The 56,221-nt window shown below is 64.8% G+C and carries 52 protein-coding genes, 1 tRNA gene and 1 pseudogene; 29 read left to right on the top strand and 25 right to left on the bottom strand.

Annotated features, from left to right (window positions below; genetic code table 11):
* Positions 1-52: 52 nt before the first annotated feature.
* Positions 53-1,795: a YbaL family putative K(+) efflux transporter gene (gene ybaL, locus HL671_RS08725; RefSeq protein ID WP_172236161.1), complete on the bottom strand. Its 1,743-nt coding sequence runs from the start codon at positions 1,793-1,795 to the stop codon at positions 53-55.
* A gap of 164 nt (positions 1,796-1,959) precedes the next feature.
* Here ybaL and HL671_RS08730 point away from each other — a divergent pair, with 164 nt between their 5' ends.
* A complete protein-coding gene (locus HL671_RS08730) occupies positions 1,960-2,523 on the top strand; it encodes a DinB family protein (RefSeq protein ID WP_172236162.1) in 564 nt (187 codons plus the stop codon).
* A 97-nt stretch (positions 2,524-2,620) separates the two neighbouring features.
* Here the strand turns inward: HL671_RS08730 and HL671_RS08735 are convergent, their stop codons facing one another.
* Positions 2,621-3,175 (bottom strand): GNAT family N-acetyltransferase, encoded by a 555-nt coding sequence (locus HL671_RS08735; RefSeq protein ID WP_172236163.1) that lies wholly within the window; start codon positions 3,173-3,175, stop codon positions 2,621-2,623.
* A 268-nt stretch (positions 3,176-3,443) separates the two neighbouring features.
* On the opposite strand from HL671_RS08735, the gene HL671_RS08740 reads away from it, so the two are divergent.
* Positions 3,444-4,673, top strand: coding sequence for an LON peptidase substrate-binding domain-containing protein (locus HL671_RS08740; RefSeq protein ID WP_172236164.1), 1,230 nt, complete (start codon positions 3,444-3,446; stop codon positions 4,671-4,673).
* A gap of 231 nt (positions 4,674-4,904) precedes the next feature.
* Here the strand turns inward: HL671_RS08740 and HL671_RS39305 are convergent, their stop codons facing one another.
* Positions 4,905-5,138, bottom strand: coding sequence for a GNAT family protein (locus tag HL671_RS39305; protein ID WP_172236165.1), 234 nt, complete (start codon positions 5,136-5,138; stop codon positions 4,905-4,907).
* Positions 5,139-5,148: 10 nt separating this feature from the next.
* On the opposite strand from HL671_RS39305, the gene HL671_RS39310 reads away from it, so the two are divergent.
* The gene (locus HL671_RS39310) at positions 5,149-5,679 is read left to right on the top strand and encodes a hypothetical protein (RefSeq protein WP_246579411.1); all 531 of its coding nucleotides are present in this window, start codon (positions 5,149-5,151) and stop codon (positions 5,677-5,679) included.
* On the opposite strand, the gene HL671_RS08755 is transcribed toward HL671_RS39310, so the two are convergent.
* The 6 genes from HL671_RS08755 to HL671_RS08780 form a co-directional block, all read right to left on the bottom strand.
* On the bottom strand, positions 5,621-6,790 hold the full coding sequence (locus tag HL671_RS08755; RefSeq protein WP_172236166.1) for an acetyl-CoA acetyltransferase: 1,170 nt from the start codon (positions 6,788-6,790) through the stop codon (positions 5,621-5,623). The two genes, HL671_RS39310 and HL671_RS08755, sit on opposite strands and share 59 nt — an antisense overlap.
* Positions 6,791-6,863: 73 nt before the next feature.
* Positions 6,864-7,847, bottom strand: a complete 984-nt coding sequence (denD, locus tag HL671_RS08760; protein ID WP_012043659.1) for a D-erythronate dehydrogenase — start codon at positions 7,845-7,847, stop codon at positions 6,864-6,866.
* A gap of 188 nt (positions 7,848-8,035) precedes the next feature.
* The gene (locus tag HL671_RS08765; RefSeq protein ID WP_172236167.1) at positions 8,036-8,944 is read right to left on the bottom strand and encodes a carbohydrate ABC transporter permease; all 909 of its coding nucleotides are present in this window, start codon (positions 8,942-8,944) and stop codon (positions 8,036-8,038) included.
* A complete protein-coding gene (locus HL671_RS08770) occupies positions 8,941-9,894 on the bottom strand; it encodes a carbohydrate ABC transporter permease (protein WP_012043657.1) in 954 nt (317 codons plus the stop codon). Before HL671_RS08770 ends, HL671_RS08765 begins: the two co-directional genes overlap by 4 nt.
* Positions 9,895-10,101: 207 nt before the next feature.
* The gene (locus tag HL671_RS08775) at positions 10,102-11,424 is read right to left on the bottom strand and encodes an ABC transporter substrate-binding protein (protein ID WP_012043656.1); all 1,323 of its coding nucleotides are present in this window, start codon (positions 11,422-11,424) and stop codon (positions 10,102-10,104) included.
* A 96-nt stretch (positions 11,425-11,520) separates the two neighbouring features.
* A complete protein-coding gene (locus tag HL671_RS08780) occupies positions 11,521-12,582 on the bottom strand; it encodes an ABC transporter ATP-binding protein (RefSeq protein ID WP_041750694.1) in 1,062 nt (353 codons plus the stop codon).
* Between the two features lie 247 nt (positions 12,583-12,829).
* Here HL671_RS08780 and gntR point away from each other — a divergent pair, with 247 nt between their 5' ends.
* From gntR to HL671_RS08815, 7 genes are all read left to right on the top strand, one after another.
* On the top strand, positions 12,830-13,900 hold the full coding sequence (gntR, locus tag HL671_RS08785; RefSeq protein ID WP_172236168.1) for an HTH-type transcriptional regulator GntR: 1,071 nt from the start codon (positions 12,830-12,832) through the stop codon (positions 13,898-13,900).
* Between the two features lie 179 nt (positions 13,901-14,079).
* On the top strand, positions 14,080-15,903 hold the full coding sequence (locus HL671_RS08790) for an IlvD/Edd family dehydratase (RefSeq protein WP_172236169.1): 1,824 nt from the start codon (positions 14,080-14,082) through the stop codon (positions 15,901-15,903).
* Positions 15,904-16,022: 119 nt separating this feature from the next.
* The gene (locus tag HL671_RS08795) at positions 16,023-16,757 is read left to right on the top strand and encodes an SDR family oxidoreductase (protein ID WP_172236170.1); all 735 of its coding nucleotides are present in this window, start codon (positions 16,023-16,025) and stop codon (positions 16,755-16,757) included.
* A 126-nt stretch (positions 16,758-16,883) separates the two neighbouring features.
* Positions 16,884-17,630: an SDR family NAD(P)-dependent oxidoreductase gene (locus HL671_RS08800; RefSeq protein ID WP_012043651.1), complete on the top strand. Its 747-nt coding sequence runs from the start codon at positions 16,884-16,886 to the stop codon at positions 17,628-17,630.
* Between the two features lie 135 nt (positions 17,631-17,765).
* Positions 17,766-18,155: a GFA family protein gene (locus HL671_RS08805; RefSeq protein WP_172236171.1), complete on the top strand. Its 390-nt coding sequence runs from the start codon at positions 17,766-17,768 to the stop codon at positions 18,153-18,155.
* Between the two features lie 54 nt (positions 18,156-18,209).
* Entirely contained in the window at positions 18,210-18,890 is a 681-nt protein-coding gene (locus HL671_RS08810; protein ID WP_172236172.1) for a site-2 protease family protein, read from the top strand.
* Between the two features lie 58 nt (positions 18,891-18,948).
* On the top strand, positions 18,949-19,353 hold the full coding sequence (locus HL671_RS08815) for a hypothetical protein (protein ID WP_172236303.1): 405 nt from the start codon (positions 18,949-18,951) through the stop codon (positions 19,351-19,353).
* A 21-nt stretch (positions 19,354-19,374) separates the two neighbouring features.
* On the opposite strand, the gene tolA is transcribed toward HL671_RS08815, so the two are convergent.
* The 7 genes from tolA to HL671_RS08850 form a co-directional block, all read right to left on the bottom strand.
* Complete coding sequence (tolA, locus tag HL671_RS08820; RefSeq protein WP_041750693.1) at positions 19,375-20,163, bottom strand: cell envelope integrity protein TolA; 789 nt, start codon at positions 20,161-20,163, stop codon at positions 19,375-19,377.
* A gap of 17 nt (positions 20,164-20,180) precedes the next feature.
* A complete protein-coding gene (gene exbD / locus HL671_RS08825; protein WP_012043646.1) occupies positions 20,181-20,651 on the bottom strand; it encodes a TonB system transport protein ExbD in 471 nt (156 codons plus the stop codon).
* Between the two features lie 6 nt (positions 20,652-20,657).
* A complete protein-coding gene (gene exbB / locus HL671_RS08830) occupies positions 20,658-21,566 on the bottom strand; it encodes a tonB-system energizer ExbB (protein ID WP_172236173.1) in 909 nt (302 codons plus the stop codon).
* A gap of 11 nt (positions 21,567-21,577) precedes the next feature.
* The gene (locus tag HL671_RS08835; protein ID WP_172236174.1) at positions 21,578-22,267 is read right to left on the bottom strand and encodes a Fe2+-dependent dioxygenase; all 690 of its coding nucleotides are present in this window, start codon (positions 22,265-22,267) and stop codon (positions 21,578-21,580) included.
* A 2-nt stretch (positions 22,268-22,269) separates the two neighbouring features.
* The gene (locus HL671_RS08840; protein WP_172236175.1) at positions 22,270-24,687 is read right to left on the bottom strand and encodes a TonB-dependent receptor; all 2,418 of its coding nucleotides are present in this window, start codon (positions 24,685-24,687) and stop codon (positions 22,270-22,272) included.
* A gap of 252 nt (positions 24,688-24,939) precedes the next feature.
* A complete protein-coding gene (locus HL671_RS08845) occupies positions 24,940-25,200 on the bottom strand; it encodes a hypothetical protein (protein WP_172236304.1) in 261 nt (86 codons plus the stop codon).
* A 400-nt stretch (positions 25,201-25,600) separates the two neighbouring features.
* Positions 25,601-26,062, bottom strand: coding sequence for a MarR family winged helix-turn-helix transcriptional regulator (locus tag HL671_RS08850; RefSeq protein WP_012043641.1), 462 nt, complete (start codon positions 26,060-26,062; stop codon positions 25,601-25,603).
* A 158-nt stretch (positions 26,063-26,220) separates the two neighbouring features.
* Between HL671_RS08850 and HL671_RS08855 the strand changes: the two genes are divergently transcribed.
* Positions 26,221-27,390: an efflux RND transporter periplasmic adaptor subunit gene (locus tag HL671_RS08855; protein WP_172236176.1), complete on the top strand. Its 1,170-nt coding sequence runs from the start codon at positions 26,221-26,223 to the stop codon at positions 27,388-27,390.
* Positions 27,387-30,533, top strand: a complete 3,147-nt coding sequence (locus tag HL671_RS08860) for an efflux RND transporter permease subunit (RefSeq protein ID WP_172236177.1) — start codon at positions 27,387-27,389, stop codon at positions 30,531-30,533. The genes HL671_RS08855 and HL671_RS08860 overlap by 4 nt, the downstream gene beginning before the upstream one ends.
* A gap of 21 nt (positions 30,534-30,554) precedes the next feature.
* Here HL671_RS08860 and HL671_RS08865 read toward each other — a convergent pair whose 3' ends face one another.
* The gene (locus HL671_RS08865; RefSeq protein WP_172236178.1) at positions 30,555-32,834 is read right to left on the bottom strand and encodes an arylsulfatase; all 2,280 of its coding nucleotides are present in this window, start codon (positions 32,832-32,834) and stop codon (positions 30,555-30,557) included.
* Between the two features lie 154 nt (positions 32,835-32,988).
* On the opposite strand from HL671_RS08865, the gene HL671_RS08870 reads away from it, so the two are divergent.
* The 5 genes from HL671_RS08870 (at position 32,989) to HL671_RS08890 (ending at position 37,404) form a co-directional block, all read left to right on the top strand.
* Positions 32,989-33,708: a TetR/AcrR family transcriptional regulator gene (locus tag HL671_RS08870; protein ID WP_172236179.1), complete on the top strand. Its 720-nt coding sequence runs from the start codon at positions 32,989-32,991 to the stop codon at positions 33,706-33,708.
* A gap of 257 nt (positions 33,709-33,965) precedes the next feature.
* Positions 33,966-34,039, top strand: a tRNA-Gln gene (locus HL671_RS08875).
* Between the two features lie 214 nt (positions 34,040-34,253).
* Complete coding sequence (locus HL671_RS08880) at positions 34,254-36,482, top strand: O-linked N-acetylglucosamine transferase, SPINDLY family protein (protein WP_172236180.1); 2,229 nt, start codon at positions 34,254-34,256, stop codon at positions 36,480-36,482.
* A gap of 376 nt (positions 36,483-36,858) precedes the next feature.
* Positions 36,859-37,134: a hypothetical protein gene (locus HL671_RS08885; RefSeq protein WP_172236181.1), complete on the top strand. Its 276-nt coding sequence runs from the start codon at positions 36,859-36,861 to the stop codon at positions 37,132-37,134.
* 114 nt (positions 37,135-37,248) lie between these two features.
* On the top strand, positions 37,249-37,404 hold the full coding sequence (locus HL671_RS08890; RefSeq protein WP_168167898.1) for a hypothetical protein: 156 nt from the start codon (positions 37,249-37,251) through the stop codon (positions 37,402-37,404).
* Positions 37,405-37,446: 42 nt separating this feature from the next.
* Here the strand turns inward: HL671_RS08890 and HL671_RS08895 are convergent, their stop codons facing one another.
* The gene (locus tag HL671_RS08895; protein WP_172236305.1) at positions 37,447-37,959 is read right to left on the bottom strand and encodes a hypothetical protein; all 513 of its coding nucleotides are present in this window, start codon (positions 37,957-37,959) and stop codon (positions 37,447-37,449) included.
* A gap of 212 nt (positions 37,960-38,171) precedes the next feature.
* Between HL671_RS08895 and HL671_RS08900 the strand changes: the two genes are divergently transcribed.
* Positions 38,172-39,734, top strand: coding sequence for a toll/interleukin-1 receptor domain-containing protein (locus HL671_RS08900; RefSeq protein ID WP_172236182.1), 1,563 nt, complete (start codon positions 38,172-38,174; stop codon positions 39,732-39,734).
* Positions 39,735-39,962: 228 nt separating this feature from the next.
* On the top strand, positions 39,963-40,412 hold the full coding sequence (locus HL671_RS08905) for an NUDIX hydrolase (RefSeq protein WP_012043632.1): 450 nt from the start codon (positions 39,963-39,965) through the stop codon (positions 40,410-40,412).
* Positions 40,413-40,427: 15 nt separating this feature from the next.
* Here the strand turns inward: HL671_RS08905 and hpaD are convergent, their stop codons facing one another.
* Together hpaD and HL671_RS08915 are read right to left on the bottom strand one after the other, a co-directional pair.
* Positions 40,428-41,345 carry a 3,4-dihydroxyphenylacetate 2,3-dioxygenase gene (gene hpaD / locus HL671_RS08910; RefSeq protein WP_172236183.1) on the bottom strand — a complete coding sequence of 306 codons (918 nt, stop codon included), beginning with the start codon at positions 41,343-41,345 and terminating at the stop codon, positions 40,428-40,430.
* A 183-nt stretch (positions 41,346-41,528) separates the two neighbouring features.
* Positions 41,529-42,050, bottom strand: coding sequence for an Hsp20/alpha crystallin family protein (locus HL671_RS08915; RefSeq protein ID WP_012043630.1), 522 nt, complete (start codon positions 42,048-42,050; stop codon positions 41,529-41,531).
* A 517-nt stretch (positions 42,051-42,567) separates the two neighbouring features.
* Here HL671_RS08915 and HL671_RS08920 point away from each other — a divergent pair.
* From HL671_RS08920 to HL671_RS08925, 3 genes and pseudogenes are all read left to right on the top strand, one after another.
* Positions 42,568-44,319, top strand: coding sequence for an ATP-binding protein (locus HL671_RS08920; protein WP_012043629.1), 1,752 nt, complete (start codon positions 42,568-42,570; stop codon positions 44,317-44,319).
* A gap of 67 nt (positions 44,320-44,386) precedes the next feature.
* Positions 44,387-44,577: pseudogene (locus HL671_RS38310) on the top strand (efflux transporter periplasmic adaptor subunit); the annotation flags it as partial.
* A 72-nt stretch (positions 44,578-44,649) separates the two neighbouring features.
* The gene (locus tag HL671_RS08925) at positions 44,650-45,234 is read left to right on the top strand and encodes a peroxidase-related enzyme (protein ID WP_172236184.1); all 585 of its coding nucleotides are present in this window, start codon (positions 44,650-44,652) and stop codon (positions 45,232-45,234) included.
* Between the two features lie 17 nt (positions 45,235-45,251).
* Here the strand turns inward: HL671_RS08925 and HL671_RS08930 are convergent, their stop codons facing one another.
* Entirely contained in the window at positions 45,252-45,878 is a 627-nt protein-coding gene (locus HL671_RS08930; protein WP_012043627.1) for a ParB-like protein, read from the bottom strand.
* Positions 45,879-46,075: 197 nt separating this feature from the next.
* Between HL671_RS08930 and HL671_RS08935 the strand changes: the two genes are divergently transcribed.
* The 7 genes from HL671_RS08935 (at position 46,076) to HL671_RS08965 (ending at position 51,401) form a co-directional block, all read left to right on the top strand.
* A complete protein-coding gene (locus HL671_RS08935; protein ID WP_012043626.1) occupies positions 46,076-46,426 on the top strand; it encodes a hypothetical protein in 351 nt (116 codons plus the stop codon).
* A 216-nt stretch (positions 46,427-46,642) separates the two neighbouring features.
* On the top strand, positions 46,643-46,924 hold the full coding sequence (locus HL671_RS08940; RefSeq protein ID WP_006609130.1) for an acyl carrier protein: 282 nt from the start codon (positions 46,643-46,645) through the stop codon (positions 46,922-46,924).
* Positions 46,925-46,933: 9 nt separating this feature from the next.
* On the top strand, positions 46,934-47,404 hold the full coding sequence (locus HL671_RS08945) for a 3-hydroxyacyl-ACP dehydratase FabZ family protein (RefSeq protein WP_012043625.1): 471 nt from the start codon (positions 46,934-46,936) through the stop codon (positions 47,402-47,404).
* Positions 47,401-48,603 carry a beta-ketoacyl-ACP synthase gene (locus HL671_RS08950; protein WP_172236185.1) on the top strand — a complete coding sequence of 401 codons (1,203 nt, stop codon included), beginning with the start codon at positions 47,401-47,403 and terminating at the stop codon, positions 48,601-48,603. The genes HL671_RS08945 and HL671_RS08950 overlap by 4 nt, the downstream gene beginning before the upstream one ends.
* 37 nt (positions 48,604-48,640) lie before the next feature.
* Positions 48,641-49,915 (top strand): beta-ketoacyl-ACP synthase, encoded by a 1,275-nt coding sequence (locus tag HL671_RS08955; RefSeq protein ID WP_172236186.1) that lies wholly within the window; start codon positions 48,641-48,643, stop codon positions 49,913-49,915.
* 16 nt (positions 49,916-49,931) lie between these two features.
* Entirely contained in the window at positions 49,932-50,864 is a 933-nt protein-coding gene (locus tag HL671_RS08960) for a lipid A biosynthesis lauroyl acyltransferase (RefSeq protein ID WP_012043622.1), read from the top strand.
* Between the two features lie 159 nt (positions 50,865-51,023).
* Positions 51,024-51,401, top strand: coding sequence for a VOC family protein (locus HL671_RS08965; protein ID WP_172236187.1), 378 nt, complete (start codon positions 51,024-51,026; stop codon positions 51,399-51,401).
* A gap of 102 nt (positions 51,402-51,503) precedes the next feature.
* On the opposite strand, the gene HL671_RS08970 is transcribed toward HL671_RS08965, so the two are convergent.
* The 4 genes from HL671_RS08970 to HL671_RS08985 form a co-directional block, all read right to left on the bottom strand.
* Entirely contained in the window at positions 51,504-52,610 is a 1,107-nt protein-coding gene (locus tag HL671_RS08970) for a polyamine ABC transporter substrate-binding protein (protein ID WP_172236188.1), read from the bottom strand.
* A 69-nt stretch (positions 52,611-52,679) separates the two neighbouring features.
* Positions 52,680-53,843, bottom strand: coding sequence for an aminotransferase (locus HL671_RS08975; protein ID WP_012043619.1), 1,164 nt, complete (start codon positions 53,841-53,843; stop codon positions 52,680-52,682).
* A gap of 9 nt (positions 53,844-53,852) precedes the next feature.
* The gene (locus HL671_RS08980) at positions 53,853-54,176 is read right to left on the bottom strand and encodes a rhodanese-like domain-containing protein (protein WP_172236189.1); all 324 of its coding nucleotides are present in this window, start codon (positions 54,174-54,176) and stop codon (positions 53,853-53,855) included.
* A gap of 109 nt (positions 54,177-54,285) precedes the next feature.
* Positions 54,286-56,208: a potassium transporter Kup gene (locus tag HL671_RS08985; protein ID WP_012043617.1), complete on the bottom strand. Its 1,923-nt coding sequence runs from the start codon at positions 56,206-56,208 to the stop codon at positions 54,286-54,288.
* Positions 56,209-56,221 lie beyond the last annotated feature (13 nt).

Here is a 56,221-nt window from a genome sequence, read left to right on the forward strand (position 1 = left end):
GAGCGTGCCGCTCGGGTGGTCGGCCCGTTACCCCATCTACAAGACAACGACCTCACACCTGCACCTGCTCCGCCGGCCGGTGCGGCACCAGCGCGGGCGCGGCGTCGGGCGGCCTGGTGTCCAGCTCCTCGATCATGCCGCGTGCGATCTCGCGCTCGCCCATGATGACGACGTCGGCGCCGAGCGACTTGAGATGCTCGACCTCGGCGTCGGAATGCGCCCGCGCCACGATGTGCAGCGCGGGGTTGGCGGCGCGCGCCTGCTCGACGATCTGCCCGGCCTCGAACGCCTCGGGGATGGCGATGACGAGCGCATGGGCGCCGGCTGGATTGGTTGCGCGCAGCACGTGGCTGGCCGCGGCATTGCCCGTGATGGTCTCGACGCCCTCGTCCTTCAATGGCTTGAGGATGTCGTCCGACGTCTCCACGGCCAGCAAAGCGTGGCCGCGCTGCCGCAGGGCCTCGCCGACCAGCCGGCCGACGCGGCCATAGCCGACGATGATCGTGTGCTCGGTGAGCGCGGTCGCCGGGATCTCGGCCGGCGGCGCCGCGGCCGGCGTGGCTGGATCATTGCGGCGGCGCTCCAGCCGCGGCAGCAGCCAGTCGAGGCCCGCGAACAGCAGCGGATTGAGCATGATCGAGATGATGGCACCGGCCAGGATCAGGTCGCGGCCGGCCTTCGGCAGCAGGTTCGTGGCACCGCCGATCTCGGCGAGGATGAAGGAGAACTCGCCGATCTGGGCAAGACTGGCGGAAATGGTGAGCGCGGTCGAGACCGGATGCCGGAACGCGACCACGATCAGGAACGCGGCGAACGACTTGCCGAACAGGATGATGAAAAGGGTCGCAAGCAGCGGCCAGGGCTCGCGGATGATGCTGGCGGGATCGAACAGCATGCCCGCCGAGACGAAGAACAGCACCGCGAAGGCATCGCGCAGCGGCAGCGATTCCTGTGCGGCGCGCTGGCTCAGCGGCGACTCGCCGAGCATCATGCCGGCGAAGAAGGCGCCGAGCGCCAGCGACACCCCGAACAGCTTGGTCGAGCCGAAGGCGACGCCGAGCGCGATCGCGAGCACCGCCAGCCGAAACAGCTCGCGCGAGCCGGTATGGGCAATGTAGTGCAGGATCCACGGGATCAGCCGGCGGCCGACCACGAGCATCAGCGCCATGAACACGCCGATCTTGACGAAGGTCAGCAGCAGCACGCCCGTGAGCCCGAGGCCGAAGCGTGCCGCCAGCGGATCGGCCGCGACCGCCGCGCCGTCGCCATTCTGCAGGCTGGCGAAGGCCGGGATCAGCACCAGCGCCAGCACCATCGCGAGGTCCTCGACGATCAGCCAGCCGACCGCGATGCGGCCGCGCTCGGTGTCCATCAGCCGCCGCTCCTGCAGCGCGCGCAGCAGCACCACCGTGCTGGCGACCGAGAGCGCGAGGCCGAAGACGAGGCCGCCGCCGAGCGACCATCCCATCGCCCAGCTCAAAGCCATCCCCATCAGGGTCGCCACCGTGATCTGCACGATCGCGCCGGGCACGGCGATGGCGCGCACTGACATCAGATCCTTCAGCGAGAAATGCAGGCCGACACCGAACATCAAGAGGATGATGCCGAGCTCGGCGAGCTCGGTCGCCAACGCCTGGTCGGCGACGAAGCCCGGCGTGAACGGGCCGACGGCGACGCCGGCCAGGAGATAGCCGACCAGCGGCGGGAACCGGAACCGCTGCGCAAGGGCTCCGAAGACGAAGGCCAATCCAAGGCCGGCGACGATGGTCGCAATGAGAGGTGTTTCGTGCGGCATCTCGACTTGTTGCACAGGCGGCCATCAGATGCACCGCGACCAATTGTGGCAGAGTTCCGCCACGCGGATGGGGACGATGCGCGAGGGACAGCCGAAATCTGTGGTGAATGACGCGATCCGTTCCGTATGATCGGCGACGAGCCATCACGGGGTGATCAGACACAATGCCCGCCGATCTCGTCCAGACCTTTCGTGCCTTCGCCTACAACAATGCCTGGGCCAACCATCGCCTGCTGATCGCCTGCGGCGAGCTCAGCGCCGACGACTTCGCGGCTGCGCGCACCGGCTTCTTTCCCAGCCTGCAGAAGACGCTGAACCACATCTACATCATCGACCTGTTCTATATCGACGCGCTGGAAGGCGGCTGGCTCGGCCCGATGGCGTGGCAGAACGAGGTGCCGTTCCCGCGCCTCTCCGACCTCGTGAAGGCGCAGAGCGCGATGGACCGCCGGCTGATCGCGTTCTGCGAGGCGCTGACGCCGGCACGGCTCGACGAGACCGTCCGCATCAACCGCGAGAGCCGGGTGCAAAACGAACGCTGCGACCGGCTGCTGCTGCATCTGTTCCAGCACGATATCCATCACCGCGGCCAGGCCCATGCGATGCTGTCAGCCACATCAACCAAGCCGCCACAACTGGACGAGTTCTTTCCGGCGGACGATGCGGCGCTGCGGACGAAGGATTTCGCCGAACTCGGCTTCAGCGAAGAGAAGGTGTGGCGGAGCTGAACGTGGAGCCCGGATGAGCGCAGCGATATCCGGGATCACACAAACAGCGGCGATGGTCCCGGATGTCGCTGCGCTCATTCGGGCTACGCACTCACTTTCAGCGCGAAGCATCGACCCACGCCTGTCGCGCGAGCCGGTACATGACCTGCCGCCGCAGCGGGCTGCCCTCCTCGACGCGCGGATGATCGAAATCCGAGACTTCGTCCCTGATCATGCCGAGCTTGCGCATGACCTTCTGCGAGGCCGCGTTGGCCGGCGCGGCATAGGCGACGATCTGGTCGAGATTCAGTTTGTCGAAGCCGAAGTCCAGCGCGGCGCGCGCCGCCTCCGTGGCGATGCCCTGCCCCCAGGTGGCGCGCGCGAGCCGCCAGCCGATCTCGACCGCCGGCGTGAACGGTGCGTCGAAGAACACCCTGAATAATCCCGTCGCGCCGAGGAATGCGCCGGTGGCCCGGGACTCGACGACCCAGAAGCAGAAGCCGTGCTCGGCCTGATGCGCGATCTGGAAGTCGATCCATTGGTCACACGCCTCGCGCGTTGGCAGCGCGCGGATGAACTTCATCACCTCCGGATCGGCCGACATCGCCGCAAACGGCGCACGGTCGTCATCGCGCCATTCGCGCAGGGCCAGCCGGTCGGTTGCGAGGATCATGGCGTGTCACTCCTTCCGCGGGCAGACGGATGCCTTGGCGGCGGCACGACAGTCGCGGCCCGTCGCGGCCTCCTCCACCTGCTGCGGCGATTGACAGACGTCGCGGCCTGCGTCAACCTGTCGGTAGGTTGATACGACCTGCCGGTTGCGCCCTCTCCTGGGAATGGTGAACGTATCGAGCCCTTACGGCCTCCCCCTTTGCCCGAGCGACCGGGTCAGCAACGCAGCCACCTGACATGCCTGGTTCGCTCCTGCAGAGGATCAAGCGATGCGCGATTTTCGCGATGCCAAGCTTATGGCGCAGACCCTGCGCGACTCCCTGACTACGAAGTCCATCACCATCAGCCACAGTCAGAGCCTGGAGCTGGTCTCGCGGATGTTCGGCGTGGCCGACTGGAATACGCTGTCGGCGCTGATCAAGAGCGGCGATGGCACCAAGCCGCAGCGAGCACCTGTCATTCAGACCACAACGGTCCGGCGTCCCGCCATTCCGTTGCGCGACCTCGTTCCGTTCCCTGGCGCCACCTACCCGCTGTTTGTCGGGCGCGCCAAGACGATCAATGCGCTGAACGACGCCTTTGCCCGACAGACCGACCTCGTGATTGCACTGCAGAAGCAGCGCGCCGTCGACGAGCCCGGCTTCGCTGACCTGCACGAGATCGGGCTGCGCGCCGACCTAATGGAACTCTCGCCGCTGCCGGATGGCACGCTGAAGGTTCAGGTGCGCATCGGCCGGCGCGTCCTCATCAGAGCGTTCAGCAACGACGGCAGCGCCTATGAGGCGGAGGTGTCCGACATCGCCGAGGACGGGGCTGCCGATGCGCCGGATCTGATCCTGCGCGCCGTGACGCGCTTCGAGCGCTACGCCGCGATCCGCAACAGCCGCATGCCCGAGAGCTGGCCGCCGTTCGGTCAGGGACGACAGCCGGGCACCGTGGCCGACACGATCGCCGCGCAGGTGCTGCTGCCGCTCGCTCACAAATACGAGCTGCTGGCGGTGCTCGATCCGATCAAGCGCCTGGAGCTGGTCGAGGCACTGCTGGACGTCACGGCGCGGCCGCTGTCATCCGCGCTGCAGGCGACACGACAGCGTGCGATCGCAAGCGCGCGCGACCGCCGGCATCGCCATGCCACCCTCGAGCATCTGCTGCTCGCGCTGGTCGATGACGACAGCGCCGCTGCGGTGATGAAGAGCTGCCGTGCCAGCCTGAAGCAGCTGCGGACGAAGACCCTCGCCTATGTCGACACTGATCTCGCCCTCCTCGCGGCCGAGGATGGCGAGATCGCGCAGCCGTCGCCGGCGTTCCTGCGCGTCAGCGACCGTGCCGCGCTGGCCGCCCAGGAGGTCGGCTATCCCATGATCACCGGGGCGAATACGCTGCTCGCGCTGTTTCCGGAGACGCGTAGCCCCGCCGCGCGCCTGCTCGCCGAGCACGGCGTGACCCTGGTGCGCGCCGCCAAGGCGGTGGCCGACGGCGTTGGCAAGGAGGAGGCGTGAGCCGGCGTCGCTCCCCGCCCACGATCGTCATTGCGAGGAGCGAAGCGACGAAGCAATCCAGAGTCGAGCACTCGGCTCTGGATTGCGTCGCTTCGCTCGCAATGACGAGAGTTTCGCAGCCCCGATGAGCGCAGCGATATCCGGGGTCACACGACATGCTGCGATGAACCCGGATGTCGCTGCGCTCATCCGGGCTGCGGCCGAAAGCCGTGGCGACATCCGCGCCTCTCGCTACACCGTCTCGCCGCAGAGATCGACGGGCCCATCCGGCCAGGGTCGTCCGAGCAGTTCGGCGACCATGCCGCCGCGGTAGACCAGGGTTTTCCAAGTGCGGTCCTTGTCGAGAAACCGCATCTCGTTCGTCATCGAGCGATAGCCGCTGGACATGTAGACAGGAGGCTCGAACGCGAACAGGATCGAGAAGGGGATCGATCGCTCGCGCAGGTGCTGATGCGCCCTGCCCATCAGCGCGGACGTGACCCCGTCCGCGCTGATCGACGCCGACCGCCACCTCCCCTACCAGACCAGCCATCACCTCGTCGGAACCGACCTTGATGCGACGCTCGTAGATCGAGAGATGGCCGACAATCCGCTGTGCGAGGCGCAGCAGCACCGTCGCGTCGGGAGGACCGTGCTTGCCGTAGTAAAGACCAAGCTCGTCGGGCGCGCCTTCCGGATAGGCCTCGTTCAGAAGCGCGCGGACATCGGCCTCATACGGATCACCGACCCGGACATGCGAAATCAGGATGAGGTCGGTCATCTTTCGGCTTTCCCCGCAATGACGGAGGATAGCTCATCCGGGCTGCGTGATGGCGGGCTCGGCAAGACGCCGATCACCGTCATTGCGAGGAGCGAAGCGACGAAGCAATCCAGAGTCGAGCACTCGGCCCTGGATTGCGTCGCTTCGCTCGCAATGACGGAGGATGGAGTTTCACTTGAAGCGCTTCCTACTTCGCAGGCTCCAGAATCGACACGTAGTTCGCCACTGCGGCGCCGCCCATGTTGAAGATGCCGCCGAGCTTGGCGTTGGGGAGCTGCATGCCTTCCGGCGCCGTGCCAGTGAGCTGCATGGCGGTCATCACATGCATGGAGACGCCGGTGGCGCCGATCGGGTGGCCCTTGGCCTTCAGGCCGCCGGACGGATTGACCGGCAGCTTGCCGTCCTTGAGCGTCCAGCCCTCTTTGATCGCGCGAGCGCCCTGTCCCCTGGGCGTCAGACCCATTGCTTCGTACTCGATCAGCTCGGCGACCGTGAAGCAGTCATGGGTCTCGACGAAAGAGAGATCGGACAGCGTGACACCGGCCTTCTCCAGCGCGCGCTGCCAGGCCACCGTGCAGCCCTCGAAGGCGAGGATGTCGCGCTTGGACATCGGCAGGAAGTCCTGCGCATGGGCCGTGGCACGGACATTGACCGCCTTGGCGAACGAATTGGCGGTCTCGCTGTCGGTCAGCACCAAAGCGGCGGCGCCGTCCGACACCAGCGAGCAATCGGTGCGCTTCAGGGGGCCGGCGACATACGGGTTCTTCTCGCTCTCGGAGCGGCAGAACTCGAAGCCGAAATCCTTGCGCATCTGCGCATAGGGATTGGCGACGCCGTTCTTGTGGTTCTTGGCGGCGATCAGCGCCAGCGCGTCCGACTGGTCGCCGTATTTCTGGAAATAGCCTTGCGCGATCTTGCCGAACACGCCGGCGAAGCCGCCAACCGTGTCGCCGTCCTCCGGCAGGTAGGACGCCTTGAGCAGGTTCTTGCCGATCTCCGGTCCCGGCGTGCGCGTCATCTGCTCGACGCCGACGACGAGGACGATCTTGGCGGCCCCGGCGGCGATGGCGCGAATGCCCTGGTGCACGGCGGCCGAGCCGGTCGCGCAGGCGTTCTCCACCCGGGTCGCCGGCTTGAAGCGCAGCGCCGGATCGGCCTGCAGCACCAGCGAGGCGGTGAAGTCCTGGGCTGAGAAGCCGGCATTGAAATGGCCGAGCACGATCTCGTCGACGTCCCCGGCCGAAATGCCGGCGTCGGCGATCGCCTCATTGGCGACCTTGACGACGAGGCTCTCGACGGTCTCGGCGTCGAACTTTCCAAACGGCGTATGCGCCCATCCGACGATGCTGGCGGTCATGATCTCTCTCCCGAATATGTTTCCGCCCAGATGGCGACGCGCGCCATCCAGGTCCAGGGCTCAAGTGGCGTTCTCAAGCAACGAACTTACCATCAAGTTCATCCTCGATGTGAATCCGGATGATGTCGTCGAAGCTCTTTTCCTCGGTGGTGAAGCCGAGCTCGCGGGCCCGCTTGGCCTCGAAATTCCGCGGCCAGCCGTCGACGATGCCGACGATGAAGGGATCGGGAACCCGCTTGATGCGATTGGCGACGTTGTCGCCGGCGACGCGCCGGAGCGCGGCGATCTGCTCGCCGACGGTCGCCGACAGGCCGGGCATGGTCAGGTTGCGGCGCGGACCGATCTTCGCGGTGTCCATGGTCGCGGCATGCAGGAGGAAGCCGACCGCCGAGCGCGGGGTGGCGTGCCAATGGCGGACGTCCTCGGACACCGGCAGCACCGCCTCCTTGCCGGCCAGCGGCTCGCGCAGGATGTTGGAGAAGAAGCCGGAGGCCGCCTTGTTGGGCGCGCCGGGGCGGACACAGATGGTGGGCAGGCGGATGCCGACGCCGTCGAAGAAGCCGCGGCGGCTGTAATCGGCCAGCAGCAGCTCGCCGATCGCCTTCTGTGTGCCGTAGCTCAACAGCGGCGCATTGACGAACTCGTCGCCGATGGCGTCGGGGAACGGCGCGCCGAACACCGCGATCGACGAGGTGAAGACCAGCCGCGGCTTGTAGCCGTCACCGATCAACCTGACCGCGTCGAACAGCATCCGGGTGCCGTCGAGATTGATACGGTAGCCCTTGTCGAAATCGAGCTCGGCCTCGCCCGAGACGATGGCGGCGAGGTGGAAGATCACGTCGGGACGATCAGCAACCAGCTTCTCGGCAAAGCCGGCGACCGCGAAATCGCCGGCGATGGTCTCGACCTTGAGGCTGGTGTCCGGCTTCGCCGGCGCGACAATGTCCTGCAGGGTCATGCGGGTGATGGCGGCCTCGCCGAGACGACCGTCGCGGACCAGCCGCTCCACCAGCTTGCGCCCGACCATGCCGGCGGCGCCGAGAACGAGAATATGCAAGGGGATGCTCCTTCAAATGCAACGGTTGGGCGCGGTCTTAACTTCCGTCATTGCGAGCGAAGCGAAGCAATCCAGAAGCATCGGAATGGTTCTGGATTGCTTCGTCGCTTCGCTCCTCGCAATGACGAGAGTTGAGATCCGCGTGAGCAGTCGGCGACACCTTAACCCGGCTCACGGGCAAAGCCGCCCTACTCCTTCACTGCGCCGGTCATCGCCGACACATAATGCTCGACGAAGAAGGCGTAAAGGATCACGAGCGGCAGCGAGCCGACCAGGGCGCCGGCCATCAGCGATCCCCATTTGTAAATGTCGCCGTCGACGAACTCGTTGACGATCGCGACCGGCACGGTCTTGTTCGGGGTCGATTGCAGGAAGGTCAGCGCGTAGATGAACTCGTTCCAGCACAGGGTGAACGAGAAAATGAAGGCCGAGATCAGGCCGGGGACCGCAAGCGGCACCACGATCTTGACCAGGATCTGCCAGCGGCTGGCGCCGTCGATCAGGGCACATTCCTCGAGCTCGAACGGGATCGTCTTGAAGTAGCCCATCAAGAGCCAGGTCGAGAACGGGATCAGCAGGGTCGGATAGACCAGGATCAGCGACAGCGGCGAGTCGAACAGGCCATAGGCCTGGATCACCGAGGCCAACGGGATGAACAGGATCGACGGCGGCACCAAGTACGCGAAGAAGATCAGCACACCCACCGTGTCGGCGCCCTTGAAGCGCAGCCGAACGATGGCATAGGCGGCGAGCACCGAGGCGAAGATCGACAGCGTGGTGGCGCCGACCGCGACATACATCGTGTTCCACAGCCAGCGCGGATATTGCGTCTCGAACAGCAGCTTGGAGATGTGCTTGAAGGTCGGATGCACCACCCAGAACGGGTTGTACTTCTCCATGTCGATCAGCTGCTCGTCGGGTTTGATCGACGTCAGCCCCATCCAGTAGAACGGGAACAGCAGCACCACGAGAATGATGAACAGCGGCAGATAGAGCGTGACCAGCCGCCGCGGCAGCGACTCCAGGTAGCTCATGCCCTCGGATTCGTCGGAGCCGGCCGTGGTGGGTGCCTTGGCTTGCAGCGCGGTGTCGGTCATTGGTCGGATCCTTGCTGCCATTTGCGCCGTTGCATGCCGAACCAGGAAATCGCGATGGCCGCCATCAGGAACGGGATCATGGCGGTGGCGATTGCCGCCCCCTCGCCGAGCCGGCCGGAGATGATGCCGCGCTGATAGCTGAGCGTCGCCATCAGATGGGTGGCATTGACCGGGCCGCCGCGGGTCAGCGCCCAGATCAGCTGGAAGTCGGTGAAGGTGAACAACACCGAGAAGGTCATGACGACGGCGATGATCGGCGTCAGCAGCGGATACGTGATGTAGCGGAAACGCTGCCAGCTGGTGGCGCCGTCGAGCGTTGCGGCCTCATAGAGCGAGGGCGACACGGTCTGCAGGCCGGCCAGCAGAGTGATCGCGACGAACGGCACGCCGCGCCAGATGTTGGCGATGATGACGCTCGCGCGGGCCCAGGAGGTGTCGCCGAGGAAATTGATGTTCTGGGTGATAATGCCGAGCTTGATCAACGACCAGGAGATGATCGAGAACTGCGCGTCATAGATCCACCAGAACGCGATCGCCGACAGCACAGTGGGCACGATGAAGGGGATCAGCACGATCGCGCGGATCATCGCCTTGAACGGCATGTGCCGGTTCAACAGCAGCGCGAGGTAAAGTCCGATGGCAAATTTGATGGCCGAGGCCACGATCGTGTAGAGCAGCGTGTTGAATACCGACAACCAGAAGATCGAATCGTCCCACAGCCATTCGTAGTTCTCGATGCCGACGAAAACGCCGCTGCGGCCGATCTTCTCGTCGGTGAAGCTCATCCAGACGCCCAAGCCCAGCGGATAGGCCAGGAACAGGATCAGGAACGCCGCCGCCGGCAGCATGAACCACAGCGCGATGACGTTGCGGTTGGTCTTGAGCCGCACCCACGCCGAGGGCTCGCCGATGGCCGCAGCCTGAGGCAACGAGGTCTGAATGGTACTCATTTATCCAGCAGCTCCCTTCGAACTGGCGCATGGATGACGCATGCCCGGCGGCGTTCGGGACCGATTGAGCGACTCCGTCATTGCGAGGAGCGAAGCGACGAAGCAATCCAGAGTCGTATGCGCGGCCCTGGATTGCTTCGCTTCGCTCGCAATGACGGTGAGCATGGCGCTAGCGCCTTTGCCCACCCTACACGGTCGAGTCCCGCCCTAGCGGAAGATGCGCTTGGCCGAGCGCTCGGCGCTGGCCATCGCCGTCTTCACGTCCTCGCGGCCGGTGCAGTAGTTCGCGAACATGTCGACCAGCACGAAATCGGCGATCGCAGCCGCGGCCGCTTCGCCGAGCTTGCCGAGTCCGGCCGGCGTGGTGGCGGTTGCCGCAACGTCGCGGTACGGCGTGTTCTTCGGATCGGCCGTCCAGATCGGGTTGGCGTCGTAGCCTTTGAGGAAGTGCGACAGATAACCCTGCGCCGCCTCGATCCACGGGTTGAACTGCTCCGGCTCCAGCATGAAGGCGGTGAACGCCTTGCAGGTCTGCGGGTACTTCGAGAAATTGAAGACCAGGATCGGGAAGCCCAGATGCATCTCGCGGGTCTTGCCGTCGATGCCGGGCGGCAGATGCGCGTGGTTCATGTCCTCGGCGATCTGCGGCGCCTCCTTCTTGGCGGTCACGTAAATCGAGATGCCGTTGACGGTCGCGTAGAGCTGGCCGGCCAGGAACGCCTTGTTGTTGGACGAGTCGTTCCACGATGCCGTGCCCGGCACGAAATTGTCGTACAGGCCCTTGACGTATTCGAGCGCCTTGGCGGTCTCCGGCGAGTTGATGACGACCTTGTTGTCCTTGTCGATCAGATTGCCGCCATGCGCCCACAGCGCCCAGTGCACCCAGCCATTGGCATCGCCCGAGGCGTGGCCGAGCGCCATGCCGCCTGGCGTGCCGTTCTTGTTCATGGCCTTGAAGAACTCGGCCATGCCGGCAAGGTCCTTCGGGAACTGCTTGAAGCCGGCCTTCTCGGCCGCCGAGATGCGATAGTTGATCAGGCCGCCGGTGGCCGCCACCGGGATGCCGATCCACTTGCCGTCGAGCATGCCATAGGCCTTGCCGGAGTCGGTCCAGCCGCCGCACTTCTTGCCGAGGTAGTCGGCGACGTCGGTCATGTCGACGCATTTATTGGAGAACAGGAAGGGCAGCGTGTAGAGGCCCCACACCATGTCGAGCCCCTGCCCTGTATTGGCCGCGACCGAGGCCTTGGGCTGGACATCGTCATAGGATTCGTTGGAGATGTTGATGGTGACGTTGTTGGCCTTCTGGAAGGCGTCGACGATCTTCATGAAGGCCACGTCCTCGGCCTCGACGAAGCGCTTCCAGCGCATCATGTTGACCTTGGCGCCCGGCTCCGGCTTCCAGGGCGAGGTCTGCGCCCAGGCCTTGGCGTAGCCGAGCAGATCCTCGGCCGACATCGTCGCCGCGGCCGCCAGCAAGGTCGCGCCACCCTTGAGCAGAGACCGTCGATCCGTAGGGAAATAAGTCATCTGAAGTTTTCTCCCGTTGAATATTTTGCTTGTTTTGTTTGTTGGCAGTTTCTTGTTCTTTTTATTCGTTCGTTGGTTCGGCCTCGCGCGGCCGGATCAGAGTCTCCGGCCGGTATCCTTGTCGAACAGATGCGCCGCGGACGCACGCGGACGCAAATGGATCTTCGCGCCCGGCACGACCTCGTGGCGGTCGCGGAACACCGCGATGATGTCCTGGGTGCCGATGCGGGCGACGATCTGGGTCTCCGATCCCGTCGGCTCGACGACAACGACCTCGGCCTCGATGCCGTCATCGGCGAGTTCGAGATGCTCGGGCCTGACGCCATAGACCACCGGACGGCCGTTGGACGCGGCCGGCGCGGTCAGCAGTGGCAGCTTGGCGCCATTGTCGGTCTCGACATAGACAGTGCCGTTGGATTTCAGGTGGCCGTTGAGGAAATTCATCGCCGGCGAGCCGATGAAGCCGGCAACGAACTGGTTGTCCGGCTTGTCGTAGAGATCGAGCGGCGAGCCCATCTGCTCGACGATGCCGTCATGCATCACCACGATCTTGTCGGCCATGGTCATGGCCTCGATCTGATCATGGGTGACGTAGACGGTGGTGGTCTTGAGCCGCTGATGCAGTTCCTTGATCTCGGTGCGCATCGCAACGCGCAGCTTGGCGTCGAGATTCGACAGCGGCTCGTCGAACAGGAACACTTGGGGATCGCGCACGATGGCGCGGCCCATCGCGACGCGCTGGCGCTGACCACCGGACAGCTGGCGCGGATAGCGGTCGAGCAGCGGCGTCAGGGCGAGGATCTCGGCGGCGCGCGCCACGCCCTTCTTGATGTCCTCGGGCCGCGCGCCGCGCAGCTTCAGCGAGAAGCCCATATTGTCGGCGACCGTCATGTGCGGATACAGCGCGTAGTTCTGGAACACCATCGCGATGTCGCGCTCTTTCGGCTGCACATTGTTGACGACGCGCTCGCCGATCGAGATCGTTCCGGAGGTGATGTTCTCGAGCCCTGCCAGCATGCGCAGCAGCGTCGACTTGCCGCAGCCGGACGGACCGACCAGCACGACGAACTCGCCATCCTCGATCGGAATCGTCACGCCGTGCAGGACTTCGAATCCGCCGAATGATTTGCGCACGTCGCGAATTTGCACCGACGACATCAATTTCCTCCTCATAGACCGACTGCATTGGCTGCAGATCGGCGGCATTCTGACCGTTGCTTGCGGCCGATTGATCTGACCGCTTATCGTTATGTAGTCTTTTGATCGTTCAGGCTGTGTGACGGGACGACAGCTCAGCACGCATTGTCGGCAGTTTAATTCTCTTTCGCAATGCTTCGCTTAGCAACCACGTGATAGCGCTGTCAATATCGCTTGTGTACCAGACCGCCTATGCTATGAGCGACGGATGGGACGGAAACATATCAAGCCGGGCAAAGTCCGGCTGACCGAGGTTGCGGCACTGGCGGGCGTCAGCCCGATCACGGTGTCGCGCTTCTTCCGTAATCCCGACACCGTCTCGCCCGGACGCCGATTGCGCATCGAGAGCGCCGCCAAGGATCTCGGCTACGTTCCCAACCTCGCCGCGCGCGCGCTCGCGTCGCAGCGCACCGAAGTGATCGGCGTGCTGATACCGTCGCTCACCAACAACGTGTTCTCCGACGTGCTGCGCGGCATCTACGACGCCTTCGAAGGCAGCCGCTACAGCATCCAGCTGGCCAACACCCGTTACAGCGTGCTGCAGGAGGAGCGCCTGCTGCGGCTGTTCCTGATGCAGAAGCCGGCGGGCATGATCGTCACTGGCGTCGACCAGACGGCCGAAGGCCGCGCCATCGTGCAGGCGGCCGACTGCCCGGTGGTGCAGATCATGGAGCTCGGCCCCGATCCGATCGACATGATGATCGGTTTCTCCCATGTGGACGCCTGTTTCGCCGCGATTTCCCACCTTCTCGCCCAGGGCTGCCGCCGCATCGGCTTTCTCGGCGCACGCATGGACCCAAGGGTGCAGCGCCGCCTGCAGGGCTATCAGAACGCGATGAAGAGCGCTGGCCTGTTCGATCCGCGACTGATCGTCACAACGGCGGTGCCGACCTCGACGACCATGGGCGGCAGCCTGTTCTCGGATCTCATGCTGAGGGCACCGGACGTGGATGCCGTGTTCTGCGCCAATGACGATCTTGCGCTCGGCGTCCTTTTCGAATGCCAGCGCCGGCACATCGCGGTGCCCGAGCAGATCGCCATCGTCGGCTTCAACGACATGGAGTTCATGGCCTCGGCGGTTCCGACGCTGACCAGCGTCAGGACCAATCGCTACGAGATGGGTCTGCGGGCCGCGACCATGATCATGGACGAGATCGAGGGCCGCCCGGTCGCCGAGCGCGTCGTCGATCTCGGCTTCGAGGTCATGGAGCGGCAGAGCTCGCAGCAGCGCCACGCCGTCGCACCGGCGGCAGATCGCGTCTCAGGAACAAAATGGTAGCGCAACCAAAAAGGCTGAACTAGAACCACGACGAGCGACAACGACTTGAACGAAAGACGTAGGCGATCTCGACACCGGCCGATTGCACCCTGACCGGGGCGCGCGCTGAGCACCATCCATGCGACGGGGCGCACATGAGCCAAGCCGGCGTCGCCACGTTGCACTGCGGGAGGAAACGAATGACAAAATCCAACGGACATGCCGGCAACGGCGCTGACAAGGGCCGCAAGCTGCGCTCGCAGGCCTGGTTCAACGATCCGCACAATCCGGGCATGACGGCGCTGTATCTCGAGCGCTATCTCAATTTCGGCTTGACCCGTGCCGAGCTGCAATCGGGCAAGCCGATCATCGGCATTGCCCAGACGGGCAACGACCTGTCGCCCTGCAACCGCCACCACATCGAATTGGCGCATCGCGTGCGCGAAGGCATCCGCGAAGCCGGCGGCATCGCGATGGAGTTTCCGACACACCCGATCCAGGAGACCGGCAAGCGGCCGACGGCGGCACTCGACCGCAACCTCGCTTATCTCGGACTTGTGGAAATCCTGTTCGGCTATCCGCTCGATGGCGTGGTGCTGACCACCGGCTGCGACAAGACGACGCCCGCCTGCCTGATGGCGGCGGCGACCGTGAACATCCCCGCGATCGTGCTGTCGGGCGGGCCGATGCTGAATGGCTGGCACGAGGGCCAGCGCACCGGCTCCGGCACCGTGGTCTGGAAATCGCGCGAGCGGCTCGCCGCCGGCGAGATCGACTATGAGGAGTTCATGCAGATCGTGGCGTCGTCGGCGCCGTCGGTCGGCCACTGCAACACCATGGGCACCGCCTCGACCATGAACGCGCTCGCCGAGGCGCTCGGCATGTCCCTGCCCGGCTGCGCCGCGATCCCCGCGCCGTATCGCGAGCGCGGCCAGATCGCCTATGAGACGGGCAAGCGCATCGTCGACATGGTCTGGGAAGATCTGAAGCCGTCGGACATCCTCACCCGCAAGGCGTTCGAGAACTGCATCGTGGCGAACTCCGCGATCGGTGGCTCGACCAATGCGCCGATCCACATCAACGCGCTGGCGCGCCATGTCGGCGTCGAGCTCGATATCGACGACTGGCAGAAGGTCGGCCACGACGTGCCGCTGCTGGTCAACATGCAGCCGGCCGGCTTCTATCTCGGCGAGGAATTCCACCGCGCCGGCGGCGTGCCGGCCGTGATCGGCGAGTTGATGCGGCACAAGCGCATCCATGAGGACGTCATCACCGTCAACGGCCGCAGCATGGGCGACAATTGCCGCGCGGCGCCGAAGCCGGACAATGACGTGATCTGGTCCTACGACAAGCCGCTGGTGAAGGACGCCGGCTTCCTGGTGCTGCGCGGCAATCTGTTCGATTCCGCGATCATGAAGACCAGCGTGATCTCCAAGGAATTCCGCGACCGCTATCTCAGCAACCCGAAGGACCCGAATGCCTTCGAAGGCCGCGCCATCGTGTTCGAGGGGCCGGAGGACTACCACGACCGCATCGACGATCCCGCGCTCGCCATCGACGAGCACTGCGTTCTGTTCATCCGCGGCGCCGGCCCGATCGGCTATCCCGGCGGCGCCGAGGTGGTGAACATGCAGCCACCGGCCGCGCTGATCAAACGCGGGATCCTGTCCCTGCCCTGCATCGGCGACGGCCGGCAGTCCGGCACCTCGGGCTCGCCCTCGATCCTCAACGCCTCGCCGGAAGCAGCCGCCGATGGCGGGCTCGCCATCCTCAGGACCGGCGACAAGGTGCGTATCGACCTCAACAGGGGCTCGGCCAACATCCTGATCTCCGACGAGGAGGTTGCGAAGCGCCACGCCGAGTTGAAGGCCAAGGGCGGCTTCCCGTATCCCGCCAATCAGACGCCGTGGCAGGAGCTTTATCGCAACACCGTGGGCCAGCAGGCCACCGGTGCCTGCATGGAGCTCGCCACGCGGTATCAGAATATCGCTGGCACTGTCGGCGTGGCACGGCATAATCATTGAACGAACCACAGTCATTGCGAGCGGAGCGACGCAATCCAGGGCGTAAAAGACTCTGGATTGCCTCGTCGCTTCGCTCCTCGCAATGACGCCGAGACACCAAGCCATCTCAGGGAGATCCCATGTCCGACCGCCTCAAGGGCAAACGCGCCTTCGTCACCGCCGCTGCCGCCGGCATTGGCCGCGCCTGTGCGATTGCGTTCGCGCGGCAAGGCGCGACCGTGTTCGCCACCGACATCGACGAGAACGGTCTTGCGACGCTGAAGAGCGAGGGCATCGCCGAGGTGGCGACGCTCGACGTTCGCAGCACGGCCGCGGTCAATGCGATGGCCGATCGGGTCGGCAAGGTCGAGATCCTGCTCAATGCCGCCGGCTTCGTGCACAACGGCACCATTCTCGACTGCTCCGACGATGACTGGGACTTCTCCTTCGACCTGAACGTCAAGTCGATGCATCGCACCATCCGCGCCTTCCTGCCGAAGATGCTCGACCAGGGCGGCGGAGCCATCGTCAACATCGCCTCCGCCGCCGGTGTGTTCAAGGCGGCACCGAACCGCTACGTCTATGGCGCGACCAAGGCCGCCGTTGCGGCATTGACGCGCTCGGTCGCTGCGGATTTCGTGGCCAAGAAGATCCGCTGCAACTGCATCTGCCCGGGCACGATCGAAACGCCATCGATGCTCGGTCGCGCCGCGTCGGCCGGGCCGAACGGGCTTGAGATGTTCATCTCGCGCCAGCCGATGGGCCGGCTCGGCACCGCCGAGGAGATCGCGCATCTCGCAGTCTATCTCGCCAGTGACGAGAGCGCGTTCACGACCGGCGTGGCGCATACGATCGACGGCGGCTGGACGTTGTAGCTTCTCCTCATCCTGAGGAGCCGCGCAGCGGCATCTCGAAGGATGAGCCCCGGATGCCTCGGGGCCTCATGGTTCGAGACACGCTCACGCGCTCCTGACCATGAGGAGTAAAACGGGAGTCTAACGATGAACCACATCGACCTCGCCCATCGCTGCGCCGTCGTCACCGGCGGCGCCCAGGGATTCGGTCGCGCGATCACCGAGCGCTTCAAGGCGTCCGGCGCCAAGGTCGCGATCTGGGACCATGATATCGCGCTGGCCGAAAAGACGGCGAAGGAGATCGGCCCCGAGGTGCTGGCGCTGCAGGTCGACGTCACTGATCCAGCAGCGGTGGAGAAGGCCCGCGACGCCACGCTGGCCGCGTTCGGCACCATCGACATCCTGGTCAACAATGCCGGCATCGCCGGGGTCAACAAGACGGTATGGGAGACTGACCTCGAGGAATGGCGCAAGGTGCTGCGCATCAATCTCGACGGCCCCTTCATTTGCGCCAAGGCGATCGTGCCGGTCATGCTGAAGCAGGGCTATGGCCGCATCGTCAACATCGCCTCGATCGCCGGCAAGGAAGGCAACCCGAACGCCGCGCATTATTCGGCGTCGAAAGCGGGACTGATCGCGCTGACCAAGTCGCTCGGCAAGGAGCTGGCGCAGCAAAACATCACGGTGAACGCGGTGACGCCGGCCGCGGCGAAGACGGCGATCTTCGACCAGATGACCGAAGCGCACATCAATTTCATGCTGTCCAAGATTCCGAAGGGCCGGTTCGTCCTGGTCGAAGAGCTCGCGGCGCTGGTGGCGTGGCTCGCCTCGGACGAGTGCTCGTTCTCGACCGGCGCCGTGTTCGACATTTCCGGCGGGCGGGCGACGTATTAGAGCCACGGGCATGATCCGGATCCGTGGGAGGCGGCTTTCCGAAGATCGTGGTCCGAAGGCTCGTTCGCTGCGGCCGGCGCCTCGCGCTCGGACGACGCGGGCGTCCAGGGACTGGTGTAAGAGGATGCTCTGACGATGATCCGTTACGGCGGCTGCCTCTGCGGAGCGGTGCGCTTTGCCTGCGAGGGCGAGCCGATCAATGTGCGCGTCTGCCACTGCCGCAACTGCCAGAAGGCGATGGGATCGCCCTTCTTCGCCCGCGCGCTGTTTACCCATGATGCGCTGACGATCCAGGGCGAAGCCGCGCGCTTCCCCTCCTCCGACGCGCTCGACCGGATGTTCTGCCCGCGTTGCGGCACCCGGCTGTTCTCCTGGCGCAACACCCGCCCGGTGGTCGGGGTCGCGCTGGCCTGCTTCGACGATCCCAATGTCTTCGCGCCCACGGAGCACATCTGGGTATCGGCCAAGATCGGCTGGGTCTCGCTCAATGACGGCCTGCCGCAATTTCCGAAGAATCCTGCGTAGCATCGGGGAACCGCAATCCCTATTTAAGGGAAAAGTCCCTCCGGAACCCTCTCATTGAACATCTCCTTTTACGGCGTCTCCGTCTGGATCCTGCCGATCATCGTCGCCATCACCTTTCATGAGGCCGCCCACGCCTTCGTGGCCTGGCGCTTCGGCGACGAGACCGCATTGCGACTCGGTCGCGTCAGCTTCAACCCGCTGAAGCACATCGATCCGTTCGGGACGATCCTGCTGCCAGGGATGCTGTTGCTCTCCGGCTCCCCCTTCCTGTTCGGCTACGCCAAGCCGGTCCCGGTCAATTTCCGCAATCTTCAGCCGCTGCGCGCCGGCATGGTCATGGTCGCGCTGGCCGGCCCGGCGACCAATATCGCGCTGGCGCTGGCCGCGGCGCTGGCATTCCACGTGCTGCCGCTGGTCCCGGCGGCTGGCGCGCAATGGGTTGCCCATAATCTGCTCAATGCCTTTTCGTTCAACATCCTGCTCGCGGTTTTCAATATGCTGCCGATACCGCCGCTCGACGGCGGCCGGGTGGCGGTCGGCCTGCTGCCAGCGGTGCTGGCGCGCCCGTTTGCCCGCCTGGAACCCTATGGCATGCTGATTCTGATCGGTTTTCTGATCCTGCTGCCGCTCGCGGGCTCCCAGTTCGGTCTTAATCTTGATCTTGTGTCAGGGCTGCTCCGCGCCACGACCGATTCTCTCAAGCAGCTGCTTCTGTTATTGACGGGCAATGCATAAGTCTCCGCATCAGGGATGGTAAACGAGCTCCGAGGCAGTCTTGGTCAAAGCCGCTGACATGATGATTGCGCGCCGTGCCGACACGCGCGCCCGCGCCGATTTCGCGACCTGGAAGATGATCGCCAAGCTGAACGGCGCCTCCGGCCTGCCGCCGGCCGCGCAGGAATTCCTGGCGAGCTACAAGACTCGCCTCAACGAGATGTCGGAGCACGAGGCGACCGAGGCCACCATCCGCGAGATGTACAAGGCCTATTATGCCGAGATGGGCGGCGGCGGCGCGCCGCCGGAGGTGAAGCCGGTCAAGGCCGAGCCCGTCACCGACAACGTGACCGCCTTCCGCAGGCTCCCGCCCAAGCCAAAGACGGCGCAGACCGGTCGGTCCGCGCCGCGAAAGATGCCGGTGGCGCTGATCTTCATCGCGCTCTGCGTGCTGTTTGTCGGGATCAAACTGTACTGGCCGTAGCAGCCGGCCGAGCCGGCCAGCTCATTTCGGCGGATTGAACTTCACCGGCAAGGTGAATGCAAATTCGTCGTCGGTCAGCCCGGCCGGCGGACGCGGCACGGGGTCGGACCGACGAACCATCGCGATGGCCGCCTGATCGAACTCGGCATCCCCGGACGATTCCTTCACATCGACGGTCACGACACGACCCAGCCGATTGAGCAGGACCGAGAGCTTGAGCTGCGCCGCGCTCTTCCTTCCGGCAGGATACTTCTTGTGCAGCTCGAAATAGGCGCTGATCTTGCGGCCCCAATTCGCCGTCAGCTTGTCGCGGTCCTTGCCAATACCGACATTGGGCGCCTTGGTCTTCTCGGACTCCGGCGCCTTATCGTCGAGCGACTTGCGCGCACTTTCCTGCGAAGACTCCTGCGCTTCAGACGCTTGGGTCTGGACTGTCGCGACCTTCTGCTCCTCGGTCGGCTTCTTCACGTCGGAGGTTGTGACCTCGCGGTCCGCCTCCTCGGTCGTGGTCGGCACGTCCTTCGGCAGGTCGGTCTGCTCGACCTCGGCCTTCTGCTCCTGCATCTCCGGAGCGGCGTTCTGTAACGGAGCGTCCTGTCCGACCGGCACCTCGTCGTTGTCGACCTTCGGCGAGCCCATGTCGATGTCGATGACCTCCGCGCCCGCCGCGCCCAGGCCGCCCGCATCCTCGTCGTTCTTGAAACTGGTGAGCGCCAGCGCGGCTCCGCCGAGATGCAGCGCCACGGCGGCGACGGTCGCAAGCAGCCACAGGCGGCTCGAGCTGGCATGTCCGGTGTCGAGATCGCTCATGGCTGCCGTCTCGATCCTCACGGCTGGGCGGGCGGTGTCGCGGCCGGCAGTCCGGTCGCCGCGGCCGGCGGCGCTTCCAAGGCCACCAGCTTGATCTTGGTGTAGCCGCCGGCCCGCAGCAGCTCCAGCACCCCCATCAGTTCGCCATAGGGCACCTGCTTGTCGGCGCGCAGGAAGATCGGACGGTCCTTGCTCGCCTCCGGCATCGCATCGAGCTCACGCACGAGATCGACCCGCTTGACGAGATTTTCTCCGATCGCAAGGCCCAGATCCGGCTTGATCGACACATAAGTCGGCTTGTCCGGCTTCTTCTGCGGCTGCGCGCTCGACGACGGCAGGTCGATCGGCAGATCGACGGTCGACAGTGGCGCCGCCACCATGAAGATGATGAGCAGCACCAGGATGACGTCGATGAACGGCGTCACGTTGATGTCGTGGGTCTCGTCGAAATCGTCGTCGAGATCGCCTTCGGAGAGCGAGACGGCCATCGCCTGCTACTCCGCCGCACGCGCGTGGACGCTGATGTGGCTGCGATCGAGATCGCGCGACAACAGCCGGCCGGCAGCGCCCGAGGCGCGGCTCACCAGCTCGAGATAGCCCTTCGTGACGCGCGAAAAGTGATTGTAGATGATGACGGCGGGGATCGCGGCGGCAAGGCCGATCGCGGTCGCCAGCAGCGCCTCGGCAATGCCCGGCGCGACCACCGCGAGGTTGGTGGTCTGCGATTTGGAAATGCCGATGAAGCTGTTCATGATGCCCCAGACGGTGCCGAACAGACCGACGAAGGGCGAGATCGCACCGACCGTCGCGAGCAGACCCATGCCGGTGCGCACCCGCCGCCCCTCGGCGCGGACGATCTCGGCGAAGCTCGAGGCCGCCCGCTCCTTGATGCCCTCGTCGCTGCCGAGCCCGGCCGACAGACGCGCCTCGGTCAGTGCCGCCTGAAGCAGCACCGCGGCGACGTTCCTGCCATTGCCAAGCGCAAGCTGCGCCTCGGCCAGCGACTTCGCCGCCGTGAGCTTGCGCAGGGCGCCGCCGAGCTTGCGGCGCAAGACGGAGAACTCGATGCTTTTCGCGATCAGGATGGTCCAACTCGCGACCGACGCCAGCGCCAGCGCGATCATGACCGCTTTGACGACAATGTCGGCCTTGAGGAACATGCCCCAGGGCGACAACTCGTCGAGACCGGTGGCAATCGCCTTACCACCCCGTGCGCCCTCGCCGGTCACCGCCGTGGCGGACGGCGCCGTGGCCGCCTGCATCGCGGCAGGCTGTGGCGTGGTCGGCGCCTGGACAGACACATCGGTCGATGCCGCCAGAGGCTGGGCGCCCGCGGGCGCCACCGCTGACACAGTCAGAAATGACAGGACGATTGCAAACCTAACGAGGAACGATGTCATCATATCTCGGCCCGCTAAACCTCGGCCCATTGCCGGATCAGATTGTGGTAGATGCCGGTGAGCTTGACCGCATCGGGATCGTCCCTCCCGAGGCGTTCCGTCAAACTCTGGATCGCCGTGTCCAGATCGAAGATCATGCTCCGGACGTGGGCATCCCGTATCATGCTCTGCATCCAGAAAAAAGAGGCGACCCGGGCGCCGCGCGTCACCGGCGTGACCATGTGAAGGCTCGATGACGGATACAGCACCGCGTGCCCGGCCGGCAACTTGACTTCGTGCGAGCCGTAAGTGTCCTCGATCACGAGTTCGCCACCGTCATAGGTGTCGGGCTCGGCCAGGAACAAGGTCATTGACAGGTCGGTGCGGATGCGCAGCCCCGTCAACGGATCGCCGCGCACGGCATTGTCGACATGGATGCCGAAATGGTCGCCGCGCGAGGCGGTATAGCGATTGAACAAGGGCGGAAAGATCTGCAGCGGGACCGCCGCCGAGAGGAAGCGCGGATTCCTGATCAGCGCAGTGATGATGCGCTGGCCCAGCATCCGCGCCGCCTCGCCGTCGGGCGGCAACTGCTCGTTGCGCTTGACCATGGCCGATTGCGCCCCGGCGGTCGACCGGCCGTCCTCCCACTCCGCCGCATCCATGATGCGGCGGAACTCGGCGACCTCGTCCTTGGACAGAACGTCGGGGATGCAGATCAGCATGATCAGAACTTCGCAGTCGTGATGATGTAGAAGGCGCGGCCCGGCGCGACGGCGACGAACGGCACCGCGCTCCGATACAGCGTGTCGTAATACAGCTTGTTGGTCAGGTTCTGCGCGTAGAGCTTCATCGTCCAGTTCTTGTCGATCTGCTTCTCGACGAAGGCGTCGAAGCGCCAGTAGCTCGGCAACTCGTTGCCAGTGTTGGCCGCGAAGGTGCCGCCATAGACCTTGGAGCGGTAGACCGCCTGGCCGCCGATCTCCCAGCCGCTGTCGAGCTTGTATTTCGATAGCATGCTGAAGGACTGGTGCGCGATGTTGGCGAGTTGCAGGCCGATATTCGAGGCGACGCCGCTCTGCGTGACCTTCGACTGCATCAGCACCAGGCCGCCGAAGATGCTCCAGCGATCGGTAAGCTTGCCTTCCGCCTCGATGTCGATGCCCTGGATACGGTAGGCCGCGCCCGAGGTGAGCAGGCCGTTGACGGTCTCGCGGGCATTGTCCTTGGTGGTCTGGAACAGCGCCGCCGAGACCAGCAGATGACGATCGACGAGCTCCCATTTGGTACCGAGCTCGGCCGCCTTGTTGCGCTCCGGCCCGAGCAGGATCGCGGTATTGGCCGGCACACCGCCATAATCGGTGCCGGTGGCGTCGAGCTCGGAGCCGAACGGATTGGCCGAGGTCGCATAGGCCGCATAGATGCTGCCGATCGGCATCGGCTTGTAGACCAGGCCGACATTGTAGTTGACCAGATCGGCATTCATCTTGAGGTATTTCGGCGAATTGGTCGACGAGCTCATGTTGTAGCCGTCATAGCGTACGCCGCCGTTCAGGATGAGCGTGTCCCGCCAGTTCGCCGTGTCCATCACATAGACACTGTTGGTGTTGACCCCGTACCGGGTGGGATTGCCGACCAGCGACGGCGTGATGCTGAACGGGATGTTGGTGTACTGCGGCGAATAGACGTTGACGCCGGTGACCGCACCCGTGCTGGTCGAGCCGCCGCCGAACAATTCGGACGACAGGCCGGTGTAGCGATCAATCGAGATGTTCTCGTTGGAGAACTCGGTGCCGAGCACCGCGGTGTGCTTGACGCCGCCGGTATCGAGCTTGAACGTCGCGTCGTTCTGGTTGGCCCAGACGTCGACGGTCTGATAGCGGCTCTGCGCGCTCGCCGTCGTCGTCCAGAGCAGCGGGTTCGGGCTGGTCGTGTTCGGGTTCTGTGGCAGCGTGCCGATATAGTTGAGCAGCGAGTGCTCGCCGCGGAACTTGCTCGTGAGAGTGATCGCCTCGTTGATCTTGTACTCGGCCGCGGCCGTGCCGAAATCCTGCCGCGCCGTCTGGAAGTCGCGGTTGAGGAAGCCGTACCATGTACCGCGCGGAATGCCGGCCGAGGTCACCGGCACATTGCCCTGCTTGTAATAGGGCACGCCGAAATCGGGATAACCGGAAAGATCGGTGTGGACGTAGTTCGTCGTGATCTTGAGATCGTCGATCGGGGTCCACTTGGTCGAGAGGAAGGCGCCCCAGCGATCATCGGTGACGTAGTTGCGGCCCGCGACGTTGGAGTCCTGGAACAGCCCGCCGGTGCGCACCGAGAAGGTCGGCGAGATCGTCTGGTTGACATCCAGCGTCACCCGCTTCTGCTGGTCGGTGCCGAACTCGGTATCCATCCGCTTGAAGTTGGTGTCGCCGGCCTGCTTGGTGACGATGTTGATGGCGCCGCCGGCGGTGCCGCGTCCGGCATAGGACGAGGCCGGGCCGCGCAGGATCTCGATCTGCTCGGTGAAGAAGTTCTCGCGGATCGACACTGCGGGATCGCGGATGCCGTCGATGAAGACGTCATTGCGGGCATCGAAACCACGGATGAAGAAGCGGTCGCCGAATGCGTTGCCGCCCTCGCCCGAGCCGAGCGTGACGCCGGCCGTCGAACGGCCGATCTCCTTCAGCGCGGTAACGTGCTTGTCCTGCAGAACTTCCTTGCTCATCACCGTGATGGTCTTCGGCGTGTTGAGGAGCGGTTCGGGAAACTTGCCCGACGCCTGGACGCGGTTGACCTTGTAGGGCTCGGCCGCGTCCGCATAGGGGTTGGCATCGGGCGCGGCGAGCCCGCCGGCGTTCGGGAACGCCACGGCCGCCTGCTGCGCGCCCTGCTGACGCGCCGCGCGGCGCAGGGCATTGCGCGCGCGGACCTGCTCGGCGGTCGGCTTGGAGGCGGTCGGCTTGGCGCGCGCGATCGGCGCATCGACATTGACCGGCGGCAGATCGGATGCAGGCTGCGCCTCGGCCGACGACACCGACGCCACCGCCATCAATCCAGCGACGGCCGATACTTTGGTGACGAACGGCCCCTCTCCCCGTCCGTCAATGAACTTCAACGCTGCGCCTGCCCGCAGCGAACGCGGTGCTCTCACCTGTCCCATGTTGTTTTCACGCGCCCCAAATTTCTTCATTCACATCGCGAACGCGGATCATTCGCGTTGCGACAATGTGTCGTTGGTATCGGGCGCGTTTCAGAGGGTCAATTTGAGGAGCCCCAATCTGGCCTTGAATAGTTCCAGATCAAAACAATTCTAAAAAGCCAAACTAACAACAGGGCGTAACTTGAAATCGTTCTAAAACAGCGCGAGGGGACTCGCGCTGTCGGAGAATCTCTGATCGCGGATGTCAGCGCCTCAGCTCGCAGGTCCCGCCGAGTCGTCACTGCTCGGCGGCTTCATCAGCGAGAACAGCTCGTCGACGGTCTGCACCGCGATGTGGCGCACGCGCTCGGAATCATCGATGCCCGCGATCCGCACGCCCTTGACGACGGCCCTGATCTCGTCGCGGAAATCGGTGAGAAAGCGCAGGGGATCGCGCTGCTCGTTGGCAACCCGCGCGATCAGCCCGGTGACCAGGATCTGGCACGCGAGCATCTTCCCGTTCAACTCTTCCATCGTCAGCTCCACATCCGATTGTCGTTGCATGGTGCATCGTCGGATGTCCGGACGACGCAAGCCCTGCTCTGGTTGAAATCTGTCCCCACGGCGCCGCGACGGCCGCCGGAGCGTTCCGCTTCTAATCAGCTCCCATCGGGCGGGACAAGACGGCGATAATAGGTCGGAGGCGCGCAAGGGCGACGGCAGACACAGCGCAAGACGGGCGGCCGGGTGCGGATCTCCGACGCCGGGTGTCCGCCGGGGATCAGCGATCGCATGGTGGCAGCCAGTCTGGCCCGAACGGAGGAGCGCGAGGCCGGTCGGATGCCGGCGCCTCATCAGGCCAAAGCGCGCTTCGCACACAGGATGTTTTTGCGGTACGCGGCAACTCAAGATCAGGAAGGCCGGCGCAACTCAGCTATTTGGCGGCGGCTCCCGCGCCGATGTCCGAGAGCAGTTTGATCCGCTCCTTGAGCTCTCGCAACGTGGCGAGGCTGGTCGCGACGGCCTCGTCGGGGATGCCGTGCAGCACGTCCGCCGCAATGGCATCGCGCAGACCGTCGAGATCGTCGACGAGCTTGCGGCCGGCCGCGGTCAGATAGACGCGATTCGCACGCCGATCCTTGGGATCGTGACGCCGTTCCAGGAGCCCCTGCTCGACCAGACGGTCCAAGAGGCGCACGAGCGAAATCGGCTGCAGCTCCAGCACATCCGCAAGATCGACCTGAGACAGCCCCTCTTGCGCGCGCAGCCGGAACAGCACCACCCATTGCGCGCGCGTCGTGCCGCGCTGCTTGGCACGATGATCAATATAGTTGCGCAGAATGCGCGAGCTTTCGACAAGCTGCGTAACGAGCTGACGTCTTTCGTCGAGCGGCATGGCCGTGCGGTCCTCGGGGTCCCTCGAAAGCTTGCGAATTGTTTAGGTTTCTCCACGCCCTCGTGTGTTTACACATTAAGTGCGTGCATACTATATCTGGGCCGCTGGGATTGGTTTTAAAGACCGGTTATCATGTTCATCTCAGCGTACGGGCCAGCATGAAGACATCACGAACCATCGTCTGGATCCTGCTGGTCGCGGCCGTCGGCGGCGCCGGCTATTATGGCTGGCAACGCTATCAGGATGCCGAGTCGGCGAAGAAGACATCGGCACAGAAATCGGCGCGACCGCCGGCCGTTCGGGTATCGACCGCGCCGGTCGAGAAGATCGATTTTCCAGTGTTCCTGACCGGCCTGGGCACCGTGCAGGGTTTCAATACCGTCCAGGTCCGCACCCGCGTCGACGGCCAGATCGACAAGATCGGGTTCACCGAGGGCCAGCTCGTCAAGGAAGGCGATCTGCTGGTCGAGATCGATCCGCGGCCGTTCCAGGCTGCATTGGACCAGGCCAAGGCCAAGCGAGCCCAGGACGAGGCCAATCTCAACAATGCCAATCTCGATCTGCAGCGCTACACCAAGCTCGGCGAGTTCGCGACGCGGCAGCAGACCGATACCCAGCGCGCCACCGTGGCGCAGCTCACCGCCCAGATCTCGGCTGACGAAGCTGCGATCGCCAATGCCCAGACCCAGCTCAGCTACACCCAGGTCAAGGCGCCGATCTCCGGCGTCGCCGGCCTGCGCCAGGTCGATATCGGCAACATCGTCAACGCCTCGAGCCAGACGGGGATCGTGTCGATCGCGCAGATCGAGCCGATCGCGGTGATCTTCACGGCGCCCGAGGGGGAGCTGCCCTACATCAACGAGGCGCAGAAGGTCGCGCCCTTGAAGGTGATCGCGTTCACCACCGACGGCAAGAAGCAGCTCGCCGAGGGCAAGCTGATGGTCGTGAACAACCAGGTCGACACGTCAAGTGGAACGATCCGGCTCAAGGCGGTGTTCGACAACAAGGACCACGCGCTGTGGCCGGGTCAATCGGTGTCCACGCGACTGCTGGTGCGGACGCTCAAGGATGCGACGGTGGTCCCCGATGACGCGGTCCAGCATTCCACCAGCGGGCTGTATTCGTACACGGTGAGCCCGGACAACAAGGCCGAGCTGCGCAAGGTGAAGGTCGGCGCGTCGATCGATGGCCGCACGGTCATCGAGGAGGGGCTGACCCCCGGCCAGCAGGTGATCACCGGCGGTCAGTTCAAAGTGCAGCCAGGCTCGGTCGTGACCACTGCGGTGGCCAGCTCGGAGCAGGCACCAGCTAAGGTCCGGCAGGAATGAACGGCGGCGGCATTTCGGCACCCTTCATCAAATACCCCATCGGCACCTCGCTGCTGATGGCGGGCATCCTGTTCATTGGCCTCGTCGCCTATCCGCTGCTGCCGGTCGCGCCGCTGCCGCAGGTCGACTTCCCGACCATCCAGGTCACGGCCAATTTGCCCGGCGGCAGCCCCGAGACCATGGCGACCTCGGTCGCCCAGCCGCTGGAGCGGCAGTTCGCCCAGATCCCCGGCATCGCCCAGATGACCTCGACCAGCTACCTGGGCACCGCTGCGATCACGATCCAGTTCGACCTCAACCGCAACATCGACGGCGCCGCGAACGACGTCCAGGGCGCGATCAACGCCGCCTCAGGCCAGTTGCCGAAGAACCTGCCGTCGCCACCGACCTATCGCAAGGTCAATCCGGCTGATTCCCCGATCCTGCTCTTGTCGGCGACCTCGGAGACGCTGCCGCTGACCACTGTCAGCGACGCGGTCGACGCCGGCCTCGCCCAGCAGATCAGCCAGATTTCGGGCGTCGCCCAGGTCATCATCGGCGGTCAGCAGAAGCCCTCGATCCGCATCCAGATCGACCCGGCCAAGCTGGTCGCCAAGGGTCTGTCGCTCGAGGACGTGCGCAGCCAGATCGCGATCACCACGGTCGACGCCCCCAAGGGCAATATCGATGGAGAGCGGCGCGCCTACACCATCTACGCCAACGACCAGCTGACCGACTCGAAGGACTGGAACGACGTCATCATCGCCTACCGCAATGGCGGCCCGCTGCGGATCCGCGACATCGGACAGGCGGTGTCCGCGGCCGAGGATGCCAAGCAGGCGGCCTGGGCCAACGGCCAGCGCGGCGTGTTCCTGGTGATCTTCAAGCAACCCGGCGCGAACGTCATCGAGACCGTCGACCGCATCAAGGGGCTGCTGCCGCGGCTGGTCGCGGCGATCCCGCCGGCGATCAAGATCGATGTCATCTCCGACCGCACCACCACGATCCGCGCCGCGGTCGAGGACGTCCAGTTCACCTTGATCCTGACCATTTTCCTGGTCGTGATGGTGATCTTCATCTTCCTGCGCAGCTTCTGGGCCACCGTGATCCCGACCATCACGGTGCCGCTGGCGCTGCTCGGCGCCTGCGCCATGATGTGGGGCGTCGGCTATACGCTGGACAATCTCTCGCTGATGGCGCTGACCATTGCCGTCGGCTTCGTGGTCGACGACGCCATCGTGATGCTCGAGAACATCTCGCGCTATGTCGAGGAGGGCGAGACGCCGATGGCGGCCGCCTACAAGGGCGCCAAGGAGATCGGCTTCACCATTGTCTCGATCTCGATCTCGCTGGTCGCGGTGCTGATCCCGCTTTTGCTGATGGGCGGCATCATCGGCCGCCTGTTCCGTGAATTCGCGGTCGTGCTGGCCATGACCATCTTCGTCTCGATGTTCGTGTCGCTGACGCTGACGCCGATGATGGCCTCGCGCTTCCTGCGCAACGAGCACGCCGCGCAGCATGGCAAGTTCTATCAATGGAGCGAGGCCGCGTTCGACGCGATGCTGCGCGCCTATGAGAAGGGCCTCGACCTGGCACTGCGCTGGCGCTTTGCGACCTTGATGGTGTTCTTCGCCACGCTCGGGCTCTCGGTCTATTTGTTCATCCTGATCCCGAAGGGCTTCTTCCCGCAGCAGGACGTCGGTCTGATCACCGCGACCTCGGAAGCCTCGCAGGACATCTCGTTCAAGGCGATGCAGTCGCGCCAGGAGGCGCTCGCCAAGATCGTGATGGCCGATCATGACGTCGCCAGCCTCGCGATGAACATTGGCGGCTCCGGCCGCGCCGGCAACAACGGCAACATGTTCATCACCCTGAAGCCGCGTGAGGAGCGCGACGCGACGGCACAGCAGATCATCGCCCGCCTCCGGCCGCAGCTCGAGAAGGTCGAGGGCGCGCGGCTCTATATGCAGGCGGCACAGGACATCCGGCTCGGCGGCCGGCCGTCCCGTACCCAATTCGAGTTCACCTTGCAGGACCCGAACCTCGCTGAGCTCAACGAATGGGCGCCGAAGATCCTGGAGAAGATGCGCTCGCTGCCGCAACTGCGCGACGTCGCCACCGACCAGCAGGCCGACGGCACCACCGTGCAGCTCGCGATCAACCGCGACACCGCCTCACGCTACGGCATCACGCCGCAGCTGATCGACGATACGCTCTATGATGCGTTCGGGCAGCGTCAGGTGGCGCAGTACTTCACCCAGCTCAACTCCTACCGCGTGATCCTGGAGATCCTGCCGGAGCTGCAGGGCAATCTCGACACTCTGAACAAGCTGTATGTGAAATCGCCGACCACCGGCGACCAGGTGCCGCTCTCGACCTTCGCCAGCTGGACCACCGCGCCGGTGAGGCCGCTGTCGATCAGCCATCAGGGCCAGTTCCCGTCGATCACGATCAGCTTCAATCTCGCCCAGGGCGTGGCGCTCGGCCAGGCAACGGACGCGGTGCAGCGCGCGATGGTCGAGCTCGGCGCGCCCTCGACGCTGAACTCGAGCTTCCAGGGCACCGCGCAGGCCTTCCAGCAGTCGCTGTCGACCGTGCCGCTGCTGATCCTTGCGGCGCTCGTTGTCGTCTATCTGATCCTCGGCATCCTCTACGAGAGCTACATCCATCCGATCACGATCCTGTCGACCCTGCCCTCGGCCGGCGTCGGCGCGCTCGCGATCCTGATGGCGTTCGGCTACGATTTCAGCCTGATCGCCCTGATCGGCGTCATTCTGCTGATTGGCATCGTGAAGAAGAACGGCATCATGATGGTCGACTTCGCCATCGCCGCCGAGCGCGACCAGCATCTGCCGCCGGAGCAGTCGATCCGCCAGGCCGCCCTGCTCCGCTTCCGCCCGATCATGATGACGACGATGGCCGCGCTGCTCGGCGGCGTGCCCTTGATGCTCGGCAACGGCACCGGCTCGGAGATCCGCCAACCGCTCGGCTATGCCATGGTCGGCGGCCTGATCGTCAGCCAGATGCTGACCCTGTTCACGACGCCGGTCGTCTATCTGTATCTCGACAAGGTCAACAACGCCTTCGCCCGCTGGGGCCGCACGCATATCGACCACGAGCCGGATGCTGCGGCGGCCGGCCCGGTCAAGGAAGCGGCGGAATAATCCGCCGCTCCGGTCCAGGGCTTATTGCCGCGCCATCTCGGCCCGCCCCACACTGTCGCCATCCAGGCTCTGCTCGTTCTGCATTGTAACGGTCACATGCGACAGCCGGCCGGTGAACGCGAACGGCGCCGTGTAGTCTGACACCGGGCTGCCGCGGTCATGGCCGATGTCGAGCCCCGACCATGAGATCAGCGTGTGAAAGGCGAGCTGCGTCGTCAGCGCGCCGACCTCTTCGCCGTCGATCAGCAAGGTGTATTGGCTGAAGCCGGTGCGCGCGCCCTTGGCAGGCTCGCTCTCGCGCCGGAGACGCTCGACCCGCAGGCCGAGGCGATGCGCTCCCGCCGGCACCGCGCGAGTCGAGCTGATGATCTCGTGCCGGCCGCCGATGTTGAGATCGTGCACGAGATGGCCGTCCTTGACGTAGAGGCTGTAGCCCGATGTGGCATCGCCATGCGCGATCAGGACGCCCTCGGCGCCCTCCGGTCCGATCTCGACATGGGCCTCGATCAGATAGTCGCGGCTGCGCACGTCGGGTGCGACGTCGGTCGGCACATGGCCCATGCCGGCGTGAAACACGAAGCGCGTGCGCGCGCCGTGGAAGCGTGCGGCGTTCTCGGCGAAACGCGGGCCGAAGCGGTCATCGAGCGGCAGCACCTGATGCGCCTCCGCCTGCTCCCACCACAGCTTGACCAGCGCCGCGAGCCGCTCCGGCTCGGCGGCGGCGAGATCATGCGTCTCGGAGAAATCCTCGGCGAGATGAAACAGCTCCCATTTGTCGCTGTCGAACGGCGTGCCCGGGGGATGAAAGGCGACCGCCTTCCAGCCGTCGTGCCAGAGGCCGCGATGCCCGAACATCTCGAAATATTGCGGCACCGGCTTCGATGGCGCCGTCGCATCCGCGATCGACGCCGCGAAGCTGACGCCCTCCAGCGGCATCTGCGGCACGCCTGCGATCGTGGCCGGCGCCGCGATGCCGATCAGGTCGAGCAGGGTCGGCACCAGGTCGCTGGCATGGACGAATTGATGGCGCAATTCGCCCTGCGCGGCGATGCGTTGCGGCCATGACAGGATGAAGGGATCGCGGATGCCGCCGCCATGGGTGTTCTGCTTGTAGCGCCGGAGCGGCGTGTTGGACGCCATCGCCCAGCCATGCGGGAAATTCGAATGGGTGTCGGGGCCGCCGATGTCGTCGATGCGGGCGAGTTTCTCGGCGATCGGCTCCGGCTTGAAGTTGAACGGTCCCATGGCGTTGACGAAGCCGAGCGGTCCGCCCTCCTGGCTGGCGCCATTGTCGGACATCACGATCACCAGCGTGTTGTCACGTTGGCCGGTCCTGTCGAGGAACGCCAGCAACCGCGCCAGATGCTGGTCGGCATGATCGAGCATGCCGGCGAAGGCCGATTGCAGCCGGGTGAAGACGCGCCGCTCCTCGTCCGAATGCGTCTCCCAGGCCTTCACGCCGTCATTGCGCGGCGGCAGGTCCGTCGTCTCCGGCACCAGCCCCATCGCCTTCTGCCGCGCCAGGCGTTGCGCGCGCTCGACGTCCCAGCCATGCGCGAAGACCGCATCATAGCTCTCGATGATGTCGCGCGGCGCCTGGTGCGGCGCGTGGCAGGCGCCGAGGGCGAGCCAGGTCAGCCACGGCAGGTCAGGCCGATCGGCCGTGTGGTCGGCGATGAAGCGGATGGCCTGGTCGATGAGGTCGGCGGTCAGATGATAGCCGTCGGCGAAGCTGCCGGGCGGCGAGATATGCGTGTTGTCGAGCACGAGCTCCGGCGCATATTGATCGGTCTCGGCATCGAGGAAGCCGTAGAAGCGGTCGAAGCCACGGCCGAGCGGCCAGCCGTCGAACGGCCCGGTCGCGCCGCTCTCGGTCAACGGCGTCACATGCCACTTGCCGACCATGTAGTTGCGATAGGCATGCGCACGCAGCATCTCGGCGATGGTCCCCGCCTCGCGCGCGATCTTGCCGCGATAACCAGGATACCCAGAGTCGAAATTGGCGAGACAGCCGACGCCGACCGAATGATGATTGCGGCCGGTCAGGAGCGCCGCCCGCGTCGTTGAGCACATCGCCGTGGTGTGGAAGCCGGAATAACGCAGCCCCTGCGCGGCCAGCGCGTCGATCGCAGGGGTGCGGATCGGCGAGCCGTAGCAGCCGAAATCGGAGAATCCGACATCGTCGAACAGCACCACAAGGATGTTCGGCGCGCCCGCCGGCGGCCGCGGCGGCGCGGGCCACCAGGGTTTGGAGCTCGCGACGGTTCTGCCGATGGCGCCGGCGAATGCTGCCTCACTCATGCCACGTCCTCCCTCGCCCGCATCCGGCCGCAGCACGTCGCGGGCTGTGTTTCAGGTTTTCATCGGTCGGCAACGCCCGCACCGAGCGGCACGGACGCGCTTGCCTCAGATGATAACCATGATTATCATTTTTATTCCAGATGGAGAGAGGGGTATGCCCCGCCACACCGCCCAGATCGAGCTGCCCGGCGTCACGCCGTCGCGGCAGCAGCGCAGCCGTGAGACAACGCAGGCCCTGCTCGCGGCCGGCGCGGAGCTGTTGTGCAGCCGCACCCTGGCGGAGTTGTCGATCAGCGAGCTTTGCGTGCAGATCGGCGCCACCGTCGGCGCCTTCTACAGCCGGTTCGACAGCAAGGAGGCCTATTTCAACGCGCTGCTCGCGCTCACCCTGCGCGACGGACGGGAGCAGTTGCTGAAGCTGCCGCCGGCCCCTCCCGGGCCCGGCGGGGCGGATGACCAATGCCTGCAGCTCGTCCGCGGCATCGTGGTGTGGATGCGCCGCCACAAGGGCGTGCTGCGCGCCGCCCTGATGCGCAGCGAGAGCGGCGCCAACAACTGGACCGGCTTCAAGGAGCTGGCGCAGGCGCTGTCGGAGCGGGCCGCCATGGTGCTGCTGCCCTTGCTGCATGGCGCGCGCGCCCCGGGCCGACGCACGGCGACGGCCCGGGAACGGCGGACCGTCGCCTTCGGCATTCAGGTCGTGCTCGGCACCTTGGTGAATGCCATCCTCAACGACCCGGGCCCGCTGTCGATCGATGATGACGAGATCGCGGAGCGGCTCGGCGCCTGCCTGCTCCTTTTGCTGGGCGCCCCGAGCACCGCCGCGCCCCGGCGCCGCTCGCGCAAGCCGCGCGGGACCGCAAGCGCTCGATAAGCGGCGGTGTTTCACGCGGCGCGCCCAACGTCCCCACGGGCACAGGTGGCCGCCGCAGATGCCATCCTGCCCCGCCTCCACGGAGACACCGGCCCGCGCGCCGTCAAACGCGTTGGAAATCCGTCATCCAGCGGCTTGCCAAAGCCTGAGACATGCGGGTAGAAGGACGCGTCGCTGCCGCCGCGATGCTTCGCCGGCCGGCTCGCAGAACGGTGCCAGACAGTTCAGCAACTGCTTGAAACTCCTGGGCATTCCGTTGGGGAATGGTGTAACGGTAGCACAACAGACTCTGACTCTGTTTGTCTTGGTTCGAATCCAGGTTCCCCAGCCAGTTTGATGTCGGCCGCCCCGGGCTGAAGAGCGGCAGCTTTCTCGATACATGAAACGATCCGGGACGCGGGCGCGAGCACGTCCCTTCGCGCGCTTATTCGCTGGCGCATTCGCCGTTCAGCGCGCGTGTCCGCGCGTTAACGTCTGCTCATTGCGAATCGGCAAGAATGGAACAACCATTGCGAGCAATGGATCGCGTGTGTGGAGGACGGCACTTGCAAAGCAGCGTCGGGGCGCGGGCCTTTCAGAACGCACGGCTCCAAAAACGGGCCAAGAAGCAGGCGGACGCACTGTTGCCGGCCGCCATCAAGGCCTATCGGGAAGGCCGACAGGCGGAAGCTCAGGCGCTGTGCCAGCAGATCCTGCAGGACCTGCCCTCTCATTTCGGCGCCCTGCATCTGCTCGGCGTGTCCGAACGCGACAGCGGCCGTTTCGACGAGGCGGTGCTCGTCCTGACGCGCGCAATCGAGAGCGATCCGCGGTCGGCCGAAGCCCAGTCGGATCTCGGCCTGGCGCTGTTCCGGCTCGGCCGCTACGAGGAGGCCCGCGCCCGATACGAGCGCGCCATCGCCCTCAGGCCGAACTTCCCGGCAGCGCTCACCCATCTCGGCAATACGCTGATGAACCTGTTCCGTTTCGAGGAGGCGATATCGGCGCATGACCGCGCCATTGCGCTAAAGCCCGATTATGGCGAGGCCCATGCCAATCGCGGCATGGCGCTGATGTTCACGAGCCGCAACGGTGAGGCCGCCGAGAGCTTCGATCGCGCGCTCTCGCTGCAGCCGCGGTTGCTGACGGCCCTGTTCGGCAAGGGCGTGGCCAGCATGTACCTGCGCGATTTCGACGCTGCGCTGGCAGCGCTGAATACGGCGCTGGCGATCAATCCGAACGCGGCCGCCGTGATCGCCCAGCGCGGGCGGGTGTATCAAGAGCTGGGCAGGTTCACCGAGGCGGAAGCCGAGTTCGACGCCGCACTCGCCCTCGAACCGCTGCTGGACGCCGCACTTTGCGGCAAGGCCACGGTGACCCTCGCCAATGGCAATCTCGCTTTGGCGATCTCCGTCATCAACAAGGTGCTGGCACAGAACCCGAATTCGGAAATCGCCTGGACTCTGCTCGGCGTCTGCTCTGCGATGCAGGGCGACATCGCCACGGCCATCGAACATTACGACCGCGCGCTCGCGATCCGACCGAACCATGAGGACGCGATCACCAAGAAGATCTTTGCGCTGGATTTCATGCCCGATATCGGGGTGGAACATCTCCAGGAAGTCCGGCGATACTGGTGGGAGGCGATCGGCTCGCGATTGGAACGCCGCTCGCTCGGCAAGCGAGATCTCGACCCGGACCGGCGGCTTGTCGTGGGGTACGTCTCGTCCGATTTCCGCGACCATTCGGCGGCGCTCGCCTTCCTGCCGATCCTGCAGCACCACGACCGCACGAAGTTCGAAATCCTGGCGTATTCCTGTTCGCCGATGAAGGACGCCAAGACCGAGCTATGCCGCTCGCTGGTCGATCGCTGGGTCGATGCCTCGCTGTGGAGCGACGACAGGCTCGCCGATCAGATCCAGGCCGACACGGTCGACATCCTCGTCGACCTCTCGGGACATTCCGCCGGCCACCGGCTCACGATGTTTGCGCGCAAGCCCGCCCCCATCCAGGTCTCCGCCGTCGGCAGCGTCACCGGGACAGGCCTCCCCGTCATGGACTATCTGCTGGCCGATCCGGTGGTGATCCCGGCCACGGTCCGGCATCTGTTTGCCGAAAGGATCTACGACCTGCCGTCGCTCATCACGATCGAACCGCCGCCGCCAATTCCGCCGTCGCCGCTGCCCATGCTTCGGAACGGCCACGTCACCTTCGGCGCGTTCAATCGCATCGACAAGCTGTCTGAGCCTACGCTAAGACTCTGGTCGAAGCTGATGGCTGCAACGCCCGGCTCGATGATCGTCGTCAAGAACCATTCGATGGGCGATGCCCTGCTGCGCGACGGATTGATTGCTCGCTTCGTCGCTCACGGCATTGCCGCGGACCGGGTCATTTGTGCAGGAAAGACGACGCGCCTGGAGCACCTTGCGATGTTCGCCGAGATCGACATCTCGCTCGATCCGTTCCCGCAAAATGGCGGCATCTCGACCTGGGAGTCGCTGCAGATGGGCGTGCCCGTCGTCGCCAAGCTCGGCAGCGGCCCTGCCGCACGCGCCGGCGGCGCGATCCTCAAGGCGATCGGCCTCGACGAATGGGTCGCCGACGATGATGAAGGCTATCTCGCAACCGCGCTGAACTTCTGCTCCCGTCCTGACGAGCTTGCGGCGCTCCGCGCCGCCCTGCCCGCAATCGTTTTGAATTCAGCCGCCGGCAACAGCGCGCTCTACACCGCGCATGTCGAGAAGGCCTATCGGACGTTCTGGCACGACCATTGTGCAAGGGCGCAGAGGCGCTAGCGTCTGCAGCCGCTGGCTGCGAAAGGCGACTGCGGAGCATCGCGACACGCAGACCCATACACGGCATAGCTGCAGACAACAAACACACGTGTAGCGTAAATATCCGACAGATTCGTCTTAAACGCGTATTGCGTTCGCGGGCTGGACAGTCTGTGCGCGCAAGCCACGCCGGGTGAACGACCATCACCGTCGCAAATCCGCCCAGCCCGCGCCCGATTCAACCGATATGACTAAAGCCGAAGAGCGAGACTACTAAAAGTTATAAAAACGTGGCCAAGTCGCCACATAGTTCCCTTCAGTTAAGGACGCCAGCGGAAGTTGCTGGCAGCGATCAGCGCACCATGCCACCCAGACAGGAGTGCTGAGGGAGTAAGGATTGCCGATCGTGCGTTGGGTGATTTTAGGTGGATTGCCCCTGCTCTGTTTGGGTGTCGCTGGACTGATCTGGACGGCGATCAACAAGGATGACGATCAGCGGGCTTGCCGGCAGGGATCGATCGTAACCTTGACGGCGGGCTGCCAGCCAGCGCGGCCTGCTTTGTCAGCCGTCGACGTCATGACCTTTCAGAAACCTCCAACCGTTCAAAATCCTGGTCCAGCCGCGCCGGCCACGCGCACCGGCGGTGCCGTGGCCGAGATCGAGCAGAGGTGAGACTGGCAGCTCCGCGCCCGCGCCGCACCTGCAATTTACCTCCCATTCACCACGATCCTGCCCTCCCCGGAACGATGCAATTTGCATCAACTTGTTCGCACGAGGAGACGGGACATGAGCAGGCAGCAGGATCTCGAGGACCAGATTGCGCGCGCCGAGCGGCTTGAGCGGAGCATCACCGACATGCTCACGATCGAGCGCCTGCGGCAGTTCGCGGCCGAGTGCCGGCGCGAGTTGGAGCGCCTGCAGCACCCGCGTTGTGCCGCCTGACAAGGGTCTTGGCCAACGCGGCAGCAACCGGCAAGCGCCGGTTCACGAGCATGTCGTGACCATGTTGGTGCAGAGCTGCCGGGTCCAGCCAATGCCTTTCTTGGCGCGGACCTTGGCGAACTCCCCAAAGCAGCCGAGCAGTTCGATCGTCTGATCACCATCGGCATGCGGATCGAGCTTCGCGCTCGATGCGGCATGATCGCGATAGATCGCCGTGCCGTTCTGCAGGCCGCCGGCGCCGACGACGCTCCGGTGCATGAAGCCCCTGCCGTGGAAGATCACTCTCGGCTTGTCCTGGTCCGCCTCCACCAGAACCGCGCGGTCGATCTCGAACCAGTCACCCTGCTGGGCGGCGAGATGGACGAGGATCCAGCCGTCGCTGGTCGGGTTCTTCAGCGTCGCGACGATGCTGCCGCCAGGCTCCGCTCGCACGTTCGCGCCGCGGGGATCGGGATCGATGACCACGACCTCGACGTTACAGGCATTCCGGTCGGGAGCTTGGGCGGACGCAGCGCCTGAGGCCACAACGATCATGATGAGCAGCAGAACTCGCATCGTCGTCACCCGCGCCACCTCCTTGCCGTGTCAGCATGAGTCGTGGGCGCCGCCTTGAAGTTCAACCGGCGCGCCGCCAGGTTCCCGCACAGCCGGCATGGGCAGCCCACGGCAAGCGTATCGGGACACCTCCCCCAACAGTTGCAATCGAGCACAAACGCACTCAAGATCACCGCTGATACTTAGATCCTTTGCCAGGTTTGGAGAGCGTCATGGCGTTAGCTCCAGCTGCAATGGCCGCCGCGGCAAGGTCCGTCAACGATCTCGGTCCCTATCGCCCGGCCGGCGTCTTCATTTCCTATGCCTCGGAAGATCACGACGTCGCTCAGGCCGTGTATCAGAGCCTGCAGTCGCTGAGCGAGACGATCTTCGATCGGGTCAAGATCTTCCTCGACTCCAAATCGATCGAAGCCAGCGACGAAATCCGCCAGGACCTGCGCGCTGGCCTGCGCAAATCCGATTTCCTGGTGGTGCTCTATACCGGCCAGCTCAAGAAGAGCCATGGTTACACCGGCTGGGAGCTCGGCTTCTTCGAAGCCCTGATGGAAGAAGAAAAGAAGCAGGGCGATGGCGAGACCGCGCGCCGCATCATCTATCTGTATTGCGGCGAGACGCCGCCGACGGGCGAGGGCATTCTCGGCATCAACATGGAGGTCGATACCGACGACCTGTCGGGGCCGCGCGCCGACTATGTGCAGAAATCCACGCAATCGATCGACGATCCCGATCCGCTGGCGCGCGTGATGCTCGACATCGCCGCACGGGCCGAGGTTCGCCTGCCGCCGCCGCTGAACGAGGACCGCGACACCTTGGACCGGCTGCGCACCAAGCGCAGACGCCAGATCGCGACCGAGATCATCCCGACCTTGAAGGGCAAGCTGTTCGACAGCATGAGCATGCGCATCACGCGTCACTCGGTCGAACAGCGGCTCATCGAGTTCCTGCTGCCGAAGCCACCCAGCGATCAGCCGATCAGCACCATTCCGGACGACACCACCCTCACCCCGCATTCGCGCGCGCTGGAGATCTTCGGCATCGCCGAGCCGCGCGACACGCTCAAATGGGGCGAGTTTCGCAGGAAGATGCGGGTCCGCGACACGCTCGGCGCCTCCTCCATCCTCGTGGCGATCGAACAGGCGGTGATCAGCGCGATCTCGTCAGAGACGCCCACCGACAGCGACCAGATCCTGAAGTCCGTGGACGACCAGATCTACCGGGTCATCGTCACCCGGCAACTCGACTACTATAACGGCCAGAAGCTGGTGCACGTCTACTTCATCAAGCGGCTGTCGGCGCGGATGCTCGGCGACAACGCCACCTCCTGCATCCTCGGCTTCATCAACGTCGCGGCCAAATACCGCTTCATCTTCGTGGAGCCCGACAGCGCGCTCTCGGTGGACTCCTTCATCCTCGAACATGAGGCGGCCAAGACGCAGTACAAGGTGAGACAGCTGGTGCGCGAGCTGCTCCTGATCGAGGAGGAAGCGCGTGCGCTGAAGCTCGACCAGGTCGCGGCCATTCGCCAGTATTTCGGTGCCGACAGCGAACATTTGCAGCTTGCCAAGAAGCTTCAGGACCAATGGTTCGACGCCCGTTCGCAATTGATGGCTTCAGCCGAGAAGATCCTCGGCACCGATCTCGCGAGCCCGTCATTTCCGGCAGCCGCCGAGCAGTGGATCGCAACGCTGCGCGCGTTCCGCGAGACGTCGGGCCAGATCAACTCGACCGTCACTGTGAAAGCGCTGGAGAATCTCAAGGAGAGCTTCGCGATCTGACATCGGCCGGGAAGAACCGGTCCTGCGCCGGCCTCGCTCCACGATCGTCAGCGATGCGACGCGATTGACGACAAGGAGAGTTCATGACACCTGAAGGCAGCGGTCCAGGATCGACATGCAGCCGCTTGAGGGCGCAGGCGGGTGGATCTCTTGGCGCGGCTCGGGCCAGATGATCATGCGAGAGCGCATCAGCCGGCCGTAACGATGTCGACCGGAAAGCTTCGTCTGATGCGTGAACGCCCCTCCTCCCGCCTGCTGCTGCTCGACGCGCTCGACCGGCTCTTGCTGTTCAAATTCGTGCACCTCGCCGGCGCGCTGCAGGGAGAGATGTTCTGGGCGACGCCGGGCGGCGGGCTCGACCCCGGTGAGAGCTACGAGGCCGCCGCCTGCCGCGAGATGTTCGAGGAAACCGGGATCCGCATCGCCGATCCAGGCCGGCAGATCGCGCGGCGATCGGTCACGTTCACGATGGTGGACGGCGAACAGGTCTGCTCGGACGAGCGCTATTTCCTGATCAGGATCGGCAGCGCCGAGATTTCGTCGACACATTGGACCGCGCTGGAGCGCGCCGCCATCGCCGCCCAGCGCTGGTGGCGCCCGGCGGAGCTGGCAGCGACCACCGACCAGGTCTACCCCGAGGACATCGTGGCGATGCTGCACAAAGCGGGAGCCTGGTAGGCTCTCTCGCTCGCTCTACAGCCGTCCCCCCGCAAGCGCTGCGGCGCGCGGCCGGCCGATGTCCGCGAGCGCCTGCGGCATCGGCGACACCGGAAACACCGCGTTGATCTGACCGGTCCCCGACGAGGGAAAGAACGGCGTGACCACCTCGACGCCGCGGTCGTAATGGTTCCAGCCGAGCGCACCGAGCAGCATCGCGGTGTCGTGCATGAAGCCCTCGCCATGACCCTTGCTGGCATATTCCGGAAGCATGTCGCAGAAGTCGGGCCATTCACCCTGCTCCCACATCTGGATCACCTCGTGGTCGAGACGCTCGAGGAACGGGCTGAACATCTTGTCGCGATATTCGTCGGCGGTGCCGTTCTGCGCGAAGCGGTGGCTCAGGGAGCCCGACGCGAAGAAGGCCACCGTGCCATCGTAATGATCCTCGACCGCACGGCGGAATGCCCAGCCGAGCTTGGCGCTGTCGGCGAGGTAATGCGAGGTGCAGAGCGCCGATACCGACACCACCTTGAAATGGCGATCGGCATTCATGTAGCGCATCGGCACCAGGGTCCCGTATTCGAGCGCCAGCGACGTGGCCGCATGGGCCATGGTGGCGATGCCATGGGCATTGGCCCCCTCGGCCAGGATGCGGCCAAGCTCCGGGTTGCCGTCATACTCATAGGTCATGTTGGCAATGAAGTGCGGCAGCTCGTTGGAGGTGTAGAGCCCCTGGAAATGCGGCGCGCAGTTGATGTGGTAGCCCGCATTGACCAGCCAGTGGGTGTCGAACACGACGATCGTGTCGACGCCCGCCTCGCGGCAACGCCGGCCGATCTCGATATGGCCATCGATCGCCGACTGGCGCTTGCCCCTGGCCGGACCATCGAGCTCGCTGAGATACATCGACGGCACGTGTGTGATCTTCGCCGCCAGTGCGAGCTTGCCCATTGTCTCGTCTCCCTTCCCATCATTCACGATCCGGCATGGCGGACCGTCTGCTTGGCCGACAGACTAGCCGGGCCGCCTCGCGAAAAAAAGGCCGCGACAGCGGCCCTTCCGGCATTCGAGCCATCTGCTGTCCCAAGATCATGGGACAAGATCATCGCGACAAGATCATGGGGACCGCGGCGTTCACGCCGCCTTGATGTCGATGGTCTTGGCGGCCTTCTGCACCTCCGGCTTCTTGGGCAGCGTGACCTTGAGCACGCCCTGCCTGAACACCGCCTCGATCTTGTCGGTATCCACGCCGTCCGGGATCTGGAAGGAGCGTTCAAATGAACCGAAGCTGCGCTCGCGGACGTAATAGTCCTTCTTCTTCTCTTCCTTGTCCTCCTGCTTCTCGCCCCTGATCGACAGCACGCCGTTCGTGACCTTCACCTCGACGTTCTTCTCGTCGAGCCCCGGCAGTTCCGCCGAGACCTCGTAGGCATTGTCGTGCTCGGCCACGTCGACGGCGGGCGCGACCGCAAAGGACCGCGTCCGGGGAAGACTCGGCAGTTGATCGAACAATGACGGCGTGCGCCAGATTCCGCTGTGGAAATCCTCGAACACGCGGTCGATCTCGCGGCGCAGGCTCTCGAACGGCCGCCATCCCTGCACGGACGGCGCAGTTGCTTTGTCAGTATTGACGGGCAGTTTGGTGGGTTCAGCCATGACTTCATCCTCCTGTTTCACGCGAGGATCATGTCGTTAGCGGCACGGGCGCGACCGTCGCGCTTGACGAGATCGGCCGGCATCCGCTCCCTCGCGCTTGACGGGAAACATATACCGAAGCTCTCAGCGGTTTAGATTGATCACGATCAAATGAGCCCACTCTCCGATGTCCCGAGATCCTTCAAACGGTGCGGGTGGAAGCGGCGCTGCACGGACCTCCTTGGCGTGACACGGGCCGCCATCGGCGCGCCGGTTCCAAGCGCTCCCCGCCTCTCAAGAGCGGGCAAGATGGTGAATGCATCGTAAACCGGCGCAGCTCGCATCCTGCTTTAGGGCAGGCAGAAGAAAGCTTTGCGCTCCAAGGCGTTAAGTGACGAAAATGGAGCAGTCTGGCAGCCCTGTGGCGGCCATTCCAGCGCCCCGATCATGGCGGAATGGCGCGCGAATTGTGGATCGCTTAACAGATTTTCCAGTTCCAGCGGTGAAGGTGTCGGCTCAACCATTCACCACAGGTTTCATGACCGTGACATCCTTCGGACGCGTAATCTCGGTGCGAGGCTCCCAGGCCCGCGTCGGCATTCTGTCGACCCAGCAGATGACCGTTTCCGAGATCCGCGCGACAGTCGGCCGCTTCATCAGCATCCGCTGCCCGAGCGCCACGATCATCGCGATCATCACCGAGGTCACCAGTGAGGACCTGTCGCAGGCCCACGACTATGTCGCGACCGCGTCGGTGGACCTGCTCGGCGAGATCCTCGGCCCCGCCGAGCGGCCGAAATTCCAGCGCGGCGTCACCCATTATCCGACCATCGGCGACGCCGTCGACATGATCACCAGCCAGGAGCTGCGCACGATCTACACGCCGACGGCAGGCGACCATATCGACATCGGCGCCCTGCAGCAGGACACCAGCGTGCGCGCCTGCGTCAATGTCGAGGAAATGCTGTCGAAGCATTTCGCGGTGCTCGGATCGACCGGCGTCGGCAAATCGACCGGCGTGTCGCTGCTGCTCAACGAGATCCTCAAAGCCCGGCCGAACCTGCGCATCTTCCTGCTCGACGTCCACAACGAATATGGCCGCTGCTTCGGCGAACGCGCGCTGGTGCTGAACCCGCGCAATCTGAAGCTGCCGTTCTGGCTGTTCAATTTCGAGGAGATTGTCGACGTCCTGTTCGGCGGCCGCCCCGGCGTGCCGGAGGAGCTCGATATTCTCGCCGAGGTGATCCCGCTGGCGAAGGGCATCTACACCCAGTACCAGAATACGGACCGCATCGGGCTGAAGCGGATCGATCCCAAGACCGTCGGCTACACCGTCGATACGCCGGTGCCGTATCGCCTCGTCGACCTGATCAGCCTGATCGACGAGCGCATGGGCAAGCTGGAGAACCGCTCCTCGCGCATCATCTATCACAAGCTGATCTCGCGCATCGAGACCGTGCGCAACGACCCGCGCTACGCCTTCATGTTCGACAACGCCAATGTCGGCGGCGACACCATGGCGGAGGTCATCAGCCATCTGTTCCGCCTGCCGGCGAACGGCCGGCCGATGACGGTGATGCAACTCGCCGGCTTCCCGGCCGAGGTGGTCGATTCCGTCGTCTCCGTGGTCTGCCGCATGGCGTTCGATTTCGGCCTGTGGAGCGACGGCGTCTCGCCGCTATTGTTCGTCTGCGAGGAGGCGCATCGCTATGCCTCCGCCGACCGCTCGATCGGGTTCGGCCCAACCCGCAAGGCGATCTCGCGCATCGCCAAGGAAGGCCGCAAATACGGTGTCTATCTCGGCCTGATCACCCAGCGCCCGGCCGAGCTCGACGCGACCATCATCTCCCAGTGCAATACGCTGTTCACGATGCGCCTCGCCAACGAGCGCGACCAGTCGCTGCTGCGCTCCGCGGTGTCCGATGCCGCCGCCAACCTGCTGTCCTTCGTGCCCTCGCTCGGCACCCGCGAGGTGCTGGCGTTCGGTGAGGGCGTGGCGCTGCCGACGCGGCTGCGCTTCAAGGAAGTGCCGCCGCATCAATTGCCGCGCAGCGAGGCAACGATCGCCACCGTGCGCTCCGTCAATGCCGGCCATGACATGCATTTCGTCGCGGCCGTTCTGGAACGCTGGCGCGGCGCCACGTCGAGCCGTGATGCGGCCGGCGACGGCGGCACGATCAGCAGCGGCGATCGCGGCGGTCTCGCGACCGCGCTCGATGCCCCCATGCTGCAGCCGTCCATGGGGCTCGACCCCGACCGCTTCTCCCTGCTGAAGAAGCCGCTGCGCTAAGCCCGCGGCCGCCTGCCCGGACCCCTGCCGTGCCTGTCGTGACAGCAACGGACGGAGGACCTTATCCAAAAGCATCGCCGCCGGCATCGAGGATCGCGAGCGCGCCGAGAGTGCGAGCCTGCTGGCCAACGTCAATCCGACCTTTCAACTGGGTACGGCTGGCGCAGCGCGTCCCCGGTCCGCATCGCGCTCGATGCCGTGCCGGAGCGTCGGGACCTGGTCGCGGGACGCTCGGAGACGGTCGAGGTGATGAACTGAGCCGACGGCCATTGCGCCCGCGCCGTCATGGATTATGGTTCGCCGCCCGAACGCCAATCTGGACCCGTTGCCATGACGCAGCCTGCCATCAGCCGCTTCCCCGTCCCCGCGATCGATGCGCTGCCCGACGACATCCGCACCCGCCTCCTGGCGGTGCAGGAGAAGAGCGGCTTCGTGCCCAACGTCTTCCTGACGCTCGCGCAGCGGCCGGACGAGTTCCGCGCCTTCTTCGCCTACCACGACGCTCTGATGGAGAAGGACGGCGGCCTGACCAAGGCCGAGCGCGAAATGATCGTGGTGGCAACCTCGAGCGCCAATCAGTGCCAATATTGCGTCATCGCCCACGGCGCGATCCTGCGCATCCGCGCCAAGAATCCCCTGATCGCCGATCAGATCGCGATCAACTACCGCAAGGCCGACATCACGCCGCGGCAGCGCGCAATGCTCGATTTCGCGATGAAGGTCGCGCTTGAGGCCCAGGCGGTGGACGACGCCGATTTCAAGACCCTGGCAAGCCACGGCTTCAGCGACGACGATATCTGGGACATCACGGCGATCGCCGCCTTCTTCGCGTTGTCAAACCGGATCGCCAATGTCACGGGCATGCGGCCCAATGACGAGTTCTATCTGATGGGCCGGTTGCCGAAGGCGAAGTAGGCCGAGACTTAAGCCGGTCAGTCGTCCGATGCCGGGCCGCACCAGCCGGGCAGATAGACGGCATCATGGCTCTTGGCGAGCGCCAGCGCATGCTCCATGGCCGCCGCGAAATGGCTCTCCACCGTCTTGCGCTTGACCCTGCGGCGCAGGAAGTCCGCCCACAGAAACTCGCTGAACGGTGTCGTGTCCTTGGCAAAGCCACCGGCGCGGCGCAGCTCGCCCGCGAGGCTGCGAAACGGATCGTCCTTCAGATCCGCCACCGTCTTCGGCAGATCCTTGAAATGCCGCCGCTCGCCCTTGGCGTCGTAAGGATACACCCAGCGCTTGTTGTCCATCACGTTCCAGAAGCCGTCGCGATCGACCATCGAGAGATCGCCGATCACGCTGACGAGGACATCCTTGACACCCTCATCGTGCAGCGCGCGGGCCAGATGATGATGGTCGACGACATAGTGCCGCTTGTCCGGACCGAGCACGACGGGGATCATGTGCTTGCCGAGCAGCTCGGCCTGCTTCTTCTGGGATTTGTGCTCGCGCCAGCGCTCCCGCTTGTCCTTCACCTCGCGCATGCCGACCGTCATCTGCGTCGGTCGCAACGACAGGATCGGCACGGGATGCAGCAGCGGCTCGCGGGTATTGGCCATGCGTGGGCTCCAACGGATTTCGCGGACGCCTCGGGCGCGATCAGCACCGCCGGCGCGTGGGTTCCACCGTTACACCAAACGGGGCGGACACGACACATCCGCAGGGCGACAGGCCCGTCTGATGCAGCTCAACCCCGGCAAAGTTTCTTTGTGAGAGGCTGCGCCTGCATGCTAAGAAAGCACATCGGAGTCGAGGCATGAAGACCCAGCGCCCCATCGCAGCGGAGGAAGAGCATCGCGTGGTGCCATTCCGGCCACGCAGCGGTCCGGCGCGGCGCGTGGTCGAGGGCGGCGGCCCGCCGGTTCCGCTGCATCGGCGCGAGATGCTCCAGCTCGATCTCTCCCGCTATGAGCAGCCGCGCGAGCAGCCCGATGATTTCCGTCACCGCATCCTGGCCAATATCGCTGCGATCGCCTTTACCATCGCGCTGACCGCGATCGGCATCTGGCTGGCCATGAGCATTGCGGATCTGCGCAAGACCCAGGACTGCCTGCTGACCGGACGGCGCGACTGCGCCCGCATCATCACGGAGACCTACACCCCGTGAGCTGCTGATCCCAGCGGCGGCGCCGCGGCCAGACAGGGCATCACAATCCCGCCACAACCGAGCGGCCCGGCTCCATTGAACTCACCGCGGCGCTCCGATATACGGGCACACGACTCCTGGGCGACGGGGGTAAAAGGGCTCGCATCAGACGCCCCGGGGGCGGTGTCCTCTCGTTGCCCTTCTCCGGATTAGCTCAAAAATATCAAAGGCTTAGTGATGTCCTCAACATTCGATCAGGTCGCCACGATCATCGCTGAAACCTGCGACATCCCGCGCGACACGATCACGCCGGATAGCCACGCCATCGACGATCTGGGCATCGACAGCCTCGATTTCCTCGACATCGCGTTCGCGATCGACAAGGCCTTCGGGATCAAGCTGCCGCTCGAGAAGTGGACGCAGGAAGTGAACGACGGCAAAGCCAGCACCGAACAGTATTTCGTGCTGAAGAACCTGTGCGCCCGCATCGACGAGCTGGTCGCCGCCAAGGGCGCGTGAGCGCCCGCCATGCAGATCGAGTACTTCCAGCTGATCGACCGCATTCTCGACCTCCGACTGGACGAGAAGACCATCACCGTCGAAGCCAAGGTTCCCACCGAAAGCACCATTTTCGAAGGACATTTTCCGGGCTACCCGATCATGCCCGGCGTTTTGTTGATCGAATCGATGGCGCAGACATCGGGATGGCTGTTGCTTGCGCTGATGAAGTTCGAGCGAATGCCGTTCCTGGCTGCCGTCAAGGAGGCCAAGATGCGCGGCTTCGTCTCGCCCGGCGAGGTGCTGAGCGTCGAGGCCAATGTGCTGCATGAGGGCTCCGGCTATGCCATCACCGAAGCCCGCGTGAAGGTCGACGGCAAGCTTCGCTCCAATGCGACAATCACGTTTAGCCATGTCCCCTTCCCCAACCCGGAATTGCGCGGACACATGGACGCCGTCGCCCAGCGCGTCGGCTTTCCGCAACAGGTCCTGCAGCGATGAATGAGACAGCCGTGACCGCCGAGCCCGTCGAAGTCTGGATCACCGGTATCGGGCTTGCGACCTCGCTTGGCGAGGGCCTCGATGCGAACTGGGACGCCCTCAACTCCGGCCGGATCAATGTCGACGAGCAGGGCTTCGCGCCCTACATCGTGCATCCCTGGGCCAAGGTGAATCTGGAAGCGCAGATCCCCAAGAAGGAACAGCGCCAGATGGAGGCGTGGCAGCGCATCGGCACCTATGCCGCCGGGCTGGCGCTGGATTCCGCCGGCCTCAAAGGCAATAAGGAGATCCTGTCCCGGATGGACATGATCGTCGCCGCCGGTGGCGGCGAGCGCGACATCTCGGTCGACACCAACATCCTCAACGCCGAGGCGCAGGGCAATTGTACGCCGGGCTTTCTCAACGACCGGCTGATGAGCGATTTACGCCCCACCCTGTTCCTGGCGCAGCTCTCCAACCTGCTCGCCGGCAACATCGCAATCTCGCATGGCGTGTGCGGCACCTCGCGCACCTTCATGGGCGAAGAGGTCGCGGGCGTCGACGCGTTCAAGATCGCGCTGGCGCGCATTGCCGGCGGCCAGAGCGACATCGCGCTGGTCGGCGGCTCGCATAATGGCGAGCGCAAGGACCTGCTCGTTCTGTACGAGTTCGGCGACTACAATCTGAAGAACAAGTTCGCCCCGGTCTGGGACCGCAAGGAGCATCCCGGCTTTGCGCTCGGATCGGCCGGTGCATTCCTCGTGCTGGAATCCAGGCCCCATGCCGAGGCCCGCGGTGCCAAGCCGCTGGCGCGGCTCAGCAAGGTGGTCGCCGATCGCGCCCGCCGCAAGGAAGCCGGTGCCGTGACTGGCACGCTGGAGCGGCTGTGGTCCGCGCTGGACGTCCACGAAGCTCCCGGCGCCATCATCACCGGCGCAACAGGCGCCGAGCCCGTGACCTCGGAAGAGCGCGCCTTCCTCGGTCAGCACAAAGCCTTCGCCGTGCGATCGAGCGGAACCCGCTTCGGCCATACGATGGAAGCCCATTTCGCCCTCGGCCTTGCGCTTGCGGCGCTGTCGATATCCCGTGGCGCGCTGTTTGCGCCGGGCGATTCCTCCGGCGTCGAGATCGAGATGAAGCAGGCTCCGGCCCAGATCGTCGTGGTCGGTGCCGGCCATTACCGCGGCGAAGGCATGGCCTTGGTCGAATCAGTCAAGTGAGCGCGGCGCGGCCGACGGATACGCGACGGGGGACAATATGAGTTTACGCGACAAGTTTGGACGCCCCATCGTGGTCGTGACCGGGATGGGCATCGTCACCTCGCTCGGCGCCGGCAAAGCGGAGAACTGGAGCAAGCTGGTCGCCGGCGAATCCGGCATCCGCACCATCACGCGCTTTCCGATCGACGGCCTGAAGACCACGATGGCCGGCACCGTCGATTTCGTCCCGGTCGCCCCGTTCACCTCGACAGGGCTCTCCGAACGACTCGGCCACATGGCGGTCGAAGAAGCGATCGCGCAATCCGGGATCGGCACCAAGGGTGACTTCCCGGGTCCGCTGTTTCTCGCGGTTGCGCCGGTCGAGATCGAATGGCCGCAGCGTCTGGAGCTCGCGCACGAGGTCGGCGGCACGCAATTCACCTATGACGACCTGCTGAGGGTCTGCGGCGGCGGCAAGTTCGTGAATTATCACCACCGCTTCCTGTTCGGCTCGGTCGCGGATTCGCTGTCGGATACGTTCGGCACCAAGGGGTCGCCGATCTCGCTGTCGACCGCCTGCGCCTCCGGCGCGACCGCGATCCAGCTCGGTGTCGAAGCCATCCGGCGCGGCGAGACTGATGTTGCGCTGTGCGCGGCCACCGAGGGCTCGGTGAATCCCGAGGGGCTGGTGCGCTTCTCGCTGCTGTCGGCGCTGTCGACGCAGAACGATCCGCCGCAGGCGGCCTCCAAGCCGTTCTCCAAGAACCGCGACGGGTTCGTGATGGCCGAGGGCGCCGGCGCGCTGGTACTGGAGAGCTACGATGCGGCAGTGGCGCGCGGCGCCAAGATCCTCGGCGTCGTCGCCGGCTGCGGCGAGCTGACCGATTCCTTCCATCGCACCCGCTCCTCGCCGGACGGCAAGCCGATCATCGGCTGCATCCGCAAGGCGTTGGCCGATGCCGGCATGGCGCCGGAGCAGATCGACCACATCAACGCCCACGGCACCGCCACGCCCGAGAACGACAAGATGGAATATGTCGGCGTCTCCGCCGTGTTCGGCGACTACACCAGCAAGATTCCGGTCTCGTCCAACAAGTCGATGGTCGGGCACACGATCTCTGCGGCCGGCGCGGTGGAGGCGATCTTCTCGCTGCTCACGCTGGAGCATCAGCGGATTCCGCCGACCATCAATTACGATGTTCCGGATCCCGCGATCCTGTTCGACGTGGTCGGCAACAAGGCGCGCGATGCGCGCGTCACCACCGTGATGTCGAACTCGTTCGGGTTTGGCGGCCAGAACGCCTCGCTGATCCTGACCCGCGAACCGGCCTGATCCGCCTGTCGCATCGATGAGTCTCATTCCCCTCCGGACCAAGCTCGTCATCCGCCAGGCCGTGAAGTCGCTCGGGGCCTCCGCCGTCGGCGGGCTGACGGTCGGCATGCTCAGAACGACGCGCTATTTCGACCCGCAGAAGACCGCCGACCGCTTCGCGCGCATCGCGCAGTGGATCGGCCCCAAGCTGCGCGAACAGCGCATTGGTCGCGACAATCTCACGAGAGCTTTCCCGGAGAAGTCGCCCGAGGAGATCGAGACGATCCTCGCCGGCGTATGGGACAATCTCGGCCGCGTCGGCGCCGAATTCGCCCATCTCGACAAGATCTGGGACTACGACGAGGCCCATCCCGAGCGCAGCCGGATCGAGCTGTCGCCGCGCACCCACGAGTTGTTTCATCAGCTCCGTCTCGACGGCAAGCCGGCGCTGATCTTCGCCAGCCATCTCGCCAATTGGGAGATGCCCGCGCTCGCCGCCGTCGCCCACAAGCTCGACACCGCGATCTTGTATCGCCGGCCCAACATCGCCGCGGCCGACCGCATCATCCAGGAGATGCGGCAGGTCAAGATGGGCACGCTCGTCCCCGCCGGCCGCGACGCCCCGCTGCGGCTCGGCGAGGCACTCAAGAACGGCCAGCATGTCGCGATGCTGGTCGACCAGTACCTGACCGGCGGCGTCGAGGTGACGTTCTTCGGCCGCAAGACCCGCGCCAACCCGATGCTCGCGCGCCTGCTGCGCCAGGTCGAATGCCCCGTGCATGGCGTCCGTATCATCCGCCTGCCCGGCAACCGCTTCCGCGCCGAACTGTCGGAGGAAGTGAAGCCGGTGCGGACGGCCGATGGCCAGATCGACATCCAGGGCACGACGCAGGCGGTCACCAACGTGGTCGAGAGCTGGATCCGCGAATATCCGGAGCAATGGCTCTGGCTGCACCGGCGCTGGCGCTGAGCGGCACACAGCCAAATTCCACCACGAGGAAGCAGACCTCCAGTATCATTTGCTTCTCGTGGGCCTATTCAAAGAAAAACCTTACCTCCTCCGCCATCGCTCGCTAGTTTGGCCTCCGATCCGACAGCTGTTCGGAAGCTTCAGGGAGGACAAGCACGCATGTTTTCGCACATCATGATCGGCACCAACAACCTCGACAAGGCCAAGGCCTTCTACGACAAGCTCTTGGGAACGTTGGGCGTGAGGCCGGCCAAGGTCGACGGCCACCGCATCTTCTATTTCACGCCGACCGGCGTCTTCTCGGTGTCCAAGCCGATCAATGGCCAGCCGGCGACCCCCGCCAATGGCGGCACGATCGGCTTTTCCTGCAGCTCGCCCGAGCAGGCCGACGCCTGGCATGCAGCAGGCCTCGAAGCCGGCGGCACGACCTGCGAAGAACCGCCCGGCATCCGCCAGGGCTCCGCCGGCAAGCTGTATCTCGCATACTTGCGCGATCTCGACGGCAACAAGCTCTGCGCGATGCACCGGATGGCGTGATTCTGCGCCGTCATTGCGAGGAGCAACGCGACGAAGCAATCCAGAATCTTCGTGCGACCCTGGATTGCTTCGCTAGCGCTCGCAATGACGCCAGCCGAAGCTTCACCGCCCCGTCTTCACCTTCGTCCAGAGACGGTTGATGATCCGCTGCGTGGCCGGCTCGCGGGCGGTGATGACGAACAGCTTCTTCAGGGTCGCGTCGTCCGGATAGATGTTCTTGTCGCCGAGGATCTTCGGGTCGATCAGCTTCTGGCTGGCCAGATTGCCATTGGCGTAGGACAGGAAGTCGGAGTTCTTGGCGGCGACCCCGGGCCGGTAGAGGTAGTTGATCAGCGCATACGCCTCGGTGACGTGCTGCGCGTCGGCGGGGATCGCGAAATTGTCGAAGAACATCTGCGCGCCCTCTTTGGGGATCGCATAGCCGATCTCGATGCCGTTCTTGGCCTCCTCGGCGCGGCTCCTCGCCTGCATGATGTCGCCGGACCAGCCGACGACGAGGCAGATCTCGCCGGTGGCGAGCGCGCTCAAATATTCCGACGAATGAAACTTGCGCACTGATGGAGCGACCTGGCCGACCACCTCGGCGGCCTTCTCGAGGTCGGCCTGCTTGGTCGAGTTCGGATCGAGGCCGAGATAGTTCAGCGCTGCCGGGAAGATGTCGTCGGCGGAGTCCAGCATGTGGACGCCGCAATCCTTGAACTTGGCTAGGTTCTCCGGCTTGAACACCATGTCCCAGCTGTCGATCCGCGCACCAGCCCCTAAGATCTTCTCGATCGTCTTGACGTTATAGCCGATGCCGGTCGTGCCCCACATGTAGTTGGCGGCGAACTGATTGCCGGGATCGTAGGTGGCGAGACGCTCGGTCACGACCGGCCACGCATTGGCGAGATTGGGCAGTTTGGTCTTGTCGAGCGGCTGGAAGATCTTGGCCTTGATCTGGCGCTGCAGGAAATACGCCGTGGGCACCACCACGTCATAGCCGGACTTGCCGGCGAGCAGCCGCGTTTCCAACGTCTCGTTGGCGTCGAACGTGTCGTAGACGACATTGATGCCGGTCTCCTTGGTGAAGTCGTCGAGGACCCCCGGCGCCATGTAGTTCGACCAGTTATAGAAGTTGACGACGCGCTCTTCGGCATGGCCGGCCGACGCCGAGAGCGTCAGCGTCACAACGGCCAGCGCCAGAGCCGAACGAATGCAGCCGCGCGTCATGAGCTTATCTCTTGTTTGAGCATGATCTTTGCGGAAAACCGGTGCCCACTTTTCCGGATCATGCTCGAGCTACCGTCGGTGAATGGCGTCGGACAGGCGCTCCAGCGCCGTATCGAGCGTCGCGTCCTTCTTGGCAAAGCAGAACCTGACGACCGAGGTCACGGCATCCTTCTCATAGAACGCCGACACCGGGATCGCCGCCACCTTGTAGTCGTGAACGATACGGCGGCAGAACTGCTCGTCGGTCTCGTTGAGGCCGAGCGGCGACAGGTCGACGGTGAGGAAATAGGTCCCCTGCGCCTTCAGCACGGGAAAACCGAGACGTTCGAGGCCTGCCGTGAGCCGGTCGCGGCTGCGCGCCAGCTCCGCGCGCATGTCGAGGAAGTAGTCGTCGGACTTCCCGAGCCCGTAGGCCACCGCCATCTGAAGGTTCGGCGCCGTCGTGAAGGTGAGGAACTGATGCACCTTGGCCGCGACACGCAGCAGCTGCGGCGCGGCGCAGACGAAGCCGATCTTCCAGCCAGTGAGCGAGAAGATCTTGCCGGCCGAGCCGACCTTGATGGTGCGGTCGCGCATGCCGGGGATGGTGATCAGCGGGATGTGCTCGCGGCCGTCGAAGACCACGTGCTCCCAGACCTCGTCGCAGATCGCGACCGCGTCGAACTCCTGGCAGAAGCGCGCCAAGAGCTCCAGGTCCTCGCGCGGATAGACCACGGCGGCCGGGTTCAGCGGATTGTTGAACAGCACGGCCTTGGTCTTCGGCGAGAATGCTTGCCGCAGCATCTCCTCGGACAGTCGCCAATGCGGCGGCTCGAGCCGCACCAGGCGCGGAATGCCGCCAGCCTGGCGGATGATCGGCAGGTAGGAATCGTAGACCGGCTGAAAGCAGATCACCTCGTCGCCCGGCTCGACCACCGACAGGATCGCCGAGGTCAGCGCCTCGGTGCCGCCGGAGGTCACCATGACCTCGCTCATCGGATCGAGGTCGAGCTTGTGCCAGTGCTTGTAGTGCGCCGCGATCGCCTGGCGCAGCTCGGGCAGCCCCATCATCGACGGGTACTGGTTGTAGCCGTTCAGGACGGCATCGGCCGCGGCGCGGCGGATGTCCTCCGGGCCGGGATCGTCGGGAAAGCCCTGGCCGAGATTGATGGCGTTGTTGTCGCGCGCGAGCTGCGACATCTGCTCGAAAATGGTGACGGGCAGATCAGCGAAGACCTTGTTCTGCGAGATCATGATGCGGTGTCAGCCGCCGGTCTTGATCGGCAGGCCGGCCGCCTTCCAGCCGAGCATCCCGCCCTGGAGGTGCTTGTCATAGGGCAGACCGGCCGCCTGCGCCGCCAGCGAGGCAGTCACCGAGCGCTTGCCGGAGCGGCAGGCAAACACGACGTCCTTGCCCTGGGGATCCGGGATCAGCTTCGGATCGAAACCCGACAGGGGAACAACAATGCCGCCCGGATAGGCTTCCGCAGCAACTTCGTTCGGCTCGCGCACGTCGACCAGAAGAATTCGCCCCTCGGCAATCCCCTGGGCCACGTCCTGCGGCGTCAAATCATGCACAACAGCCACGCCTATCCTCCAAGCCTGTAGCGGAGCCGCGTCAGGGCCCCCAACCGGGCGCCAAACTCACCCCAGACGCACCGAAAATCAAGCGGTTCGGCAACGGGCCGCGCGTCTCTCAGATCGTGACCTGGGTGCCGACCTCGACCACGCGCCCGCTCGGGATCTGAAAATAATCCGTGGCGTCGTTGGCCGACCGGCTCATGGTGATGAACAGGTGATCCTGCCAGCGCGGCATGCCGGAATGCGCCGCAGGCTTGAGGGCGCGCCGCGACAGGAAGAACGAGGTCGACATGATGTCGAACTGCCAGCCGAGCTTGCGCGCGATCGCCAGTGCCCGCGGCACGTTGGGCGATTCCATGAAGCCGAACCGCAAGGTGACCTTGGAGAAGGTCGGGCTGATCTGCTCCAGCCGCACCCGCTCCGACGGATCGATGCGCGGCGTCGGCGCGGTCTCGATGGTCAGGATCACGTTCTTCTCGTGCAGCACCTTGTAGTGCTTGAGGCTGTGCATCAGCGCCGTCGGCGCGCTCAAGGGATCTGACGTCAGGAACACGGCCGTGCCGGGAACGCGCTGCGGCGGGCGCTTCTCCAGCATCGCCACGAGGTCCGCGAGCGGGAATTCGAGCTTGCGCGATTTCTCGAACAGCAGCCGGCTGCCGCGCCGCCACGTATACATCAGCGTCATCACGAAGCCGCCCAGCGCCAGCGGCACCCAGCCGCCTTCGAGGACCTTCAGCAGGTTTGCCGACAGGAAGGTCAGATCCAGGAACAGGAACGGCGCGATCAGCGCTCCCGCCGCGAGCGGCGACCACCGCCAGACCTTCCAGATCACGACAAAGCCCATCATCGCCGTGACGACCATGGTGCCGGTGACCGAGATGCCATAGGCCGAGGCCAGCGCGCTGGACGATTTGAACAGCAGGACCAGCAGCACCACCGAAGCCAGCAGCAGCTTGTTGATCCGGGGAATATAGATCTGGCCCGAATGCGCCTCGGAGGTGTGACGGATCTCAAAGCGCGGCAGCAGGCCGAGCTGGATCGCCTGTCGGGTCAGCGAATAGGCGCCGGTGATGACGGCCTGGCTGGCGATGACCGTCGCCACGGTGGCGAGTGCGACCATCGGGATCAGCGCCCATTCCGGGAACATCAGAAAGAACGGGTTCTCGAGCGCCTTGGCGTCGGCGATGATCAGCGCCCCCTGCCCCAGATAGTTCAGCGCCAGCGACGGCAGCACGACAAACAGCCAGGCCGTCTGGATCGGCCGCTTGCCGAAATGGCCGAGATCCGCATACAGCGCCTCGGCACCGGTGACAGCGAGGAACACGGCGCCGAGCGTGATGAAGCCCACGATACCGTGGTGCAGCATGAAGGACACGGCGTTCACCGGGTTGATCGCCCACAGCACCTCCGGATGGCGAAGGATCGGCGGGAATGCCGCGATGCCGATGACCAGGAACCAGATCAGCATGATCGGGCCGAAAAAGGCCGCGACCTTGGCCGTGCCGCGCGCCTGAACGGCGAACAGCGCCGCGAGAATGATGACGGTCAGCGGGACGACGTAAGGATCGAACGCGGCTGTGACCAGCTTGGTGCCTTCGATCGCCGAGAGGACCGACAGGGCCGGCGTGATCACCGCATCGCCATAGAACAGCGCGCCCGAGATGATGCCGAGCAGGACGATGATGCTGGCGCCGCGGGTGACGCCGCGCTGCGCCAGCGCCATCAGCGCCAGCGTTCCGCCCTCGCCATGATTGTCGGCCCGCAGCAGGATGACGACGTATTTCAGCGTGACGACGACGATCAGGGCCCACAGGATGAGCGAGATCACCCCCATGACCGCATGGGGCGCCGCCTCGCCGCTGCTGCTGGCGGCCGTGACGGCCTCGCGCAGCGCGTATAGCGGACTGGTGCCGATGTCGCCGTAGACGACGCCGATGCTCCCCAAGGTCAAGGCGGTAAAGCTGGCCGTCGAATGGGCGTCGCCATGCCCGTTTGTCGCCGGCGCTTCCGCGGGCGTGGCTGCGGCGTCAACTGTCATGGGGTAGCCCCCT

The organism is Bradyrhizobium denitrificans (assembly GCF_013179005.1).
In the GTDB taxonomy this organism is placed as follows: Bacteria; Pseudomonadota; Alphaproteobacteria; order Rhizobiales; family Xanthobacteraceae; genus Bradyrhizobium; species Bradyrhizobium denitrificans.

What these genes read in the sequence shown, in the direction of transcription:
- HL671_RS08985 (WP_012043617.1), bottom strand. Translation starts at nt 56,208, where the DNA reads ATGACAGTTGACGCCGCAGCCACGCCCGCGGAAGCGCCGGCGACAAAC.
- HL671_RS08890 (WP_168167898.1), top strand. Translation starts at nt 37,249, where the DNA reads ATGAGCAGGCAGCAGGATCTCGAGGACCAGATTGCGCGCGCCGAGCGG.
- HL671_RS08855 (WP_172236176.1), top strand. Translation starts at nt 26,221, where the DNA reads ATGAAGACATCACGAACCATCGTCTGGATCCTGCTGGTCGCGGCCGTC.
- HL671_RS08845 (WP_172236304.1), bottom strand. Translation starts at nt 25,200, where the DNA reads ATGGAAGAGTTGAACGGGAAGATGCTCGCGTGCCAGATCCTGGTCACC.
- HL671_RS08900 (WP_172236182.1), top strand. Translation starts at nt 38,172, where the DNA reads ATGGCGTTAGCTCCAGCTGCAATGGCCGCCGCGGCAAGGTCCGTCAAC.
- HL671_RS08840 (WP_172236175.1), bottom strand. Translation starts at nt 24,687, where the DNA reads ATGGGACAGGTGAGAGCACCGCGTTCGCTGCGGGCAGGCGCAGCGTTG.
- HL671_RS08870 (WP_172236179.1), top strand. Translation starts at nt 32,989, where the DNA reads ATGCCCCGCCACACCGCCCAGATCGAGCTGCCCGGCGTCACGCCGTCG.
- HL671_RS08945 (WP_012043625.1), top strand. Translation starts at nt 46,934, where the DNA reads ATGCAGATCGAGTACTTCCAGCTGATCGACCGCATTCTCGACCTCCGA.
- ybaL (WP_172236161.1), bottom strand. Translation starts at nt 1,795, where the DNA reads ATGCCGCACGAAACACCTCTCATTGCGACCATCGTCGCCGGCCTTGGA.
- exbB (WP_172236173.1), bottom strand. Translation starts at nt 21,566, where the DNA reads ATGATGACATCGTTCCTCGTTAGGTTTGCAATCGTCCTGTCATTTCTG.
- HL671_RS08860 (WP_172236177.1), top strand. Translation starts at nt 27,387, where the DNA reads ATGAACGGCGGCGGCATTTCGGCACCCTTCATCAAATACCCCATCGGC.
- HL671_RS08935 (WP_012043626.1), top strand. Translation starts at nt 46,076, where the DNA reads ATGAAGACCCAGCGCCCCATCGCAGCGGAGGAAGAGCATCGCGTGGTG.
- HL671_RS08915 (WP_012043630.1), bottom strand. Translation starts at nt 42,050, where the DNA reads ATGGCTGAACCCACCAAACTGCCCGTCAATACTGACAAAGCAACTGCG.
- HL671_RS08800 (WP_012043651.1), top strand. Translation starts at nt 16,884, where the DNA reads ATGAACCACATCGACCTCGCCCATCGCTGCGCCGTCGTCACCGGCGGC.
- HL671_RS08920 (WP_012043629.1), top strand. Translation starts at nt 42,568, where the DNA reads ATGACCGTGACATCCTTCGGACGCGTAATCTCGGTGCGAGGCTCCCAG.
- HL671_RS08905 (WP_012043632.1), top strand. Translation starts at nt 39,963, where the DNA reads ATGCGTGAACGCCCCTCCTCCCGCCTGCTGCTGCTCGACGCGCTCGAC.
- HL671_RS08775 (WP_012043656.1), bottom strand. Translation starts at nt 11,424, where the DNA reads ATGACTTATTTCCCTACGGATCGACGGTCTCTGCTCAAGGGTGGCGCG.
- HL671_RS08865 (WP_172236178.1), bottom strand. Translation starts at nt 32,834, where the DNA reads ATGAGTGAGGCAGCATTCGCCGGCGCCATCGGCAGAACCGTCGCGAGC.
- HL671_RS08975 (WP_012043619.1), bottom strand. Translation starts at nt 53,843, where the DNA reads ATGATCTCGCAGAACAAGGTCTTCGCTGATCTGCCCGTCACCATTTTC.
- HL671_RS08730 (WP_172236162.1), top strand. Translation starts at nt 1,960, where the DNA reads ATGCCCGCCGATCTCGTCCAGACCTTTCGTGCCTTCGCCTACAACAAT.
- HL671_RS08755 (WP_172236166.1), bottom strand. Translation starts at nt 6,790, where the DNA reads ATGACCGCCAGCATCGTCGGATGGGCGCATACGCCGTTTGGAAAGTTC.
- HL671_RS08790 (WP_172236169.1), top strand. Translation starts at nt 14,080, where the DNA reads ATGACAAAATCCAACGGACATGCCGGCAACGGCGCTGACAAGGGCCGC.
- HL671_RS08835 (WP_172236174.1), bottom strand. Translation starts at nt 22,267, where the DNA reads ATGCTGATCTGCATCCCCGACGTTCTGTCCAAGGACGAGGTCGCCGAG.
- HL671_RS08770 (WP_012043657.1), bottom strand. Translation starts at nt 9,894, where the DNA reads ATGAGTACCATTCAGACCTCGTTGCCTCAGGCTGCGGCCATCGGCGAG.
- exbD (WP_012043646.1), bottom strand. Translation starts at nt 20,651, where the DNA reads ATGGCCGTCTCGCTCTCCGAAGGCGATCTCGACGACGATTTCGACGAG.
- tolA (WP_041750693.1), bottom strand. Translation starts at nt 20,163, where the DNA reads ATGAGCGATCTCGACACCGGACATGCCAGCTCGAGCCGCCTGTGGCTG.
- hpaD (WP_172236183.1), bottom strand. Translation starts at nt 41,345, where the DNA reads ATGGGCAAGCTCGCACTGGCGGCGAAGATCACACACGTGCCGTCGATG.
- HL671_RS08735 (WP_172236163.1), bottom strand. Translation starts at nt 3,175, where the DNA reads ATGATCCTCGCAACCGACCGGCTGGCCCTGCGCGAATGGCGCGATGAC.
- HL671_RS08765 (WP_172236167.1), bottom strand. Translation starts at nt 8,944, where the DNA reads ATGACCGACACCGCGCTGCAAGCCAAGGCACCCACCACGGCCGGCTCC.
- HL671_RS08950 (WP_172236185.1), top strand. Translation starts at nt 47,401, where the DNA reads ATGAATGAGACAGCCGTGACCGCCGAGCCCGTCGAAGTCTGGATCACC.
- HL671_RS08970 (WP_172236188.1), bottom strand. Translation starts at nt 52,610, where the DNA reads ATGACGCGCGGCTGCATTCGTTCGGCTCTGGCGCTGGCCGTTGTGACG.
- HL671_RS08960 (WP_012043622.1), top strand. Translation starts at nt 49,932, where the DNA reads ATGAGTCTCATTCCCCTCCGGACCAAGCTCGTCATCCGCCAGGCCGTG.
- HL671_RS08940 (WP_006609130.1), top strand. Translation starts at nt 46,643, where the DNA reads ATGTCCTCAACATTCGATCAGGTCGCCACGATCATCGCTGAAACCTGC.
- HL671_RS08815 (WP_172236303.1), top strand. Translation starts at nt 18,949, where the DNA reads ATGATGATTGCGCGCCGTGCCGACACGCGCGCCCGCGCCGATTTCGCG.
- HL671_RS08805 (WP_172236171.1), top strand. Translation starts at nt 17,766, where the DNA reads ATGATCCGTTACGGCGGCTGCCTCTGCGGAGCGGTGCGCTTTGCCTGC.
- HL671_RS08925 (WP_172236184.1), top strand. Translation starts at nt 44,650, where the DNA reads ATGACGCAGCCTGCCATCAGCCGCTTCCCCGTCCCCGCGATCGATGCG.
- HL671_RS08955 (WP_172236186.1), top strand. Translation starts at nt 48,641, where the DNA reads ATGAGTTTACGCGACAAGTTTGGACGCCCCATCGTGGTCGTGACCGGG.
- HL671_RS08780 (WP_041750694.1), bottom strand. Translation starts at nt 12,582, where the DNA reads ATGTCGTCGGTGCAAATTCGCGACGTGCGCAAATCATTCGGCGGATTC.
- HL671_RS08850 (WP_012043641.1), bottom strand. Translation starts at nt 26,062, where the DNA reads ATGCCGCTCGACGAAAGACGTCAGCTCGTTACGCAGCTTGTCGAAAGC.
- HL671_RS08965 (WP_172236187.1), top strand. Translation starts at nt 51,024, where the DNA reads ATGTTTTCGCACATCATGATCGGCACCAACAACCTCGACAAGGCCAAG.
- HL671_RS08795 (WP_172236170.1), top strand. Translation starts at nt 16,023, where the DNA reads ATGTCCGACCGCCTCAAGGGCAAACGCGCCTTCGTCACCGCCGCTGCC.
- gntR (WP_172236168.1), top strand. Translation starts at nt 12,830, where the DNA reads ATGGGACGGAAACATATCAAGCCGGGCAAAGTCCGGCTGACCGAGGTT.
- HL671_RS08740 (WP_172236164.1), top strand. Translation starts at nt 3,444, where the DNA reads ATGCGCGATTTTCGCGATGCCAAGCTTATGGCGCAGACCCTGCGCGAC.
- HL671_RS08895 (WP_172236305.1), bottom strand. Translation starts at nt 37,959, where the DNA reads ATGCGAGTTCTGCTGCTCATCATGATCGTTGTGGCCTCAGGCGCTGCG.
- HL671_RS39305 (WP_172236165.1), bottom strand. Translation starts at nt 5,138, where the DNA reads ATGGGCAGGGCGCATCAGCACCTGCGCGAGCGATCGATCCCCTTCTCG.
- HL671_RS08930 (WP_012043627.1), bottom strand. Translation starts at nt 45,878, where the DNA reads ATGGCCAATACCCGCGAGCCGCTGCTGCATCCCGTGCCGATCCTGTCG.